This is a genomic window from Rhizobium sp. NZLR1b (assembly GCF_019685155.1).
GTDB lineage: Bacteria > Pseudomonadota > Alphaproteobacteria > Rhizobiales > Rhizobiaceae > Rhizobium.
On sequence record NZ_JABDWC010000003.1, the window covers coordinates 57,340 to 114,403 of the forward strand.

51 protein-coding genes and 1 pseudogene (2 of these 52 running past the window's edge) are annotated in these 57,064 nt (G+C 60.3%); 30 read left to right on the top strand and 22 right to left on the bottom strand.

What is annotated here, in order from left to right:
• Positions 1–33: the 5' end (the start) of a Tim44/TimA family putative adaptor protein gene (locus HJB84_RS04795; RefSeq protein ID WP_207582322.1), read on the bottom strand. 672 nt of this gene lie to the left of the window's left edge; only the first 33 of its 705 coding nucleotides appear in the window; it begins with the start codon at positions 31–33; its stop codon lies beyond the left edge, outside the window.
• A 131-nt stretch (positions 34–164) separates the two neighbouring features.
• On the opposite strand from HJB84_RS04795, the gene HJB84_RS04800 reads away from it, so the two are divergent.
• Entirely contained in the window at positions 165–671 is a 507-nt protein-coding gene (locus HJB84_RS04800; RefSeq protein ID WP_311043795.1) for an FxsA family protein, read from the top strand.
• A gap of 101 nt (positions 672–772) precedes the next feature.
• Complete coding sequence (gene secB, locus HJB84_RS04805; RefSeq protein ID WP_054185477.1) at positions 773–1,255, top strand: protein-export chaperone SecB; 483 nt, start codon at positions 773–775, stop codon at positions 1,253–1,255.
• Between the two features lie 66 nt (positions 1,256–1,321).
• On the opposite strand, the gene dnaQ is transcribed toward secB, so the two are convergent.
• The 5 genes from dnaQ to HJB84_RS04830 are packed head-to-tail and all read right to left on the bottom strand — an operon-like array spanning position 1,322 to position 4,952.
• Positions 1,322–2,044 carry a DNA polymerase III subunit epsilon gene (gene dnaQ / locus HJB84_RS04810; protein WP_207582320.1) on the bottom strand — a complete coding sequence of 241 codons (723 nt, stop codon included), beginning with the start codon at positions 2,042–2,044 and terminating at the stop codon, positions 1,322–1,324.
• Positions 2,037–2,648 (bottom strand): dephospho-CoA kinase, encoded by a 612-nt coding sequence (coaE, locus tag HJB84_RS04815; RefSeq protein WP_207582319.1) that lies wholly within the window; start codon positions 2,646–2,648, stop codon positions 2,037–2,039. Before coaE ends, dnaQ begins: the two co-directional genes overlap by 8 nt.
• Complete coding sequence (locus HJB84_RS04820) at positions 2,648–3,505, bottom strand: shikimate dehydrogenase (protein WP_207582318.1); 858 nt, start codon at positions 3,503–3,505, stop codon at positions 2,648–2,650. Before HJB84_RS04820 ends, coaE begins: the two co-directional genes overlap by 1 nt.
• Positions 3,498–4,097, bottom strand: a complete 600-nt coding sequence (locus tag HJB84_RS04825; protein ID WP_207582317.1) for a Maf-like protein — start codon at positions 4,095–4,097, stop codon at positions 3,498–3,500. The genes HJB84_RS04820 and HJB84_RS04825 overlap by 8 nt, the downstream gene beginning before the upstream one ends.
• A gap of 33 nt (positions 4,098–4,130) precedes the next feature.
• The gene (locus HJB84_RS04830; protein ID WP_207582316.1) at positions 4,131–4,952 is read right to left on the bottom strand and encodes a pyruvate, water dikinase regulatory protein; all 822 of its coding nucleotides are present in this window, start codon (positions 4,950–4,952) and stop codon (positions 4,131–4,133) included.
• Positions 4,953–5,352: 400 nt separating this feature from the next.
• Here HJB84_RS04830 and hemE point away from each other — a divergent pair, with 400 nt between their 5' ends.
• From hemE to HJB84_RS04870, 8 genes are all read left to right on the top strand, one after another.
• The gene (gene hemE, locus HJB84_RS04835) at positions 5,353–6,399 is read left to right on the top strand and encodes a uroporphyrinogen decarboxylase (RefSeq protein ID WP_207582315.1); all 1,047 of its coding nucleotides are present in this window, start codon (positions 5,353–5,355) and stop codon (positions 6,397–6,399) included.
• Between the two features lie 2 nt (positions 6,400–6,401).
• Positions 6,402–6,938 carry a protoporphyrinogen oxidase HemJ gene (gene hemJ, locus HJB84_RS04840; protein WP_207582314.1) on the top strand — a complete coding sequence of 179 codons (537 nt, stop codon included), beginning with the start codon at positions 6,402–6,404 and terminating at the stop codon, positions 6,936–6,938.
• 197 nt (positions 6,939–7,135) lie between these two features.
• On the top strand, positions 7,136–8,401 hold the full coding sequence (gene rho, locus HJB84_RS04845; protein ID WP_207582313.1) for a transcription termination factor Rho: 1,266 nt from the start codon (positions 7,136–7,138) through the stop codon (positions 8,399–8,401).
• A 201-nt stretch (positions 8,402–8,602) separates the two neighbouring features.
• On the top strand, positions 8,603–9,913 hold the full coding sequence (gene mnmE / locus HJB84_RS04850) for a tRNA uridine-5-carboxymethylaminomethyl(34) synthesis GTPase MnmE (RefSeq protein WP_207582312.1): 1,311 nt from the start codon (positions 8,603–8,605) through the stop codon (positions 9,911–9,913).
• Positions 9,914–9,982: 69 nt separating this feature from the next.
• Positions 9,983–11,860: a tRNA uridine-5-carboxymethylaminomethyl(34) synthesis enzyme MnmG gene (gene mnmG / locus HJB84_RS04855; protein ID WP_207582311.1), complete on the top strand. Its 1,878-nt coding sequence runs from the start codon at positions 9,983–9,985 to the stop codon at positions 11,858–11,860.
• A gap of 23 nt (positions 11,861–11,883) precedes the next feature.
• Positions 11,884–12,501 carry a 16S rRNA (guanine(527)-N(7))-methyltransferase RsmG gene (locus HJB84_RS04860; RefSeq protein WP_207582310.1) on the top strand — a complete coding sequence of 206 codons (618 nt, stop codon included), beginning with the start codon at positions 11,884–11,886 and terminating at the stop codon, positions 12,499–12,501.
• 19 nt (positions 12,502–12,520) lie between these two features.
• Positions 12,521–13,315 (top strand): ParA family protein, encoded by a 795-nt coding sequence (locus HJB84_RS04865; protein ID WP_207584403.1) that lies wholly within the window; start codon positions 12,521–12,523, stop codon positions 13,313–13,315.
• Between the two features lie 26 nt (positions 13,316–13,341).
• The gene (locus tag HJB84_RS04870; RefSeq protein ID WP_207582309.1) at positions 13,342–14,223 is read left to right on the top strand and encodes a ParB/RepB/Spo0J family partition protein; all 882 of its coding nucleotides are present in this window, start codon (positions 13,342–13,344) and stop codon (positions 14,221–14,223) included.
• Between the two features lie 31 nt (positions 14,224–14,254).
• On the opposite strand, the gene holA is transcribed toward HJB84_RS04870, so the two are convergent.
• The 3 genes from holA to leuS are packed head-to-tail and all read right to left on the bottom strand — an operon-like array spanning position 14,255 to position 18,447.
• Complete coding sequence (gene holA / locus HJB84_RS04875) at positions 14,255–15,295, bottom strand: DNA polymerase III subunit delta (RefSeq protein WP_221115384.1); 1,041 nt, start codon at positions 15,293–15,295, stop codon at positions 14,255–14,257.
• A 10-nt stretch (positions 15,296–15,305) separates the two neighbouring features.
• Positions 15,306–15,827, bottom strand: a complete 522-nt coding sequence (gene lptE, locus HJB84_RS04880) for an LPS assembly lipoprotein LptE (RefSeq protein ID WP_207582307.1) — start codon at positions 15,825–15,827, stop codon at positions 15,306–15,308.
• Positions 15,817–18,447 carry a leucine--tRNA ligase gene (gene leuS, locus HJB84_RS04885; protein ID WP_221115385.1) on the bottom strand — a complete coding sequence of 877 codons (2,631 nt, stop codon included), beginning with the start codon at positions 18,445–18,447 and terminating at the stop codon, positions 15,817–15,819. The genes lptE and leuS overlap by 11 nt, the downstream gene beginning before the upstream one ends.
• Before the next feature lie 200 nt (positions 18,448–18,647).
• Here leuS and HJB84_RS04890 point away from each other — a divergent pair, with 200 nt between their 5' ends.
• The 3 genes and pseudogenes from HJB84_RS04890 to HJB84_RS04900 form a co-directional block, all read left to right on the top strand.
• On the top strand, positions 18,648–19,307 hold the full coding sequence (locus HJB84_RS04890; RefSeq protein WP_207582305.1) for a YggS family pyridoxal phosphate-dependent enzyme: 660 nt from the start codon (positions 18,648–18,650) through the stop codon (positions 19,305–19,307).
• Between the two features lie 112 nt (positions 19,308–19,419).
• Positions 19,420–21,330: a propionyl-CoA synthetase gene (locus tag HJB84_RS04895; protein ID WP_221115387.1), complete on the top strand. Its 1,911-nt coding sequence runs from the start codon at positions 19,420–19,422 to the stop codon at positions 21,328–21,330.
• Positions 21,323–21,421: pseudogene (locus tag HJB84_RS04900) on the top strand (flagellin); the annotation flags it as partial. The gene HJB84_RS04895 and the pseudogene HJB84_RS04900, both read left to right, overlap by 8 nt.
• Before the next feature lie 79 nt (positions 21,422–21,500).
• Here the strand turns inward: HJB84_RS04900 and HJB84_RS04905 are convergent.
• Positions 21,501–22,205, bottom strand: a complete 705-nt coding sequence (locus HJB84_RS04905) for a DUF1013 domain-containing protein (RefSeq protein ID WP_007632151.1) — start codon at positions 22,203–22,205, stop codon at positions 21,501–21,503.
• A 229-nt stretch (positions 22,206–22,434) separates the two neighbouring features.
• Between HJB84_RS04905 and acs the strand changes: the two genes are divergently transcribed.
• Positions 22,435–24,390, top strand: a complete 1,956-nt coding sequence (gene acs / locus HJB84_RS04910) for an acetate--CoA ligase (RefSeq protein WP_221115390.1) — start codon at positions 22,435–22,437, stop codon at positions 24,388–24,390.
• Positions 24,391–24,575: 185 nt separating this feature from the next.
• On the opposite strand, the gene HJB84_RS04915 is transcribed toward acs, so the two are convergent.
• Positions 24,576–24,800: a DUF1674 domain-containing protein gene (locus HJB84_RS04915; RefSeq protein WP_207582303.1), complete on the bottom strand. Its 225-nt coding sequence runs from the start codon at positions 24,798–24,800 to the stop codon at positions 24,576–24,578.
• Between the two features lie 110 nt (positions 24,801–24,910).
• Between HJB84_RS04915 and htpX the strand changes: the two genes are divergently transcribed.
• From htpX to purH, 4 genes are all read left to right on the top strand, one after another.
• Positions 24,911–25,873: a zinc metalloprotease HtpX gene (gene htpX, locus HJB84_RS04920; protein ID WP_207582302.1), complete on the top strand. Its 963-nt coding sequence runs from the start codon at positions 24,911–24,913 to the stop codon at positions 25,871–25,873.
• Complete coding sequence (locus tag HJB84_RS04925) at positions 25,864–27,252, top strand: RsmB/NOP family class I SAM-dependent RNA methyltransferase (protein ID WP_207582301.1); 1,389 nt, start codon at positions 25,864–25,866, stop codon at positions 27,250–27,252. The genes htpX and HJB84_RS04925 overlap by 10 nt, the downstream gene beginning before the upstream one ends.
• A gap of 176 nt (positions 27,253–27,428) precedes the next feature.
• Positions 27,429–29,102, top strand: coding sequence for a heparinase II/III family protein (locus HJB84_RS04930; RefSeq protein ID WP_207582300.1), 1,674 nt, complete (start codon positions 27,429–27,431; stop codon positions 29,100–29,102).
• Positions 29,103–29,253: 151 nt separating this feature from the next.
• The gene (purH, locus tag HJB84_RS04935; RefSeq protein WP_207582299.1) at positions 29,254–30,867 is read left to right on the top strand and encodes a bifunctional phosphoribosylaminoimidazolecarboxamide formyltransferase/IMP cyclohydrolase; all 1,614 of its coding nucleotides are present in this window, start codon (positions 29,254–29,256) and stop codon (positions 30,865–30,867) included.
• A gap of 74 nt (positions 30,868–30,941) precedes the next feature.
• Here purH and HJB84_RS04940 read toward each other — a convergent pair whose 3' ends face one another.
• Together HJB84_RS04940 and HJB84_RS04945 are read right to left on the bottom strand one after the other, a co-directional pair.
• Positions 30,942–32,330, bottom strand: coding sequence for an MFS transporter (locus HJB84_RS04940; protein ID WP_221115391.1), 1,389 nt, complete (start codon positions 32,328–32,330; stop codon positions 30,942–30,944).
• A gap of 24 nt (positions 32,331–32,354) precedes the next feature.
• The gene (locus tag HJB84_RS04945; protein ID WP_221115392.1) at positions 32,355–37,130 is read right to left on the bottom strand and encodes an NAD-glutamate dehydrogenase; all 4,776 of its coding nucleotides are present in this window, start codon (positions 37,128–37,130) and stop codon (positions 32,355–32,357) included.
• Between the two features lie 275 nt (positions 37,131–37,405).
• On the opposite strand from HJB84_RS04945, the gene pdxY reads away from it, so the two are divergent.
• The 3 genes from pdxY (at position 37,406) to HJB84_RS04960 (ending at position 40,724) form a co-directional block, all read left to right on the top strand.
• Positions 37,406–38,281 (top strand): pyridoxal kinase PdxY, encoded by an 876-nt coding sequence (gene pdxY / locus HJB84_RS04950; protein WP_221115393.1) that lies wholly within the window; start codon positions 37,406–37,408, stop codon positions 38,279–38,281.
• 71 nt (positions 38,282–38,352) lie between these two features.
• A complete protein-coding gene (locus tag HJB84_RS04955; RefSeq protein WP_207582295.1) occupies positions 38,353–38,994 on the top strand; it encodes a carbonic anhydrase in 642 nt (213 codons plus the stop codon).
• 110 nt (positions 38,995–39,104) lie between these two features.
• The gene (locus tag HJB84_RS04960; protein ID WP_221115394.1) at positions 39,105–40,724 is read left to right on the top strand and encodes a GGDEF domain-containing protein; all 1,620 of its coding nucleotides are present in this window, start codon (positions 39,105–39,107) and stop codon (positions 40,722–40,724) included.
• Between the two features lie 51 nt (positions 40,725–40,775).
• On the opposite strand, the gene HJB84_RS04965 is transcribed toward HJB84_RS04960, so the two are convergent.
• The 3 genes from HJB84_RS04965 to HJB84_RS33970 all read right to left on the bottom strand — a co-directional run bounded on the left by HJB84_RS04965 (position 40,776) and on the right by HJB84_RS33970 (position 43,227).
• Positions 40,776–41,597: a lytic transglycosylase domain-containing protein gene (locus HJB84_RS04965; protein WP_207582293.1), complete on the bottom strand. Its 822-nt coding sequence runs from the start codon at positions 41,595–41,597 to the stop codon at positions 40,776–40,778.
• A gap of 271 nt (positions 41,598–41,868) precedes the next feature.
• The gene (locus HJB84_RS04970) at positions 41,869–42,903 is read right to left on the bottom strand and encodes an aspartate-semialdehyde dehydrogenase (protein WP_207582292.1); all 1,035 of its coding nucleotides are present in this window, start codon (positions 42,901–42,903) and stop codon (positions 41,869–41,871) included.
• A 111-nt stretch (positions 42,904–43,014) separates the two neighbouring features.
• The gene (locus HJB84_RS33970) at positions 43,015–43,227 is read right to left on the bottom strand and encodes a hypothetical protein (protein WP_207582291.1); all 213 of its coding nucleotides are present in this window, start codon (positions 43,225–43,227) and stop codon (positions 43,015–43,017) included.
• A gap of 87 nt (positions 43,228–43,314) precedes the next feature.
• On the opposite strand from HJB84_RS33970, the gene HJB84_RS04980 reads away from it, so the two are divergent.
• The 5 genes from HJB84_RS04980 to HJB84_RS05000 all read left to right on the top strand — a co-directional run bounded on the left by HJB84_RS04980 (position 43,315) and on the right by HJB84_RS05000 (position 49,770).
• On the top strand, positions 43,315–45,069 hold the full coding sequence (locus HJB84_RS04980) for an alkaline phosphatase (protein WP_221115395.1): 1,755 nt from the start codon (positions 43,315–43,317) through the stop codon (positions 45,067–45,069).
• Between the two features lie 201 nt (positions 45,070–45,270).
• Positions 45,271–45,732: a hypothetical protein gene (locus HJB84_RS04985; RefSeq protein ID WP_221115397.1), complete on the top strand. Its 462-nt coding sequence runs from the start codon at positions 45,271–45,273 to the stop codon at positions 45,730–45,732.
• A gap of 6 nt (positions 45,733–45,738) precedes the next feature.
• Positions 45,739–46,431 (top strand): ABC transporter ATP-binding protein, encoded by a 693-nt coding sequence (locus HJB84_RS04990; protein WP_207582288.1) that lies wholly within the window; start codon positions 45,739–45,741, stop codon positions 46,429–46,431.
• Positions 46,428–47,696 carry an ABC transporter permease gene (locus HJB84_RS04995; protein ID WP_221115398.1) on the top strand — a complete coding sequence of 423 codons (1,269 nt, stop codon included), beginning with the start codon at positions 46,428–46,430 and terminating at the stop codon, positions 47,694–47,696. The genes HJB84_RS04990 and HJB84_RS04995 overlap by 4 nt, the downstream gene beginning before the upstream one ends.
• Positions 47,697–47,883: 187 nt before the next feature.
• Positions 47,884–49,770: an MFS transporter gene (locus HJB84_RS05000; protein ID WP_207582286.1), complete on the top strand. Its 1,887-nt coding sequence runs from the start codon at positions 47,884–47,886 to the stop codon at positions 49,768–49,770.
• A 34-nt stretch (positions 49,771–49,804) separates the two neighbouring features.
• Here HJB84_RS05000 and lpxE read toward each other — a convergent pair whose 3' ends face one another.
• Both lpxE and leuB read right to left on the bottom strand, forming a co-directional pair.
• Positions 49,805–50,557, bottom strand: coding sequence for a phosphatase PAP2 family protein (gene lpxE / locus HJB84_RS05005; protein ID WP_207582285.1), 753 nt, complete (start codon positions 50,555–50,557; stop codon positions 49,805–49,807).
• Positions 50,558–50,835: 278 nt separating this feature from the next.
• Positions 50,836–51,948: a 3-isopropylmalate dehydrogenase gene (gene leuB / locus HJB84_RS05010; protein WP_221115399.1), complete on the bottom strand. Its 1,113-nt coding sequence runs from the start codon at positions 51,946–51,948 to the stop codon at positions 50,836–50,838.
• A gap of 169 nt (positions 51,949–52,117) precedes the next feature.
• Here leuB and HJB84_RS05015 point away from each other — a divergent pair, with 169 nt between their 5' ends.
• The gene (locus HJB84_RS05015) at positions 52,118–53,050 is read left to right on the top strand and encodes a pyridoxal-phosphate dependent enzyme (protein WP_207582283.1); all 933 of its coding nucleotides are present in this window, start codon (positions 52,118–52,120) and stop codon (positions 53,048–53,050) included.
• A 61-nt stretch (positions 53,051–53,111) separates the two neighbouring features.
• On the opposite strand, the gene leuD is transcribed toward HJB84_RS05015, so the two are convergent.
• The 3 genes from leuD to HJB84_RS05030 form a co-directional block, all read right to left on the bottom strand.
• Positions 53,112–53,720 (bottom strand): 3-isopropylmalate dehydratase small subunit, encoded by a 609-nt coding sequence (gene leuD, locus HJB84_RS05020; RefSeq protein WP_164007297.1) that lies wholly within the window; start codon positions 53,718–53,720, stop codon positions 53,112–53,114.
• A gap of 236 nt (positions 53,721–53,956) precedes the next feature.
• Positions 53,957–54,379, bottom strand: a complete 423-nt coding sequence (locus HJB84_RS05025) for a glyoxalase/bleomycin resistance/extradiol dioxygenase family protein (protein ID WP_207582282.1) — start codon at positions 54,377–54,379, stop codon at positions 53,957–53,959.
• A 109-nt stretch (positions 54,380–54,488) separates the two neighbouring features.
• Positions 54,489–54,722 carry a hypothetical protein gene (locus tag HJB84_RS05030; RefSeq protein WP_164007301.1) on the bottom strand — a complete coding sequence of 78 codons (234 nt, stop codon included), beginning with the start codon at positions 54,720–54,722 and terminating at the stop codon, positions 54,489–54,491.
• A gap of 140 nt (positions 54,723–54,862) precedes the next feature.
• Between HJB84_RS05030 and HJB84_RS05035 the strand changes: the two genes are divergently transcribed.
• Positions 54,863–55,768 carry a CoA ester lyase gene (locus HJB84_RS05035; RefSeq protein ID WP_221115401.1) on the top strand — a complete coding sequence of 302 codons (906 nt, stop codon included), beginning with the start codon at positions 54,863–54,865 and terminating at the stop codon, positions 55,766–55,768.
• Positions 55,768–55,974 carry a DUF1737 domain-containing protein gene (locus HJB84_RS05040; protein WP_207582280.1) on the top strand — a complete coding sequence of 69 codons (207 nt, stop codon included), beginning with the start codon at positions 55,768–55,770 and terminating at the stop codon, positions 55,972–55,974. The genes HJB84_RS05035 and HJB84_RS05040 overlap by 1 nt, the downstream gene beginning before the upstream one ends.
• 23 nt (positions 55,975–55,997) lie before the next feature.
• Here the strand turns inward: HJB84_RS05040 and HJB84_RS05045 are convergent, their stop codons facing one another.
• A complete protein-coding gene (locus tag HJB84_RS05045; RefSeq protein WP_164007305.1) occupies positions 55,998–56,435 on the bottom strand; it encodes a metallopeptidase family protein in 438 nt (145 codons plus the stop codon).
• 161 nt (positions 56,436–56,596) lie between these two features.
• On the opposite strand from HJB84_RS05045, the gene HJB84_RS33460 reads away from it, so the two are divergent.
• On the top strand, positions 56,597–57,064 hold the 5' portion of the coding sequence (locus HJB84_RS33460) for an ImuA family protein (RefSeq protein ID WP_246762705.1). 477 nt of this gene lie beyond the right edge of the window; the window shows 468 of its 945 coding nt (coding positions 1–468); the start codon lies at positions 56,597–56,599; its stop codon lies beyond the right edge, outside the window.

A 57,064-nucleotide genomic window follows, 5' to 3' on the forward strand; every position in this document is an offset into this window, starting at 1 on the left:
GAAGAATAATGTGATGAAGTCGTTCGAACTCATATCGTATCGCAGCCACCGTTAACATCTCTGATTTGTACTCCCATATAGTCTGCCTATACAGATGATTCAAATGATGGCTGGCATCTTCGCCAGCGCCAAGAGGAGACCGGCAAGCCCGGGACATGACGACCATGCGTTTTTCGATCCTGCCAGCTTTCATTCTGCTGCTGCCACTCGCCGAAATTGCCGGTTTCGTCGTCGTCGGCCGGGCAATCGGATTGTGGCTGACGCTCGCGCTCGTGATGCTGGGCGTCATTCTCGGGATGGTTCTGCTGCGCCGGCAGGGCATCGGTATTTTGCGCCGCATGTCGAGCGAAGGACGAAACGGGGTGATGCCGGGGCGCGACCTGTTGCGGCCGGCGATGAACGTCGTTGCCTCGCTGCTCTTGATCATTCCCGGCTTCCTCACCGATATCATCGCGATCCTCATTCTCATCCCGCCGGTGCGCGAGTTCCTCTGGCAGGCAATCGCCAAACGCTTCGTCGTCGTCAATGCCAAGGGCGGCTTTTCTGCCGGCCCGCAACCCGATTTCCGCGACCGCAAGCCGAACTCGAAGGTGGTCGATCTCGATGACGAGGACTATCATAGGGAGCCGGACCGCAACTCGCCGTGGTCCGGCAAACATCTCGGCGATTGAGGCGCTTCGACCGATCAACCGCGGCAAGCGCCCAGGGTTGTAAGCCCCTCCCTGAAATGTTAGATGGCGGCACCATTCCCATGCCCCTCGAGGAAAAGCCAATGGCAGACGATAACAACAGCAACGGTGCGGCCAGCCCCACCCTTTCGATCCTTGCGCAATATACCAAGGATCTCTCCTTCGAAAATCCGGGTGCGCCGCGTTCGCTGCAGGCCCGCGACAAGGCCCCGACGATCAACATCAATGTGAACGTCAACGCCAACCCGCTTTCGGATACGGATTTCGATGTCGTGCTGTCGCTGAATGCCGAAGCCAAGGACGGCGACAAGACGGTTTTCCATACCGAACTCGCCTATGGCGGCGTCTTCCGCGTTGCCGGCTTCCCGCAGGAACACATGCTGCCGGTTCTCTTCATCGAGTGCCCGCGCATGCTCTTCCCGTTTGCCCGCCAGATCATCGCCGACGTCACCCGCAACGGTGGTTTCCCGCCGCTGATGATCGACCCGATCGACTTCACGCAGATGTTTGCCCAGCGCGTTGCCGAAGAACAGGCCCGCGCCAAGGTAGAAGCCGTTCCGAACTGAGCGGATCTTTCATCTTGGAAATGTCGATGCCCGGGCTGGTCCCGGGCATTTTCAATTGAGGCCGGTTTAATTGAGGCTGGCGTATTTCGCCCAGATGCCTTTTTCTCCAAGCTTGGCGACAAGCGCCTCATGCGCCTGCGCCTCGGTTTGGCTCAGGCGGGGGCCAAGCGGGCGGGGCCGCTCGAGCACTCCGGCAATCACCACACCGTCTTCCTCCGCCCCATCGCCGCGGCCGTTCTGACCAGATGTAGCGCTCATGCTCAGGCCGAAAGCTGCCTGCCTGCCGCCGATCATCTCGATATAGACTTCGGCGAGCAGTTCGGAGTCGAGCAGCGCGCCGTGTTTGGTGCGGTGCGAATTATCGATGCCGTAGCGCCGGCAGAGCGCGTCCAGCGAATTCGGCCCCATCGGATTCTTGCGCCGGGCCATCGACAGCGTATCGACGACCCGCTCCGGCAGGATCGGCGGCAAACCGATCCGCGCCAATTCGGCATTGATGAAACCCATATCGAAGGTGGCGTTGTGGGCAATCCACTTCGCATCGCCGAAGAAGGTAAGGATTTCTTCGGCGACCTCAGCGAAAGGCTTCTTGTCCTTCAGGAATTCATCGGTGATGCCGTGCACGGCGAGCGCATCCGGGTGAACCTTCTGATCGCCGGGATTGATGAAGATATGGATCACGTTGCCGGTCGGAAAATGGTTGAAGAGCTCGATGCCACCGATTTCGATGATACGGTCGGCGCGGTTGTCGAGACCGGTGGTTTCCGTATCGAAGATGATCTCACGCATTCCGGAAATCTCCCTTGGCAATCCGCGTTTTCAGGTCGGCGACGATATCGAGCACCCGTTTTTTCGTGACCGCGATCCTCTGGCTGCTGTCGATCAGATAATCCGCCCGGTGGCGTTTTTCCGTGTCCGGCGTCTGGCGTGAGAGAATCATCTCGAATTTTTCCTCGGTCATGCCTTCCCGCGCAAGCACCCTCTCGCGTTGAATCTGTGGATCGGCGCTGACGACGACGATGACATCCACTCTTTGCTCAGCGCCGGTTTCGAAGAGCAAAGGAATATCGAGCAATACCATCTCCGCGCCGGCAGCGCGCTGCCGCGCCAGAAATTCCGCCTCACGCTTGCGAACCAGCGGATGGACGATCGCTTCCAAGCGCTTGAAGCCATCCGGATCGAGAGCAAGCTGGCGGCCGAGTTCATGTCGGTCGACCGCTCCATCCTTCATCGTTCCAGGAAAAGCAGCATCCACCAGCGGTGCGGCCTCGCCGGTATAGAGATCGTGGACCACCGCATCAGAATCGTTCAACGGGATTCCCGCCTCGGCGAAGAGCTTTGCCGCCGTCGATTTTCCCATGGCGATGGAGCCGGTAAGACCAATCGTCAGCATCAGTGAGCTTCCATATCGGCGATGATGAGTGCACGCAGTGCCGCGTCGACGACGGGACGCCGGCCGAACCATTTCTCGAAGCCGGGCACGGCCTGATGCAGCAGCATGCCGAGACCATCGACGATGGAAAATCCATGCTCTTCCGCCTGTGCCAGGATCGGTGTTTTCAAAGGGACATAGACGATGTCGGTCACGACGGCATCGGCTGAAAGCGGCGTGAAGTCGAGTTGTGGCGCCGGCTCGCCGTCCATGCCGAGCGAGGTGGTGTTGATGAAGAGGCCGGCACCCTTCATGACTTCGGCAAGTGCTGCGGCCGGGTGGGCATAAACCTTCGGGCCAAAACGATCTGCCAGTTCACGCGCCCGTTCGACGGTGCGGTTGACGACGTGGATCTCTCTGAAACCGCGGTCACGGACCGCCTGGATGATCGCCCGGCTGGCGCCGCCGGCGCCAAAGACGACCGCCGTCTCATGCCGGTCCCAGCCCGGATGGCGTTCGTCGAGATTGGCGATAAAGCCGCGACCATCGGTGTTCGTCGCGTGCAGGGCGCCATCCTCCAGCCAGAGCGTGTTTGCGGCGCCGAGCTCACGCGACAGCGCGTCGGGTTTATCGGCAAGCCGGAATGCCAGTTCCTTGTGGGGAATGGTGACATTGCCTCCGGCAAAGCCGGAACTGCCATCCTTCAGCGAACGGATGAAATCGGCAAAGGCCTCGGGGGCTACTTCGTGCGCGCAGTAGCTGCCTGGCAGGCCGAGCGTCTTTAGCCAATATCCGTGGATCAACGGCGAGCGCGAATGCTTGATGGGAAAGCCCGTGACAAACGCTTTCGGCCCGAATGTTTCACGTGAATCACCCATCGATCGCTCCGAGGTCTCGCAATTTTTCCAGAAGCGGCAGCATCGGCAGGCCGAGAATGGTGAAATAATCCCCCTCGATCTTCTCGAACAGCTGAATGCCCTCCCCCTCCAACTGATAGGCGCCGACGCTGGAAAGCGCCCGTTCGCCGACCCGCGCCAGATGTCTGGCGATGAAATCCGCCGCCAAGGGCCGCATCGTCAGCTCCGCATGGGCGAGATGTTGCCATAGGACCGCGCCGTTGCTGACGATCGCGACAGCACTGTTCAACCGGTGGGTTAGGCCGGACAGGGCCTGAAGGTGGTTGGCGGCGTCGACCATATCAAGCGGCTTGTGGAAGACGCGGTCGCCGAGCGACATTGTCTGATCCGAGCCGATGATCAGTCTATCCGGAAAACGGCTGCTGACATCCTCGGCCTTGGCCTTGGCCAGGACGAGGGCCACCGCATCCGGCTTGGCGCCGGCTTCTTCCAACGGCGCTTCGACTGCCCGTTCATCGATGCTTGCGGCATGCGCCTCGAAGGATAGACCGGCATTTTCCATCAGCATCCGCCGAAAGGGGCTTGACGATGCAAGGATGAGTTTCTGCGTCATGGGTTCCTCGGAGTGCCGGCTGCCGGTCAGCGCTTAGCGCAGCTTTGGGCGCAGGGCAACGATGGCCGCGGCGGTTTCCTCGATTGAGCGGCGAGTGACGTCGATCAACGGCCAGTTATGGCGAGCGCAGAGCGAGCGGGCATATTTCAGCTCCTCGGAAATCGAAGCGCGATCGGTATAGTGTTCGCGATCGAAGCCATGCGTGGCGCCGAGTATGCGATTTTCCCGCACCTGGGAAATACGGTCGGTGGTGGCGATCAGGCAGACGATCAGCGGTTTGGTGGCGATGAACAGGCTCTCTGGCAACGGCACACCATAGACGATCGGAATGTTCGCCGTCTTGATGCCGCGGTTGGCGAGGTAAATACTGGTCGGTGTTTTCGAGGTGCGGCTGATGCCGATGATGACGACATCGGCATCGTTATAATCATCCGGCATCTGACCGTCATCATGATCCATGGTGAAATTCAACGCTTCGATACGCGCGAAGTAGCCGGCATTCATCACATGCTGGGCTCCGACCCGACGGCTTGATGGGGCACCGAGATAGATCTGGAACGCATTCATGACCGGCTCCAGCACATTCACCGAGGCAACGCCCATCTCGACGCAGCGCTCATCGATCAGGCTCGCAAGCTCCCGGTCGACGATCGTATAGAGCACGATGCCCGGTGCATCGTCGATCGCCTGCAGAACCGGCAGCAGCTGCTTGCGATTACGGATCAGCGGATAGACATGTTCGATCGGCTGGGCGGATCGGAACTGTGCCGATGCGGCGCGGCCGGCGGAGATCAGAGTCTCTCCCGTTGAGTCAGAAATCAGATGCAGATGAAAGAAGTTCGTTCTGTTCTCCACGTTATTTTCCGCTGCCTGTTGAAAAGACTGGATGAAACAGAGCTAAGGCGGCGAGGCAGTGTCGGGCAAGGGAAAACATGGCTGCTTATCCACATTTCGAATTTTGCGGATCGGTTTCTGCCGGCTTTGTGGAAAACGGGGAACAGCTGGATTTGTCGAGAACAGGTCCACAGTTTATCCACAAGCATCGGGAAAATCGTCCGTCCACAAGGATCTGAAATCATTTTCAGATTCAGCTTCTCCCCGGACTTTTGGCCAAATGACAAAATCCTTCCGATGTTTTTTGCCCGCGCGCGACAAATGGCATCGGCGGTGGATGGATTTTAATCCTTGATAGACACCGACTCTAAGAAATAGAAACCTTTTAAAATATCTTTGATTTTTTATAGGGAAGAAGCGCTTGAACGACACGCGCCGAAAGATCATGAGGGTTCTCGAGGGCGAAAGCCTCTCCCCTCCTCCCCTCTGGCTGATGAGGCAGGCGGGACGTTATCTCCCGGAATATCGGGAGACGCGGGCAAAGGCAGGAAGTTTTCTCGATCTTTGTTATACGCCCGATTACGCCGTCGAAGTGACATTACAGCCGATACGCCGCTATGGCTTTGATGCGGCCATCCTGTTTTCCGATATCCTCGTCATCCCCGATGCAATGAAGCGGAATGTGCGGTTCACGGAGGGCCGTGGCCCGGAGATGGATCCGATCGATGAAGACGGTATCGGCAGGTTGAATGGGGAAGCGGTTGTCGATTATCTCAGCCCGGTTCTGGAGACGGTGCGACGGCTGCGAGAGGGGTTGCCAGCCGAAACCACCCTGCTCGGCTTCTGTGGCGCGCCCTGGACGGTTGCGACCTATATGATTGCTGGACACGGCACGCCGGATCAGGCCCCTGCCCGTCTCTTCGCCTACAGGCATCCCCGCGCCTTCGAACATCTGCTGATGCTGCTTGCCGACGTCTCGGCCGATTATCTCGTCGCTCAGATCGATGCCGGCGCCGACGCTGTGCAGATCTTCGATTCCTGGGCTGGCGTTCTCGGCGAGAGAGAGTTCGAGGCCTTCGCGATCAGGCCGGTTGCGCGAATGATCGCTTCGGTCAAATCCCAGCGACCGCACGCCCGCATCATCGCCTTTGCCAAAGGTGCCGGCTACCAGCTGAAGACATATCGGCAGAAAACGGGCGCGGATGCGATCGGTCTCGACTGGTCGGTGCCGTTGGCCTTTGCCGCCGAACTTCAAAAGGACGGACCGGTTCAGGGCAACCTCGATCCAATGCGCGTCGTTGCCGGCGGCCGGGCTCTGGAAGACGGTATCGACGATATTCTGCAACACCTCGGCCACGGGCCGCTGATCTTCAATCTCGGTCATGGCATCACACCGCAGGCCGACCCCGAGCATGTGCGCCGGCTGGTCGATCGCGTTCGGGGCGGCTGGATGCGAGGCGGGAAGTGATGATGGAAAAGCAGACCGATCGCAGGGCCGGCAGCTACGCCCGCCGGCGTGCGCATTTTGCGCTGGCCTTCTTCGCGCTGATGGCGGTCGGACTTTTTGCCTGGAACCCGGATAATCTCTATCTCTGGATCAAGGCGCTGCATATCATCGCGGTGATTTCCTGGATGGCCGGGTTGTTCTACATGCCGCGGCTGTTCATCTATCACACCGATGCCGAACCGGGTTCGGTGCAATCGGAAACCTTCAAGGTGATGGAACGCCGGCTGCTTCGAATCATCATGACGCCGGCGATGATGTTGACCTGGATTTTCGGCCTCTATCTCGCCTGGTCTGTCTATGGATTCCAGGGCGGCTGGCTGCATGCCAAGATCGGTCTCGTCGTGCTGCTGACCGGTGTTCATATGTTCTTCAGCCGCGCCGTCAGAGCCTTCGAACGGGACGAGAACCGCCGCTCCGCACGCTATTGGCGGTTCATGAACGAGGCACCGACACTGCTGATGATCGCAATTGTGATTCTCGTCGTGGTGAAGCCGTTCTGAGGCAAACTCGCCTCCCGGTTAAATTTGCTTCATTTTAAGCAGCCCTCTTGCGGCGGCGATTGCGAGTCGCTATTTTCCGCGCATCTCATCTACGTGGCATGTGTGTAGAGTTCAGTCGTTTGCGAGCCCTTCGCAGTACCGAATACGACCCAACATCGCCTTCCCCCTTCGAAATTGAAAAGAGTATTGGTCACTTCATGGCTGAAATGAAGCTTCAGGAACTCAAGAGCAAATCCCCGACGGATCTTCTGGCTTTCGCCGAATCGCTCGAGGTCGAGAATGCCAGCACGATGCGCAAACAGGAATTGATGTTTGCCATCCTCAAAATGCTTGCCAGCCAGGATGTCGAAATCATTGGTGAAGGCGTCGTCGAAGTGCTGCAGGATGGTTTCGGCTTCCTGCGTTCCCCTAATGCAAACTACCTGCCGGGTCCGGACGATATTTATATCTCTCCGTCGCAGATCCGCCGTTTCTCGCTGAAAACGGGCGATACGGTCGAAGGCCCGATCCGCGGGCCGAAGGAAGGCGAGCGCTATTTCGCGCTGCTCAAGGTCAACACCATCAATTTCGATGATCCCGAAAAAATCCGTCACAAGGTTCATTTCGACAATCTGACGCCGCTCTATCCGAACGAGCGCTTCAAGATGGAACTCGATATCCCCACCACGAAAGATCTGTCGCCGCGTGTGATCGACCTGGTGGCGCCGCTCGGCAAGGGTCAGCGCGGATTGATCGTCGCACCGCCGCGCACCGGTAAGACCGTGCTGCTGCAGAACATCGCCCATTCGATTACCGCAAACCATCCGGAATGCTATCTCATCGTTCTGCTGATCGATGAACGCCCCGAAGAAGTGACCGACATGCAGCGCTCCGTCCGCGGCGAGGTCATCTCCTCGACCTTCGACGAACCGGCTGTGCGTCACGTTCAGGTGGCCGAGATGGTCATCGAGAAAGCCAAGCGCCTTGTCGAACATGGACGCGACGTTGTCATCCTGCTCGACTCGATCACCCGTCTGGGCCGTGCCTACAACACCGTCGTTCCCTCCTCAGGCAAGGTGCTGACCGGCGGTGTGGACGCCAACGCACTCCAGCGGCCGAAGCGCTTCTTCGGCGCGGCGCGTAACATTGAGGAAGGCGGTTCGCTGACGATTATCGCAACGGCGCTGATCGATACCGGCAGCCGCATGGACGAAGTGATCTTCGAAGAATTCAAGGGTACCGGCAACTCCGAAATCGTCCTCGATCGCAAGGTCGCCGACAAGCGCATCTTCCCGGCGATGGACATCCTGAAGTCCGGCACGCGTAAGGAAGACCTGCTTGTTCCACGTCAGGATCTGCAGAAGATCTTCGTGCTCCGCCGCATTCTCGCGCCGATGGGCACGACAGATGCAATCGAATTCCTGATCGACAAACTCAAGCAGACGAAGACCAATTCCGACTTCTTCGACTCGATGAATACGTAGTCCTTAGCCGGATTCATCTAGAGCGCGTCCGATTGATGCGCCTTAGATGCATGGCGTTATCCTGGAACCGGCACACGCTTCCGGATGACATGCGTTGATGACATGCGTTCATGAGAGCTGGAGGCATTGTCATGATGTCGCCAGCTTTTTCTATTTGAGAGGATCGATTCAGATTCCAACCGACGGAACAGCGACAAGGCCATGGCGAACGATACGATATATGCGCTCTCGAGCGGTGCCCCACCGTCGGGCGTTTCGATCGTTCGCATCAGCGGCCCGTCGACTAGGGATCTGTTGACCGAGCTTGTCGGATCGGTTCCGGCAGGCCGATATGCGACCTACCGAACGATTCGGATTCGTAACAAACAGCCGATCGACAATGGCCTGGTGCTGTTTTTTCCTGGCCCGCACTCGTTCACCGGCGAGGACGTTGCCGAGTTGCAGATCCATGGCAGCAAGGCCGTGCTGGCGGCGCTATTTCACGCCCTTGCCGATGTTCCAGGTGTTCGCATGGCGGTCGAAGGTGAATTCTCGCGCCGGGCTTTTGAAAATGGCAAACTTGATCTGGTCGAGGTCGAAGGGCTTGCCGATCTGATCGGCGCCGAAACCGAGATGCAGCGACGCCTTGCGATCGAACAGAGCGCCGGCGGGCTTTCGGCTATTTACGATTCGTGGGCGGAACGATTAACCCGTGCCAGGGCGTTGGTCGAAGCGGAACTTGATTTTCCCGACGAGGACGACGTTCCCGGTTCGGTGTCCGATATGGTCTGGACCGATATGGAGACGCTTCGGCGCGATATTGAACATCACCTGGCAGCGGCTTCGGCCGGCGAGGTTATCAGGGATGGCTTCAAGGTCGTCATTGCCGGCGCCCCGAATGCGGGAAAATCCAGCCTGCTGAACGCTCTGGCGCGCCGCGACGTGGCGATCGTGACGGAGATGGCCGGAACTACGCGCGATGTCTTGCAGGTCGATCTCGACATTGGCGGCTACCTGATAAAGCTCTACGACACTGCGGGCCTGCGAGAGGCGGATGACAGGGTTGAAATAGAAGGCGTGCGCCGCGCCCGCCTTGCACTGCGCGACGCTGACCTCGTTCTGTTGCTCGTCGACATGGTCAACCCCGTCGTCCCTGATGACTTGGACCCGGCGTCTTCGCATGTTACGGTCGGCACGAAGAAGGATCTTATTGATACCTCGGATCATTACGATCTGCAGATCTCGACGGCGACAGGCGATGGCTTGCCGGAATTGCGGCGGTTGATTGGCAACATTGTTGCCGAGCGTTTTGGCGGTCTGTCCATGGCGATCCCCAGCCGCCAACGGCATAAGGATTCGCTGGCGAAATGTTTGTCGGCGGTAGAGGCAGCGATTTCGGAAACAAACGTGAGTCTTGAGCTACGTACCGAGCAGCTTCGAATTGCCGCCGAGTTTCTTGGCAGAATTACCGGCAGAGTGGATGTCGAACAGTTGCTCGGGGTGATCTTCTCGGAGTTTTGTATCGGCAAATGATTCACGTGAAACGCTGAGGCATATATGCGCGGTTTCACGTGAAGCGCCTGCCGGGTATGGAGTTGATATATGACTGACAATGTCTACGACGTGATTGTCATCGGCGGCGGCCACGCGGGGTCAGAGGCTGCCAATGCAGCTGCGCGCCTCGGCGCAAGAACCGCCTTGGTGACGCATAAACGCGACACGATCGGTATCATGTCATGTAATCCGGCGATCGGTGGGCTGGGCAAGGGCCATCTGGTTCGCGAGATCGACGCCATGGATGGCCTGATGGGGCGTGTCGCCGATGCCGCCGGCATTCAGTTCCGGATACTGAACAAGAAAAAGGGCGCAGCTGTCCGGGGACCGCGGACGCAAGCCGATCGAAAACTCTATCGTCTGGCCATGCTGGCGGCGATCGAAGCGACACCCGGTCTGGAGATCGTCGAGGGCGACGCGTTCGATCTGGATGTGGCCGATGGGCGGGTTACCGGCGTCATCATGAAGGACGGTCGGACCTTGAGGTCACCGGCGGTCGTTCTGACAACCGGCACTTTTCTTCGCGGTCTTATTCATATTGGTTTGGAGAAGACGCCGGCTGGTCGTGTCGGGGAAGCGCCGTCGATCGGGCTATCGGCGACATTGGCCAGGCTTGGATTGCGGTTGGGACGGTTGAAGACGGGCACACCGGCGCGGCTGGACGGAAAGACCATCGACTGGCAAGCTGTCGGTCGACAAGGTGCTGACGAGGAGCTGGTTCCCTTCTCCTTGATGACCGACGCGATCACCACCGAGCAGGTCGAATGCGGGGTGACCAGAACCACTGAAGCGACACACCGGATCATTGTCGATAACATCATGCGATCGGCAATGTATTCCGGCCAGATCGAAGGCGTCGGGCCTCGCTATTGTCCTTCCATCGAGGACAAGTTGGTCAAATTCGGAGAGCGGGATGGACACCAGGTCTTCCTTGAGCCCGAAGGTTTGGACGACGATACCGTCTATCCAAATGGCATCTCGACATCCCTGCCAGCTGAAGTACAGGCTGCATTCATCAAGACAATCCCCGGCTTGGAAACAGCGAGAATCATTCAACCCGGTTATGCGATCGAATACGATCATGTCGATCCAAGGGAGTTGACGCCGTCGCTCGAGGTCAAGCGGCTGAGAGGCCTATTTCTCGCCGGTCAAATCAATGGCACTACCGGCTATGAAGAGGCGGCCGCACAAGGTTTGGCCGCCGGGTTAAATGCTGCACTGCGAAGCAGCGATTCGGATCCGTTTCATTTTAGCCGCACAAATTCCTATATCGGGGTGATGATCGATGACCTCACCTCTCGTGGCATTACGGAACCGTACCGAATGTTCACATCGCGCGCCGAATATCGGCTGACTTTGCGGGCTGACAATGCCGATGTGCGCTTGACACCTCTGGCGATGCAGCTTGGATGCGTGAGCAGCGAACGAAGGCAGCGATTCACCCGTTATCAAACCGACATCGATACAGGTCGGGCGCTGTTACAGTCGCTGACGGTTACACCGACCGAGGCGCGACACGCAGGTTTGAACATCAATCTCGACGGTCAGCGGCGAAGCGCCTATGACCTGCTCTCTTATCCGAATTATGATTTCGATGCCCTTCGAAATGTTTGGCCCGAGAAGTTCGGTACGATTGTGCCTAAGGTGGCGGAAGCATTGGAAATCGAAGCGGGCTATTCCGTTTATTTGGATCGTCAGGCCGCGGCGATTGCCGATCAGCAGCGCGATGAAGAACGGCACATACCGGCCGATTTCGACTATGCCTCGCTCTCTGGCCTCTCGAACGAGCTTAAGTCGAAGCTTGGTGCTGCCCGCCCGTTTAACATTGCCCAGGCTGCAATTGTTGAAGGCATGACCCCCGCGGCAATCGCATTGCTGCTCGTGCACTTACGTCGACGCCAGCCTTTCTCGCGTCATAGCGCCTGACGACAAGGTTTGAGAGTCTTAGAATGGAATTAAACGGTTTGCGTGTTTCACGTGAAACACAGGAACGGCTGCAACATTTTGCGGCGCTCTTTCAAAAGTGGGCAAAGACCATCAATTTGGTGGCGCCGTCGACGCTCGGCGACCTCTGGGACAGGCACATTGCGGACAGCAGCCAGGTGTTTCAGATCCATCCCAAGCCGACGACCTGGGTCGACCTCGGGAGCGGAGGTGGCTTTCCAGGCGTCATCACGGCGATCTTTCTGGCCGAACTTCGGGATGGTTGGGTGCATCTGGTCGAGAGCAATCATAAAAAGGCGGCCTTCCTCAGAACTGCGTTGCGCGAGACACATGCGCGCGGGAGCGTGCACAGCATTCGAATCGAAGATGCGCATGCTGAGATCGGCGGATGCGGGGCTATTTCAGCTCGGGCGCTTGCCGACCTCGACGGTCTCATGGGATATTCCGCCCCGTGGATGTTGGATAAGGAAGACTGCCGCGGTTTTTTTCATAAAGGCCGGGATTACCTGAGGGAAATCGACAAAGCACGTGGTCGGTGGGAATTCGATCTGTTAGAACATAGAAGCGCCGTCGAGCATGAATCTGTTGTATTGGAAATATCGAATCTCCGGCGCTTGGTTTAACAGATCGGATATTGCGGCAATGGCTGGCGAACGACACCGGATTATCACCATCGCAAATCAGAAGGGTGGGGTTGGCAAAACGACCACCGCAATCAATCTCGCAACAGCGCTTGCTGCTATTGGCGAGCGCGTCCTGATCATCGATCTCGATCCGCAGGGTAATGCCAGCACCGGCCTCGGGATCGACCGCCGCGATCGCAAGCTTTCCTCTTATGATCTGATGATCGGCGAGCGCGGAATCACTGAGGTTACGCTCGAGACAGCCGTTCCCAATCTGTCTATCGTTCCTTCGACGATGGATCTTCTCGGTGTCGAGATGGAGATCTCCCAGCAGAGCGATCGGGTGTTCAAGTTGCGCAAGGCCCTGTCTTCGCCCGAGGCACAGGCGTTTTCGTATATTCTTCTCGATTGCCCGCCCTCGTTCAATCTGCTGACGATGAATGCCATGGCGGCCGCGCATTCGGTGTTGGTGCCGCTGCAATGCGAATTCTTTGCTTTGGAGGGATTAAGCCAGTTGCTTGAGACTGTCAGCCAGGTTCGGCGGACGGTTAACCCACGCCTGGATATTCAGGGAATCGTCTTGACGATGTTCGATGCGCGCAACAATCTTGCCCAGCAAGTGGTCAATGATGTACGCACTCATCTCGGGGAAAAGGTTTACCACACGTTAATTCCGCGCAACGTGCGGGTTTCCGAGGCGCCCTCTTACGGCAAGCCGGCTATTCTCTATGATCTGAAATGCGCGGGCAGCCAGGCCTATTTGCAACTTGCCTCGGAGGTCATCCAGCGCGAGCGCCAGAGACTGGCGGCGTGATTATCATTTCAGAGGTAATTTAGGTCATGAATGACGATGTATCGAAAAGGCGATTGGGCCGCGGCCTTGCGGCTCTGATTGGCGAAATGGATCAGCCTGTCCCGGTTGAAGCTGACCGGACGATCAGTGCCGACAGGATGATCCCGATCGAATTCGTCAGTCGTAACCCCCGCAATCCTCGTCGTTTCTTCGATGATACTGAACTGCACGATCTTGCCAGTTCCATTCGTCAACACGGCATCGTTCAGCCAATTGTCGTACGGACGATGGACCGCGATCGCTATGAAATCATCGCTGGCGAGCGACGCTGGCGTGCTGCCCAGCTTGCCGGGCTGATTGACATTCCCGTCATTGTCCGCGACGTGGATGACAAGACGGCGCTAGAGATCGCCATTGTCGAAAACGTACAGCGCGCGGATCTCAATGCTCTCGAAGAGGCGTTGGGCTATGAGCAACTTATTGCTGAGTATGGCTATACGCAGAACGACCTTGGCGAGATTATCGGCAAGAGCCGCAGCCACGTGGCAAATTCGTTGCGCCTGTTGAAGCTGCCCGATCCGGTTCGCGACCTTCTTGCAGCCGGCAGCTTGTCGGCTGGGCATGCACGGGCGCTAGTTTCGACGCCTGACCCGACAGGTCTAGCCCGTACGATCGTTGCCAAGGGCATGTCGGTGCGCGACGCGGAAAAGCTGGCGCAGAATAATATCAAGGCGCAATCGGAGCCGCAACTGGCCGTCTCTCGGCGAGATCAGAAGGATTCTGACACGCTGGCCTTGGAGCGGACCCTTTCCGATGCACTCGGCCTCGATGTTGCGATTAATCACAAGACCAGCGGCGGCCAGATCAAAATTTCCTATAAGTCGCTAGAGCAACTCGAAGAAGTCTGCCGTTTGCTTGAGAGACGCTAATGCACGCCGCCCGAAATTCCGGGATAGCGCGTTAGGCAGATTTACGCCCGGATTGAAGGGTGGTGGAGAGAAGCGTTTGCATCGCAACGCTATCCTCCAGAACCTGTCGCCGTCGGCTCTGCAAGATCGCGGCCTGCAGACGATTGGATTCACGAGCGATGCTTTCCGCTGTCCATTGGCGTAGCGCCTGTTCGATGATCGGCTTGCGGCGGAAATGCAGGTGACGACCCATGGTCTGCATGATCTGGGGCGCCTGCAGGCGCTTTTCTTCCATTTCGGCGCGCATTGTATCGAGAAGCTGAAACTGTTTCAGGCATGCCTGGAGCACGAGAAAGATCGCGGTTTTCGAGCTGCTGATCTTCTGCATGGCGTGCAGAAAACCGTTGAGATCGCCACCCAGGATAGCGTCGACCGCATCGTCAACGGAGATCGCACTGGCATCACCGATTATTTCGGTAACGTGATGTTCCTCGACCGTATCGAACCCGCGACAATAAAGGGCAAGCTTGCGCACCTCGTTGCGTGACGCGATGCGGTCACCGCCGATCAATGCGATCAGCGCCTGGCGCGCAGCCGGGGTGATGCCGAGCTTCTCCGCGCCGAGTTCAACGTCGATCAGGGCATTCAGGGCACGGCTGTCATCGGCGTAAGACGGGATCGTCATGATCGATCGCGCGGCCTCGGCCGTCTTGCGCAGCAAGGAGCCCTTCTTCAAGTCACCAGCCTCGACAATCAGATGGGCGGCTTCAAGTGGCTTTTCAGCCAGCAACGCTAAGGGATCGACAAGATATTTTTCATTGGCGGCGCCGCGGATCCAGATCAGCTTCTCACCGCCGAACAGCCCGATAGACTGAGCTTCGTCGAGCAACCGTCCCGGATCCTTCTGCAGGTCGCCGATATCGAGCTTGGTCAGCGAGAAGGGATCATCGAGGGCGACACCGGTCTTGCCGGCAAGCAGAGCAGCACGCTCAGAGACGAGGCCGCGGTCCGGCCCATAGATGACGAATATCCGATAGTTCCGCACCGATTTCTGCAGGAAGGTCTCGAATTCGTGGGATCTTAACTCTGCCACATCACCGCCCTCAGCGGCTGAGCGCAGCGGCGATATCGGCTCCCACGAATTCCGCCACCTGATCCGCCGCGCGGTTCTGGGCATCACGGATTGCCCGCTGCTTGGCAAACTCCTGGTCAGGGAAATCCACCAGCGCCGTGGTTGCACGGCTGCCAGCCTTGATGACGTGATTATCGGTCGCTGCGCGCAGCGTATAGGTGACGCTGACGGTCACACGACCGGCTCGCGAGGTATCGGCCGAATCCCGAAGCAGAGTATCGGCGACAGACGAAGTTGTATGCATCTCGACCTGAAATTCCGGCTTTTCAGGTTCGCCGGCCCCACGCGAGGCTATAAAAATCAAGCGATTGCGGACTTGCTGCTCGACCCGGCTGCCTGCCGGGGAAAAGCCGACCGAGGAAAGCTTTTCGGTGAGACCGGAATTTTCCGAGTAGAGCGGCCGAACCTGGCAGGCAGAGAGAAAAGCCGTGGAGGCAAGGATCATGGCGATGCCGGCATTGCGGACCAGCTTGTAAGCGATATCAGACGACAATGTTTACAATCCTTTGGGGAACCACGATGATCTTCTTCGGTGCCTGTCCGTTGAGCGCGTTTTTCACCGCATCCAGCTCCAGCACGGCGTCGGTGACGGCATTCTGATCTGCGTCGCGAGAAATTGTCAATTCAGCGCGTTTCTTGCCGTTGATCTGTACGGGCAGGACGACATCATTTTCGATGACGAGCGTCTCGTCGTATCGCGGCCAGTCGGTTCGGGCAAGCAGCCCTTCATTGCCGAGTGTCGTCCAGCATTCCTCAGCCAGATGCGGCGTCATCGGCGCGACCAGCTGGATCAGGATCTCGGCGGCATCACGCACTGCTGCGCGATAGGTGACATCACCCTCGCCCGTCGCAACCCTGGTCATCGGCGCGGCCAGCGCGTTCACCAGTTCATAAATTCGGGCGACCGCCTTGTTGAACCAGAGCTTGTCATAATCGTTTTCGACAGCCTTCAGCGTCTTGTGAGCGGCCTGCGAAATCGACAGCGCTTCCCCCTCGGTTGCCGGCGCAGGGGCGACGGTCGAGAGTGCCTCCGCGGCTTCAGAAATCAACCGCCACAGACGTTGGGTGAAACGGTGGGCGCCTTCGACGCCGGCCTCGGACCAGATGACATCACGCTCCGGAGGGGAGTCGGACAGAACGAAGAAACGGGCGGTATCGGCGCCATAGGAGGCGATGATATCGTCGGGGTCGACGACGTTCTTCTTCGATTTCGACATCTTCTCGATCGAGCCGATCGCGACTTCTTCGTTGCTCGTCAGGAGAAAAGCCCGGCGTTTGCCGTCAAGCTCGTCGATGCGGATATCGGCCGGTGCCACCCACTCGCGGCCGGCGCCGGCGTCACGGCTATAGGTTTCATGGACCACCATACCCTGGGTGAAGAGACCCTTGAAGGGTTCGGTGGCGGCAACATGGCCGGTCTCGCGCATGGCGCGGGTGAAGAAGCGGGAATAGAGCAGGTGCAGAATCGCGTGCTCGATGCCGCCGATATACTGGTCGACCGGCAGCCAGCGGTTAGCCGCCTCAGGATCGGTCGGTTTTCCCTCCCAGGGCGCGGTAAAACGGGTGAAATACCAGCTCGAATCGACGAACGTATCCATCGTATCCGTCTCGCGGCGGGCGTCCTTGCCGCAGGTCGGGCAGGAGACGTGCCGCCAGGTTGGATGACGGTCGAGAGGATTGCCCGGCTGGTCGAAGGTGACGTCGTCGGGCAGCTTGACCGGCAGGTCCTTCTTCGGTACCGGCACGACGCCGCAATCATCGCAGTGGATGACCGGGATCGGGCAGCCCCAATAACGCTGCCGGGAAATGCCCCAGTCGCGCAGACGGAAATTGACCTTGCGCTCGCCCTGCGGCGTATTGCCCAGCGAAGCGGCCGACAGCCGGTCGGCAACAATATTGAAGGCTTCCTCGGTCGTCTTGCCGTCGAGGAAGCGCGAATTGATCATCACACCCTCGCCGTCATAGGCGGTGTCGCCGACGTAAAAGCTTGCCGCATCGCCATCCCTCGGCATGACGACAGGCACGACCGGTAGGCCATATTTCCGAGCAAAATCAAGGTCGCGCTGGTCGCCCGCGGGGCAGCCGAAGATCGCGCCCGTGCCATAATCCATCAGGACGAAATTGGCGATGTAGACCGGCAGCTCCCAGGAGGGATCAAGCGGATGCCGGACGCGGATACCGGTATCCATGCCCTTCTTCTCGGCGGTCTCGAGGGCGGCGAGCGACGTGCCGGCGCGGCGGCACTCCTCGCAGAAGGCTTCGATCTCCGCGTTCTTAGCGGCGGCATCCTTTGCCAATGGATGATCGGCGGCAATTGCCAGGAAGGAGGCGCCGAAGAGCGTGTCCGGCCGGGTCGTATAGACGGTGACTTCGCTTTCGCCGGCAGGTGCCGTTTCCGGCACGATCTCCCAGCGGATCGCCAAGCCTTCCGATCGGCCAATCCAGTTCTTCTGCATCAGGCGCACTTTTTCCGGCCATTGGTCCAGCGTATCCAGCGCGTCCAGCAGGTCCTGGCTGAAATCGGTGATCTTGAAGAACCATTGCGTCAATTCGCGTTGTTCGACCAGTGCGCCGGAGCGCCAGCCGCGGCCATCGATCACCTGCTCGTTGGCGAGCACGGTATTGTCGACGGGGTCCCAGTTGACCTTCGACTGCTTGCGGTAGACCAGGCCCTTCTCCAGGAAATCCAGGAAGAGATGCTGCTGGTGCTGGTAATATTCGACATCGCAGGTGGCGAATTCGCGGCTCCAATCCAGCGACAGCCCCATGGCCTTCAGCTGCGCCTTCATCGAGCCGATATTCTGGTAGGTCCAGGAGGCCGGATGCACGCCGCGCTCCATGGCGGCATTTTCCGCCGGCATGCCGAAGGCGTCCCAGCCCATCGGATGCAATACGTTGTAGCCGCGGGCGCGTTTATAGCGGGCAACGACGTCGCCCATGGCGTAATTGCGGACATGGCCCATATGGATGCGCCCCGACGGATAGGGGAACATTTCGAGGACGTAATATTTTTCGCGCGGATCGGAATTGTCGGTCTCGAAGACCTTGTCTTCATTCCATTTCTGCTGCCAGCGGGGCTCGGCGTCGCGCGGATTATAACGTTCGGTGGCCATGGTATTCGAAATTCCGGAAAATCAGGGGAGGTTGGTCGAGACCTTCACCATGAAACCACCGTAGCGTCAAGTTTTGCAGGCGCTGCAAGCGGCCGATCTTCATCCCGGCTGGGGATTTCGCGGGAGCGGGTCTTGGCAAGCACAGATTGGCCGGTTAGTTCATTGCCAATCCTTTCATGCTGGTATGTCGAGGCAGAACGATGGAACTTCAAGAGCGCTTGAACGACGTGCGATCGCGGATTGCGACTGGGGAACGCCAGGCGGGTCGTCCGGCTGGTTCCGTCCAGCTCGTCGCGGTGTCGAAGACCTTCGAGGCGGAGGCGATCGGCCCGGCCATCGAAGCCGGACAGCGTGTCTTCGGCGAGAACCGGGTGCAGGAAAGCCAGGGCAAATGGCCGGCGCTGAAGGCCGAGCGGCCGGATATCGTGCTGCACCTGATCGGACCTCTGCAGTCGAACAAGGCGGCGGATGCGGTGGCGCTCTTCGATGTCATCGAGACGGTGGACCGGGCAAAGATCGCCCGCGCGCTTGCCGAGGAAATGAAGCGGCAGGGCAAGACGACGCGGCTCTACGTCCAGGTCAATACCGGGCTCGAACCGCAGAAGGCCGGTATCGCTCCTGACGACACGCCAGCTTTCGTCACCCTCTGCCGCGAAGAGCTCGGTCTTTCCATCGAGGGTTTGATGTGCATTCCGCCGGCCGAGGAAAATCCCGGGCCGCATTTCGCCTTGCTGGCAAAGCTCGCGCTCAAATGCGGGGTCGAAAAACTGTCCATGGGCATGTCGGGCGACTATGAGACGGCGATCGCCTTCGGCGCCACCAGCGTGCGCGTCGGATCGGCGATTTTCGGCGTGCGCTAAAGCAGGCCGGCCCGCCCTAAACTCATCCTATTCCGATACGCTGCTTTGGTCGGGCTTCCCGTCCCGCCCTCCCCCGCTTAGATTGAGGCTTGCATGTCCTGGGGAGGAGCAGATGCAGAACGGCTATGATCAGGCCTATGCGGCTTGGAAACGCGATCCCGAAGCCTTCTGGCGCGAAGCAGCCGACGATATCGACTGGTTCAAACCGCCTGAACAGGTATTTTCATCCGACGAAGGCGTCTATGGCCGTTGGTTCTCAGGGGCCGAAACCAATACCTGCCACAATTGCCTGGACCGGCATGTGGCGGCCGGGCGCGGCGGCGAGACGGCGGTGATCTTCGACAGTGCGATGACCGGCGAGAAGCGCCGTTTCAGCTATGACGAAGTCCTTGACGAGGTGAAGGCCATCGCCGCGACGCTGATCGACCTCGGCATCGGTAAAGGCGATCGTGTCATCCTCTATATGCCGATGGTCCCACAGGCGGTGTTTTCGATGCTTGCCTGCGCCCGCATCGGTGCCGTTCACTCGGTCGTCTTCGGTGGCTTTGCCGCCAGCGAGCTTGCGGCCCGTATCGATGATTGCGGTGCGAAGCTGGTGATCACCGCGAGTTGTGGACTCGAGCCTGGCCGCATCGTTGCCTACAAGCCTCTGGTCGACCAAGCGATCGCGATCGCGCATTCGAAGCCGGAGCGCTGTCTGGTGCTGCAGCGACCGGAGCTTCGGGCAGATCTCGCCGGAGGTCGCGACCAGGATTTCGAGGCGGCGGTGGCGCGGCATCGCGGCGCCGAGATCGCCTGTGTTCCGGTCAAGGCGACCGACCCGCTCTACATCCTCTATACCTCGGGCACCACCGGGCAGCCAAAGGGCGTCGTGCGCGACAATGGCGGCCATCTGGTCGCGCTCAATTGGTCGATGCGGAATATCTATGGCTTGAAGCCGGGCGAGGTCTTCTGGACGGCTTCGGATATCGGCTGGGTCGTCGGACATTCCTATATTGTCTATGCCCCGCTGATATCGGGCGTAACCACGGTGATCTACGAGGGAAAACCGGTCGGCACGCCGGATGCCGGGGCATTCTGGCGCATCGTTTCGGAGCATAAGGTGCGTGTTCTCTTCACCGCGCCAACGGCGTTCCGCGCCATCCGGCGGGAAGACGGTGACGGTGAACTGTTGCGCCGATATGCGATGCCGGATTTACGGGCGCTGTTTCTCGCCGGCGAGAGGGCGGACCCGGAGACGCTGAAATGGGCGGAGCGCATGCTCGCCATACCCGTCATCGATCACTGGTGGCAGACGGAGACCGGCTGGCCGATCGCAGCCAATCCGCTCGGCCTCGGCGCCCTTCCCGTCAAGCACGGTTCGCCGGCGCTGCCGATGCCCGGCTATGACATTGCGGTGCTCGACGATGCCGGCCATTCGACCGAGGCGCGGACGCTCGGCAATATCGTCGTGAAGCTGCCCCTGCCGCCCGGCTGCCTGCCGACCCTCTGGAATGCCGACGAACGTTTCCGATCGGCCTATCTCGACGAGTTTCCGGGCTACTACAAGACGGCCGACGCCGGTTATATCGACGAGGATGGCTATCTCTTCATCATGTCGCGCACCGACGACATCATCAATTGCGCCGGTCATCGGCTCTCGACCGGGGCGATGGAGGAAGTCTGCGCCCGCCATCCCGATGTCGCCGAATGCGCGGTGATCGGTGTGATCGATACGTTGAAGGGTCAGGTGCCGTGCGGTTTCCTGGTGCTGAAACGGAATGTTTCCCGCGACACGACGGCAATCGAATCAGAGGTCGTGGGGATGATTCGCGATTCGATCGGACCTGTCGCCGCCTTCAAGATGGCCATCATCGTCAACCGTTTGCCGAAGACCCGCTCCGGCAAAATCCTGCGCGGCACGATGCAGAAGATCGCTGATGGCATACCCTGGAAAATGCCTGCAACCATCGATGATCCAATGGTTTTAGAGGAAATTTCCGAGGCGCTGCGCCAGCGCGGTCTAGGTTCCCTGCCGATGTGAATCGTTGCAGACGCAGCAGCAGCTTGCCATCCAGTCACTCTCGATCGCCAACAGCTCGGCGCAGAACATCTTCACCCTGTTCCGCAGCTAATTCGAAACAGGCAATCCGCAACAAAAAACCCCGCCGGTCAGCTCATACCGGCGGGGTTTTTCATGAGATCGTCGATGCCTCAGTACTGATCGTCGTCTTCGTCCTTCGGCGCCGAGCGCAGCGAACTCAGCTTGCGGAAGACGGCATCGGCGTCGATTTCCTTTTCCTTTTCCTCCTCGCGCTCGTAGCTCGGGGTCAGGCGCTCGGTTTCCTGAGCCGATTGCAGCGTCGCGCCGAGCTCGGCGGCGGTCGGCAACGGACGGCCCTTGGAAGCCTTTTCCACTTCCATGTCGAGATCGATCTGGCTGCAGAGGCCGAGCGTTACCGGATCCATCGGCGCCAGATTGGCGGAGTTCCAGTGGGTGCGCTCGCGGATCTGCTCGATGGTCGATTTCGTGGTGCCGACGAGGCGGGAAATCTGCGCGTCCTTAAGCTCCGGATGGTTGCGAACGAGCCAGAGAATAGCGTTCGGGCGGTCCTGACGCTTGGACACCGGCGTATAACGCGGGCCGCGGCGCTTGGATTCCGGCACCCGCACCTTCGGTTCGGAAAGCTTCAGCTTGTGGTTCGGATTGGCTTCGGCGCGGGCGATCTCGTCGCGGGACAGCTGTCCGGTCGAGATCGGGTCGAGGCCCTTGATACCCTGCGCCGCTTCGCCATCGGCGATTGCCTTGACTTCGAGCGGATGCAGTTTGCAGAACTGCGCGATCTGATCGAAAGACAGTGCCGTATTGTCGACGAGCCAGATGGCTGTCGCCTTCGGCATGAGCAGTGTTTGAGCCATGGATATAGTCCTTCTATCGTCCGCGCCGGTCGCGGTCCGTGGATTGTCACCACAATGTCCGGGAAATATGCCGCTATATAACCGCACTGTCGCAGAATTGCAATTCTTCCGAAATCAAATGACCTTTGTCTAATTGCCGTGGCGATCCGAGCTGCTATGAATTGCCGTGATTTGAATCCGGGCCCTAAAACTCACCTGGCCCGTCGCATGTCCCATGAGGAGGAGTTGCATGTCGGAGAAGATCTATCCGGTCACGAAGCCGGTGAAGGCGCGCGCCCTGATCGATAAGGAAAAGTACCTGAAATGGTACGAGGAAAGCGTCGAGAACCCCGACAAATTCTGGGGCAAACACGGCAAACGGATCGACTGGTTCAAGCCCTATACCAAGGTCAAGAACACGTCCTTTACCGGCAAGGTCTCGATCAAGTGGTTCGAGGACGGTCAGACCAACGTCTCCTACAATTGCATCGACCGCCATTTGAAGACCAATGGCGATCAGGTGGCGATCATCTGGGAAGGCGACAATCCTTATATCGACAAGAAGGTCACCTATAACGAACTCTACGAGCACGTCTGCCGGATGGCGAACGTGTTGAAGAAGCACGGTGTCAAGAAGGGCGATCGCGTCACAATCTACATGCCGATGATCCCGGAATCGGCCTATGCGATGCTTGCCTGCGCCCGCATCGGCGCGGTGCATTCGGTGGTCTTCGGCGGCTTCTCGCCCGAGGCGCTGGCCGGACGCATCGTCGACTGCGAATCCACCTTCGTCATTACCTGCGACGAAGGTCTGCGCGGCGGCAAGCCGGTGCCGCTGAAGGACAATACCGATACGGCGATCCATATCGCGGCCCGCCAGCATGTGCATGTCAGCAAGGTGTTGGTGGTGCGCCGCACCGGCGGCAAGACCGGCTGGGCGCCCGGCCGCGATCTCTGGCATCATCAGGAGATCGCGACGGTGAAGGCGGAATGCCCGCCGGTGAAGATGAAGGCGGAAGATCCGCTGTTCATTCTCTATACCTCAGGCTCGACCGGCAAGCCGAAGGGCGTGCTGCACACGACGGGCGGTTACCTCGTCTATACGGCGATGACGCATGAATACGTCTTCGATTACCATGACGGCGATGTCTACTGGTGCACGGCCGATGTCGGCTGGGTCACTGGCCACTCCTATATCGTCTATGGGCCGCTCGCCAATTGCGCGACGACGCTGATGTTCGAGGGCGTGCCGAATTTTCCGGACCAAGGCCGTTTCTGGGAAGTCATCGACAAGCACAAGGTCAATATCTTCTATACGGCGCCGACGGCGATCCGTTCGTTGATGGGCGCCGGCGACGAGTTCGTCACCCGTTCCTCGCGAGCGTCGCTGCGCCTGCTTGGCACCGTCGGCGAGCCGATCAACCCGGAAGCCTGGGAATGGTATTACAATGTCGTCGGCGACAAGCGCTGCCCGGTCATCGATACCTGGTGGCAGACGGAAACCGGCGGCCACATGATCACGCCGCTGCCTGGCGCCACCGATCTGAAACCCGGCTCGGCGACGGTGCCGTTCTTCGGCGTCAAACCGCAGCTGGTCGACAATGAGGGCAAGGTGCTGGAAGGCGCTGCCGACGGCAATCTCTGCATCACCGATAGCTGGCCCGGCCAGATGCGCACGGTCTATGGCGATCATGATCGCTTCATCCAGACCTATTTCTCCACCTACAAGGGCAAGTATTTCACCGGTGACGGCTGCCGGCGCGATGCCGATGGCTATTACTGGATCACCGGTCGTGTCGACGATGTGCTCAACGTCTCCGGCCACCGGCTCGGCACCGCCGAGGTGGAATCGGCACTTGTCTCGCACAATCTGGTTTCGGAAGCCGCGGTCGTCGGTTATCCGCATGCGATCAAGGGCCAGGGGATCTATTGCTATGTGACGCTGATGGCCGGCCATGAGGGTACGGATGCGCTGCGCCAGGATCTGGTGAAACACGTGCGCGCCGAAATCGGCCCGATCGCGCAGCCGGACAAGATCCAGTTCGCGCCCGGCCTGCCGAAGACCCGCTCCGGCAAGATCATGCGCCGTATCCTGCGCAAGATCGCCGAAGACGATTTCGGTGCTCTCGGCGATACCTCGACGCTCGCCGATCCAGCCGTCGTCGACGATCTGATCGCCAACCGGCAAAACAAGGCGACCGCCTGAGATATCGAGCCGTTCCGGCCCAGGTTGCTGGGACGGCTTACCTTACTTCCACAATTGGATGCGTGGCCAGCCGTTCAAGAGAAAGTCGCCGGCAAGACTACGTTAGCCGGATTCTCGGCAAATGAACCAGCATTTCGCCGAGCGCATGCGCGCATCCAGGTCCCGACCGAGGCGAGAAAATTTACCTAGAAATCGATTGCCCGGCCATTGATCTCATAATCGCCGAAGCGGGCTGGCTCGGCTCCGCCGCGGCCGCCGGTCTCCGGCGGCAGCTCCGGCGGCTTCTGGTTCTTTCGCCGCTCCTCGGCTTCGGCGAGCGCACGTTCGGCAGCCGGGGACAGCATCCTGCGCGGCGGCTCCGATCCCTCGGCCGTCGGCGTTTCGCTATTGTCGTTATCGGCGTCCTGCATGGCATCTCCTGCCGGAAAATATTGAAAATGGCTGGCGAATAACCAAATCATAATGCGCCGGCGGCGGGATTGAAAGCTTGTGACGGCGAAATCGGAGATGGAGATCCGCAATGAACCTCGTTCGCACTGCCATGTTGCTTGCCTTCATGACGGCGCTTTTCATGTTTGTCGGCTTTCTGATCGGCGGTCGCGCAGGCATGATGATCGCATTCGTCATCGCCGCCGGGATGAACTTCTTTTCCTATTGGAATTCCGACCGCATGGTGCTTTCGGCCTATCGCGCCCAGGAAGTCGATGAACGCAACGCGCCGGAATTCTTTGCGATCGTGCGGGATCTCGCCCGCAATGCCGGCCTGCCGATGCCGAAGGTCTATCTCTACGACAGCCCGCAGCCGAATGCCTTCGCCACCGGCCGCAATCCCGACAACGCAGCCGTCGCCGCTTCCACCGGCCTGCTCAGCGCTTTGTCTGCCGAGGAGGTCGCGGCCGTGATGGCGCATGAGCTGGCCCACATCCAGAACCGCGACACGCTGACGATGACGATCACGGCAACGCTTGCCGGGGCGATCTCGATGCTTGGCAATTTTGCTTTCTTCTTCGGCGGCAACCGTGAAAACAACAACAATCCCCTTGGATTCGTCGGAGTTCTCCTTGCTATGATCGTGGCGCCGCTTGCCGCCATGCTGGTGCAGATGGCGATCAGCCGGACGCGTGAATATTCGGCGGACCGCCGGGGCGCCGAAATCTGCGGCAATCCGCTCTGGCTGGCTTCGGCGCTCGGCAAGATTGCCCGCGGCGCTGCCCATGTGCCGAACGCGGATGCCGAGCGCAACCCGGCGACGGCGCATATGTTCATCATCAATCCGCTCTCCGGCGAGCGTATGGACAATCTGTTTTCCACCCATCCAAACACGGAAAACCGCATCGCTGCGCTACAGGACATGGCGCAGGGCGGCATGAACGTCTCGACGCCGCCGGTTCGGGCTGCTAATCCGTCGCGCAAATCGCGCTCTGTTCCGGATACGGGTCTTGGTCGCGGTGGTTCGCAACCGCCAAAAGGTCCATGGTCTTGAATTCAGACGGCACAAAGAAACCATTCCGCAAGCATAAGCCGTCCACCGAGCGATCTGCGCCGGCCAAACCCGGAATGCAGGCGCGGGCTGCGGCGGCAAAAATTCTTGCGGCCGTCGTCGATCGCAGACTACCGCTCGACGGCGCTCTCGATCATGAACACGGCAATCCGGCCTACCGGGCGCTCGGCGAAAACGACCGGGCGCTTGTCCGCGCCATCCTGAACACGACGCTGCGCCATCTGCCGCGCATCGATGCCGCGATTGCAGCGCTGCTGGAATCGCCGCTGCCGGAAGGGGCGCGGGCGCTACACCATGTCCTTGCAATCGGGGCGGCGCAGATCCTCTATCTCGACGTGCCGGATCATTCGGCTGTCGATCTTGCCGTCGAGCAGGCCAATCAGGATCCGCGTAACCGGCGTTTTGCCAAGCTGGTCAATGCCATTCTCCGCCGGCTCGGCCGCGAGAAGGAGCAGGTGCTCGACGAGATTGGCCAGGTCGCGCCGATGCCGGCCTGGTTCATCGCCAGGCTGGAAAAAGCCTATGGCCGGGACGCGGCGCTGGCGATTTCGGAATCTCAGCTCCAGCCGGCAGCGATCGACCTGACCGTCAAGTCCGACCCCGAAGGCTGGGCAAAGCGGCTGCACGGCGCTGTCCTGCCGACTGGCAGCGTGCGGCTTGCCGCCTTCGATGGCGGCATTCCTTCGCTCCAAGGCTTCGACGAGGGCGCGTGGTGGGTGCAGGATGCGGCTGCAAGCATCCCGGCTCAGCTTTTCGGCGATCTCTCGGACAAACGGACCGCCGATCTCTGCGCCGCGCCGGGGGGCAAGACGGCGCAGCTCGTCCTTGCCGGCGGCGCAGTCACCGCCCTCGACCAATCGGAAAGCCGGCTGAGACGGCTGCGATCGAATCTCGACCGACTCGGTTTAAAGGCGGAGACGATCGCAGCGGATCTGACGACGTTCGAGCCGGCAGAGCGTTTCGATGCGATCCTGCTCGATGCCCCCTGCTCGTCCACCGGTACGACACGCCGGCACCCCGACGTGCTTTGGACCAAGGGAGCTGAGGATATCGCCAGGCTGGCGGCGCTGCAGGAACGGCTGCTGCGTCATGCGCTGACCCTGCTGAAGCCGGGCGGCACGCTGGTTTTTTCGAATTGTTCGCTCGATCCTGTCGAGGGTGAGGACGTCGTTGCCCGTGTTCTTGCCGACACCGGTGCGGTCCAGCGTGTTCCGATCGATCCCGGTAGTTGGCCGGGCCTTGAAGCGGCGATCACGCCGCTCGGTGAATTCCGCACGCTTCCGACCATGCTGAAAATGCCCGATGGCGTCGCCTCCGGCCTTGACGGCTTCTATGCCGCCGTGCTGCGGCGCGTGGCCTGATTGCGGGCTTGGGTGCCCGGTGTCAGGCAGGTCCCGTCCAAAAACCGCAGCGATCCCAGCTAAGAACGCATGAATTTGCGTATATTCTAACCTTGTCACGAATTAATTCATTGCGGACGATGAAATCGGCCACTTTTCACCTATTCTTAACCACGAGGGTCAATAGACAATAGAATATGCAGTCCGGTCGGCGTTTTGCGAGCATGTATGTTCGGGAGGCTTGGCGGCGCGCCTTGCGCCGCATCGCGTTGCTGCGCCTGAAGCTCCTCCGCCATTCGATCAACGCGCCCGAGCGTCTCATCGTCGCGCCGACCGATCTCCGCAGCATCGATTCGCATGTGGCCGACGAAATCCTCAACGGACGGTTTCTCCTGGCCGGGCGGATGTTGGAAACGAGTGGAAAGTCACCCTTCACCTTCACCCTGCCCTCGCGCCCCTTCGCCATCCGCCTTCACAGCTTCGGCTGGCTCCGGCACATGCGGGCGAACAAGACGGAGCGCAGCTCGGCTGCAGCCCGTGCGATCGTCGACAGCTGGCTCTCCATCCATGCCGGCCGCATGGAGGGGATTGCATGGGAGACCGACGTCACCGCCCAGCGCGTCATCGCCTGGCTGTCGCATTCGCCGGTGGTGTTGCAGAATGCCGACCGCGGCTTTTATCGCCGCTTCATGAAGTCGCTGGCGTTCCAGGTGAGGTTCCTGCACCGCATGGCGCCGTATACGCTTGGCGGTCTGGAGCTGTTTCGGCTGCGTATCGCGCTCGCCATGGCCTCGGTTGCCATGCCTGCCCGCGCATCCACGCTCAGAAAGGCGGCGCAGGCGCTCGACCGCGAATTCGATAGCCAGATTCTGCCGGATGGCGGCCATATCTCGCGCAATCCGCGCGTCGGCCTGGAATTGCTGCTCGATCTGCTGCCGCTAAGGCAAACCTATGTCAATCTCGGCCACGACCTGCCACAGAAGCTGATTTCCGGCATCGACCGCATATACCCGGCATTGCGGTTCTTTCGCCATCAGGACGGGGATCTGGCGCTGTTCAACGGGGCGACCTCAACGTTGGCAAACGAGCTGATCTCCGTACTGCGCTATGACGAGACCGCCGGCCAGCCGTTCAAGGCCTTGCCGCATTCCCGCTATCAGCGGCTTTCCGGGGGAAAGACAGTAATCATTGCCGATGCCGGCACGCCGCCTTCGGGAGGCGCACTTCGGACCGTACATGCCGGCAGCCTCTCCTTCGAAATGTCGTCCGGCCGTCACCGTTTCATCGTCAATTCCGGTTCGCCGAAATTTAACGGGCACCGTTATGTCCAGATGGCGCGCACGACGGCGGCGCATTCGACGGTTATCCTCAACGACACCTCGTCCAGCCGTTTTTCGCCCTCGCCGTTCCTCAATCACGCGATCACCGAGCCGGTGAGAACAGTCACCGTCGAGCGTTCCGAAACGGAGGATGGGCGCGACGGCATCAAGCTTAGCCATGACGGTTATCTCAGAGCGTTCGGGTTGTTGCATGAGCGTGAGCTGACACTCAATGCCGCAGGCTCGATCGTCACCGGCCGCGACCGGCTCGTCGTCCGGGAAGGATATGAGCATGACGAGCCGCTGAAGGCTGTCGCCCGTTTTCATATCCATCCGTCGATCGTCCTACATCAGGGTGACGGCGAGTCCGTGCTGCTGACGGCGCCAGACGGTGAAAGCTGGCTGTTTTCCGCACCCGGCAATGAAGTGCTGATTGCCGAGGACATCTTCTTTGCCGACAGCTCCGGCATTTGCGGTTCGGACCAGATCGAAATCGACTTCGATCTTGCCGAGAAGACGGAAATCCGTTGGTTTTTGTCCCGTAAGGGATAGCACCTGTTTGCGCGGCGACGAAGCTGTGCTAACGCGGCCTCAGAATGCGAGCGTCCTGGAGCAGGATGGTCTTGGGCCCACGTCGGCCTGAAATCCGAATCCTGCTCTAAATTAAGCGGATGTCTCCCGAAGCCCGAATGGAGAAGGTTTCATGGCCGTCATTTCCAAGAAAATCCCCGCCCCCGACAAGATCGAAATCAAGACCGCCCTCCTCTCCGTCTTCGACAAGACCGGGATCGTCGAACTGGCCCGAGCACTGTCTGCCAGAGGCGTGCGACTGCTCTCGACCGGCGGCACCTTCAAAGCGATCGCTGCTGCCGGCCTTGCGGTCATCGATGTCTCCGAAATCACCGGTTTTCCCGAGATCATGGACGGGCGGGTCAAGACGCTGCATCCGACGGTGCATGGCGGCCTGCTGGCGATCCGCGACGATAGCGAACACCAGGAGGCGATGAAACAGCATGGCATCGAGGCCATCGACCTCGCCGTCATCAACCTCTATCCCTTCGAAGAAGTGCGCGCCGCCGGCGGTGATTATCCGACAACCGTCGAGAATATCGATATTGGCGGGCCGGCGATGATCCGGGCATCGGCCAAGAATCATGCCTATGTGACGATCCTGACCGATCCGGCGGATTATGCCGAGTTCACAGAGCAGCTTTCCGCAGATGAGGGCAAGACCGCCTATGCCTTCCGCCAGCGCATGGCCGCCAAGGCCTATGCCCGCACTGCGGCCTATGACGCTATGATTTCCAACTGGTTCGCAGAAGTGCTGTCGATCGACACGCCTCGCCACCGCGTTATCGGCGGCGCGCTGAAGGAAGAGATGCGTTACGGCGAAAATCCGCACCAGAAGGCGGCCTTCTACGTCACCGGCGAGAAGCGCCCGGGTGTTTCGACGGCCGCCCTCCTTCAGGGCAAGCAGCTCTCCTACAACAATATCAACGATACCGATGCCGCCTATGAGCTGGTCGCCGAATTCCTGCCTCAGAAGGCGGCTTGCGCCATCATCAAGCATGCCAATCCCTGCGGCGTCGCCACCGGATCAAGCCTGGTCGAGGCCTATCGGCGGGCACTCGCCTGCGATAGCGTTTCCGCCTTCGGCGGCATCATCGCGCTCAATCGGACGCTGGATGCCGAAACGGCCGAGGAGATCGTCAAGCTCTTCACCGAAGTGATCATCGCGCCTGATGTCACGGAGGAAGCGAAGGCGATCGTCGCCCGCAAGCCGAACCTGCGGCTGCTGTCTGCCGGCGGCCTGCCCGATCCGCGCGCCGCGGGCCTGACAGCAAAGACCGTTTCCGGCGGCCTGCTGGTCCAGAGCCGCGACAACGGCATGGTCGAGGATCTGGAGCTCAAGGTCGTCACCAGGCGGGCGCCGACGGCGCAGGAGCTTGATGATATGAAGTTCGCCTTCAAGATCGGCAAACATGTGAAATCGAACGCCGTGGTCTATGCCAAGGACGGCCAGACGGCCGGTATCGGCGCCGGCCAGATGAGCCGTGTCGATTCCGCCCGCATCGCCGCGCTCAAAGCCGAAGAGGCGGCCAAGGCGCTCGGCCTTGCCGTGCCGATGACGCATGGTTCGGCGGTCGCCTCCGAAGCCTTCCTGCCGTTTGCCGATGGTCTTCTGTCGATGATCGCTGCAGGCGCGACGGCGGTTATCCAGCCGGGCGGCTCGATGCGCGACCAGGAGGTCATCGATGCCGCCGACGAACATGGCATTGCGATGGTCTTTACCGGCATGCGCCATTTCCGGCACTGAATGCGTGGCGGAAATGCTCTATCTCGTTGTTTTTACCCAATTCCGGATGTAAAATCATCCCGTCCCAGGTATTGCTATGCCCGATCGGCCGGATAGGGAGTGCGGACGAGCAGCACCAGGCCGCCGGCGAGAAACAGGATCAACGTTGCCATTCCAAGCCGCGGTGATCCACTAATATAGGTGACCAGCGAGAAGAGCAGCGTCGCCATGAAACTCGTGGCGCGCCCCGAAAGCGCGTAGATGCCGAAATAGCGACCGGCTTCCTCCGGGCTGACGCTGCGGGCGAGATAGGAGCGCGAGGAGGCCTGCACCGGCCCGAAGGCAAACCCGATCAACAGACCATAGAGGATATAGGCCTTTTCCGCCGCAGTGCCGAAGAGGCCGCCGGAATCCGCCGTTGGCAGCGGCATCAGTCCGAACAGGGTATAACCCGGCCCTGTCGAGATGATGCCGATGGTGGCGAGGAGCAGCATGGTGAGGCTGATGACGACGGTCACCTTCGACCCGACACTCTTGTCGATACGCCCGGCAATCAGGCAGCCGAAAATCGCGACGACGTTGAGGACGATGCCGTAGATGCCGATCTCGATCGTTGCCCAGCCGAACATGCCGGCCGCGAAGATGCCGCCGAGGATCAGCAGCCCGTTGACGCCGTCCTGGTAGATCATCCGGGCGATGAGGAATTTGAGGATGCCGCGGCGCTCCTTCAGTTCACCAAGCGTGTTTCTCAGCTCTCGCAGGCCCGAACGGACGGCGGTGCCGAAGGGAAGACCCCTGCCGACATCCGGCGTGAAGAAGAACATCGGCAGGATGAAGATCAGATACCAGACGGCCGAGATCGGCCCGGTGATGCGTGCATCCTCTCCGGTCCGAGGATCGAGACCAAATAGCGGATCGAGGCCTAGGATGGTCTTGCCGGTCTCGGGGCTTGCCGCCAGCAACGTGACGACGGCGATGAGCACGATGATGCCGCCGAGATAGCCAAGCCCCCAGGCGGTGTTGGAGAGCTTGCCGACCTCGTGCTTGGCGACCAGGCGCGGCATCATCGAATCGTTGAAGACGATCGAAAACTCGGCCGAGATCGAGGCGAGGATCATGAAAATCGCGGGATAAATAACAGCCGAGCCGGGGGCTGCGAACCACAGGCAGAAAAGGCTGGCGATCTTGATGATCGCAAAGAAGCCGATCCAGGGTTTGCGTGCGCCTGACTGGTCGGCGATCGAGCCGAGAATGGGCGAGAGCAGGGCGATGATCACCGATGAGATCGTCGCCATGTTGCTCCACGTCGTCTGCGCGGAAACGGGGTCATAGGTCAGGCGGGAAACGAAATAGGGTCCGAAGATGAAGGTAGTGACCACGGTAAAGAAGGGCTGGGCTGCCCAATCGAAGAACATCCACCCCCAGATGCCCTTCTCCGTGGCCTTCGGGGGCTGCGTTCCTGTCCAGTCAATGCGATTCAACATCCGCTCCTTTTTCAGCGGACTGTCTCACCTCACCCGGTCGCGCGCAAGATCGGTCAGGATACCTGCAGCAACGGTAATACGCGCAAGGTTAGGATCGCCGCTGTCGCTGAGGCTCGAAAGCTCTTCGACGATGCGGTTGATGCGGATACGATCCTGCGCATGCCAGGCCTGAACCGGAAGCTTCTCCTTGCCGTGATCGGACAGGGCCGAGATGACGATGTCGCGTCTTGCGCTGGCGATCTGGTCAATGCTGCGGGCAAGCGCCAGGTTCTCGTAATGGTCGGAAGTGAGGATCCGCCCGCCCGCTGCCAGCAGCCGGGCAATGCGGAAAGTCTGCGACACTGCGAAGTAGTTTTCGGCGGCCCGCACCAAGGTCTCGCCGGTGCGCTCGGCAATCTGCATGATCTCCGGCACCAGCGCAAAACTTTGGAGATTGGCGATCTCGGCTGCGAGTTTTTCGGGCACGCCTGCCTGACTATACTCCGCCTGCCGGGCGGCGGCATCGCCGGCCGATTGTTCGGCAAAGGCAGGCCTCAGCTTCTTCAAGGCAGCCTGGAGCCGGCTAATCACCTCCGCCATATCGGCCTTGGTCATGCCGGTCTTCAAGAGCAGGCGCGTCAAGACGGTAAAGCTATGGCTTATTTCCTCGTAGATGCGGTTCTGCATCTCGCCCGATATCCGGCCGTCGAGCGCATCCGTTTCGGCCCAGAGCCTGTTCAGGTCGAAACCGTCGCGGGCAACGATCGCCGCGCGCACCACCTCCGGTGCCGAGGCCGCCGTCGCGTCCATCATGGCGACGGTGAAGCTCGGCCCGCCGCGGTTGATCGCCTCGTTGGCAAGCACGGTCGCGACAATTTCGCGCTTCAGCCGGTGGCCGGCGATATCGCCGGCATTCGACTTCTGCATCTTGACCGGGAAATAATTCAAAAGCGTCGCGGTAAAATAGGGATCGTCCGGCAGATCGCTGGCGGCCAGCGCATCGAAGAGCACGATCTTGGCGTAGGATACCAACACGCCGATTTCCGGTCGCGTCAGCGGCTTGCCGGCGGCATAGCGTTCAGCAAGGCTCTGCTCGTCCGGCAAAGTCTCGACCTTGCGGTTCAGCTGGCCGGCGGCCTCGAGCACGCTCATGAAACGGCCGAGTTCGAGACCGTTTGCCGTGCCCTTGCGTTCCGTCAGCGAGATCGCCAGCGACTGCAGGTAGTTGTTGCGCAGCACCAGGATCGCCACTTCGCTGGTCATCGAGGACAGAAGCTGGTCGCGTTTTGCCCGCGTCATGCGCCCGTCATGCATGGCGGCTGCCAGCGCGATCTTGATGTTGACCTCGACGTCCGAGGTGTTGACGCCGGCCGAGTTGTCGATGGCGTCGGAATTGCAGCGCCCGCCCTTGAGACCATAGGCGATGCGGCCCTTCTGGGTCACACCGAGGTTTGCGCCCTCGCCGATCACCTTGGCGCGCACTTCGGCCGCCGTGACGCGGATCGGGTCGTTGGCGCGGTCGCCAACTTCGGCGTCGGTTTCGGGCGCCGCTTTCACATAGGTGCCGATGCCGCCGAACCAGAGCAGGTCGACCGGGCTCTTCAAGATCGCCGTGATGATTTCGAAGGGCGTCGCCACGGCCTTGTCGAGGCCGATCGCGGCGACCGCTTCCGGGGTCAGAGTGACCGATTTCGCCGCCCGGGAGATGATCATCGCACCTTTGGAGAGCACGGTTTTGTCGAAATCCTGCCAGCTTGACCGCGGCAGGTCGAAGAGACGCTGGCGCTCGGCCAGCGTCTTTTCCATATCGGGATCGGGATCGATGACGATGTCGCGGTGGTCGAAGGCGGATATGAGGCGGATCTTCGGAGAGAGCAGCATGCCGTTGCCGAAGACGTCGCCGGACATGTCGCCGACGCCGGCAATGGTGAAGGGCGTCGTCTGGATGTCGATGTCCATTTCGCGGAAATGGCGCTTGACGGTTTCCCAGGCGCCGCGGGCAGTGATGCCCATCTTCTTGTGGTCGTAACCGGCCGAGCCGCCGGAGGCGAAGGCATCGTCCAGCCAGAAGCCGGCTTCTTGGGCCAGCGCATTGGCGGTATCGGAGAAGGTTGCGGTGCCCTTGTCGGCGGCGACGACGAAATAGGGATCGTCACCATCGAGCCGGACGGTGTCCTTCGGCGGCACGATCTCGGCGCCCGATATATTATCGGTGATCGACAGCAGCGTGCGGATATAGGTCTTGTAAGCCTCGCGGCCGGCATTGAAGATCTCGTCGCGGCTGCCGCCGATGGGGAGCTTCTTCGGATAGAAGCCGCCCTTGGCGCCGACCGGCACGATGACCGCGTTCTTCACCTGCTGGGCCTTGACGAGGCCGAGCACCTCGGTGCGATAATCCTCGGCACGATCCGACCAGCGCAGGCCACCGCGCGCCACCTTGCCAAAGCGCAGGTGCACGCCTTCGACTTCGACGCCATAGACGAACATTTCGCGGAAGGGTTTCGGCTGCGGCAGGCCGTCGACCAGGTGCGGATCAAGCTTGAAGGCCAGCATCGACTTTGGGGAGCCGTCCGGATTCTTCTGGAAATAATTGGTGCGAAGTGTCGCATCGACGATATTGACGTAACGGCGCAGGATACGGTCGTCGTCAAGACTCGGCACGTCGGCAAGCTCGGCCTCGATCGCCTGGTGCAGGTCGGCAAGCTTCTTGAGGCGGGCCTTCTCGGAAAGCGTGGTATCGAGCGTGTCGTGGAACAGCCGGAAGATGGCGGCGGCGACAGCAGGATATTTGTCGAGCGTGGTTGCGATGTAATCCTGCGAATAGGCAATGCCGGCCTGGCGGAGATAACGTGCATAGGCGCGCAGCACGTTCGTCTCGCGCGCTGAAAGCCCGGCCGAAAGGATCAGCCGATTGAAGCTGTCATTGTCGATCGTGCCGGCGAAGGCGGCGACGAAGGCTTCTTCGAGGGCAGCGCCGTAGCGCTGCAGGTCTATGTCGCCACCATTGCGGGCCTCGAGCTCCATATCGTGCAGCACGACGAGTTTCGTTTCTCCATCGGCGGCCGGCACCCCAATGTCGAAGGTGCGTTCGCTGACGACATTGAAGCCGAGATTTTCCAGAAGCGGTACGCGGCGCGACAGCGCCAGCTGGCCGCCGGCGTGGAAGATTTTCAGCGAGAGGATGCGGCCCCGTTCTTCCGGACGATGGTAGAACTGGATGCGAAGCGGCTCGCCAGCGGCGCAGGCGCCGATATCGGCGAGGTCGGCAACGGTTTCCTCCGGAGTGAAGGAATCCTGGAAGGCCTGGTCGACCGATATCTTCGGCGCCTTGGCCCCGGCCAGCGCCTCGAAACGGTCGTCCCAACGGGCGGTGATTTCGCGGATCACCTGCTCGAGCTTTGCCTGCGGAATACGCGGCGTCTTGCCGCCGGAGCGGCCGATGATGAAATGCACGCGCGCCACGCCGCCTTCCGGGAAAGCCGGATAATAGGCGGAGACACGACCGTCATAGACAGTCTTCAGATAGGTGCCGATCCGCTCGCGGACGATCGAGTCGTATTCCTCGCGCGGCACGTAGATGATCACCGAGACGAAGCGGTCGAAATGGTCGATGCGCGGCAGGACGCGCACGCGCGGACGGTCGGCCAAGTCATTGATCTGTTCGGCAAAATTTGCAAGCAACGTGGTGTCGATCTGGAAAAGGTCGTCGCGCGGATAAGATTCCAGCGTGTTGTCGAGCATGCGGCCGGAATGGCTCATCGGGTCGAAGCCGAAATGCTCCTTCACCTTTTCGATCTTGGAACGCAGCAGCGGGATTTCAGAGGCGAGCGAGGTATAGGCCGTCGAAGTGAAGAGCCCGACGATGCGCAGTTCGCCGGTGACGTTGCCCGCAGCGTCGAAACGTTTGACGCCGACATAATCCATATAGGCCCGGCGATGGACGATCGATTTCACATTTGCCTTGGTGACGATGAGGAAATCGGGGCCGTCGAGGAAGGCCAGGATCTCAGGCGTCGTCGTCACGGCGTCCTTGCCGGTGCGCAACACCAGCACATCCGGGTTGGAGAGCATTCCGAGGCCAGCACCCTTGTCGCGTTCGACCCTGGCATCGGAACCTTTGCCGGAATAGACATATTCACGCATCCCGAGGAAAGTGAAATTCTCATCGCGCAGCCATGTCAGGAAGGCGATGGCCTCATCGCGATCAGCCTTCTTCCGGGTGGTGCCGTTGGCTGAGAGCTCGGCGATCACCCCGTCGATCTTGGAAAGCATCGGCTTCCAGTCGGACACCGACAGGCGGACCTGCTCGAGCACGGTTTCGACACGTTTGACGAGATCTGCGGCCTGGGCGGAGTTGAGCGGCGCAATGTGGAGCTGGATATGGCTGACGCGGTTGGCCGGGTCGCTCGGATGATCGGCGGAATAAATCGCCGGCGCCTTACCCTTTTCCATGATCAGGATGGGATGCACCGCCATGAACAGGTCGCGATAGGTGCTCGTCACTTCACCCATGACCGATTCAAACAGAAAAGGCATGTTCCGGTCGGTGACCGATAGCACCGAAACGGCAATGCCATCTGGCGTCACATCGGCAATGGTGTCGATGCTGACACGAGGCGCCTTGCCATTCCAGGCGGCAAGTTCCTTTGCCGAATGCACGGCGGAGAGCGCCAGCATCTCAGGCGTATAGAGTTCAAGATCGTCATTGCTGGCCCGGCCGAAGAGTATTTCCGGATCGAGATGTGCCTCGCCCGTCGCCTTGGCGATCTTGCGTGCGCTTTCGATCTGCTTTTCCCGTTTCGGATTGTTTCTGGCAGCCATGGATCGCCTCCCGCAATGGACTGATTTTCTGCAAGCTAACAGAAGATTCTTCGAAAAAATCTCTAAAATGGAGGCCCGAACGATTGTCTTGATGCTTTTTTGACCCTCAAAATAGGAAATGAAGAGGGATTTTTTCGCTTTCCTGGCCAAAACGAACGGGGAAGCCTCTTTTTAGTTTTCGTTTCGCCTACATTTCCATGCCCACGTGAAGAATGGTTGACAGCGCGCCGTCAAAAAGATCATCAAAACGCGATCATCATTCGGACCTCGGTATCATGTCGGAAAATGCAGCGAGCGCAGTCATTGTCATCTCCAGTCATGTGGTGCGCGGTTCGGTCGGCAACCGGGCGGCGGTCTTTGCACTGGAGACGCTTGGTCATCCTGTCTGGGCGCTGCCGACCATCGTGCTTCCCTGGCATCCCGGCCACGGCCGCTCGACGCGGCTGACATTTGCGGAAGCGGATTTCGACGCGGCGATCGACGATCTAATCCGCGCGCCCTGGATCGGCGAAGTCAGGGCGGTGCTTTCGGGCTATTTCGGCAATGCCGCCCAGGCGCGTTCCGTCGCCCGGCTGATCGCTGCGCTCCGGCAAGATAATCAGGAACTGCTTTATGTCTGCGATCCCGTCATGGGCGATCTCGGCGGCCTCTACGTGCCGGAAGCGACCGCAGAGGCTATTCGCGATCATCTCATCCCGCTCGCCTCGCTGGCGACGCCGAACCGCTACGAACTTGCATGGCTTTCGGGGGCAGCGCTTGAAGACAACAGCGCGATCATGGAGGCGGCGCTGGCGCTCGGACCATCTCGCATGCTCGTCACCTCGGCCGTGCCGATGATGGCGGGCGGTACCGGCAATCTCTATCTTTCCGGCCGTCACGCGCTTCTTGCCGAGCACCGCGTCGTCGAAAATCCGCCGAATGGGCTCGGCGACCTGCTTGCTGCCGTCTTCCTGTCGCGCCTGCTTTCCGGCCTCGAGGACGAAAAAGCGCTTCAGCTTGCCACCGCCAGCGTCTTCGAGGTGCTTGCGCGCGCCGTCAAGCGCGGCAGCAACGAATTGATGTTGGCAAGCGATGCTTCCAGCCTTTCGACGCCGATGGCCATGGTGCAGATGCGCCGGCTCGTGCATCCGGCGCAGCGGCGGAAAAAATGACACATCGGCCAATGCGTTCATTTTGCAGTGCAGCAGTTGATCTTGTCTTCCGCGCGCGCTAATCCAGAAGCATGCAGCGTTTTCCAAATCCTCTTCTGGACGGCTATCGCAACTTTATGAGCGGACGCTATGCCGACGCCCGCGACAGGTATCGGCAGCTTGCCGAAAACGGTCAGAGTCCCCATACGCTGGTCATTGCCTGTTCGGATTCACGTGCGGCACCGGAGCTGATCTTCGATGCCGGCCCGGGCGAGCTCTTCGTCATTCGCAACGTTGCCAACATGGTGCCGCCTTACGAGCCGGACGGTCACTTCCATTCGACGTCGGCCGCGCTCGAATTTGCAGTGCAGGCGCTGAAGGTCTCGGATATCGTCGTGATGGGCCATGGCCGCTGCGGCGGCATCCGTGCAGCGCTCGATCCGAATGCCGAGCCGCTGTCGCCCGGCGATTTCATCGGCCGCTGGATGTCGCTGGTCAAGCCCGCCGCGGAGCAGATCCAGAGCAACGATGTGATGACGGCGGCCGAGCGGCAGACGGCGCTGGAGCGTGTCTCGATCCGCAATTCGATCGACAATCTCAGAAGCTTTCCCGACATCAAGGCGCTCGAGGAAGCAGGAAAAATGCACCTCCATGGCGCATGGTTCGATATCTCCACAGGCGAACTCTGGGTGATGGATGCTGAGACACGTGACTTCATTCGTCCAGAAATCTAGGGCCAGAAATCTAGGGATCCGCCGCTTTATCAGTTTATTAAGAATTGCTGCTAAGATTGCCGTCAATTGGTCGCGCACGACCGACGTTTTGATCACCGTGGCGATTGGCGATGAAGTTCGAAACCATCAAAAGGGTTATCCTGGCCGCCATCATGCTGCCCTTCGTCTTCATGCTCATTGAAGGCGTCGTCGTCATAAGGTCTTCGCTCAGACAATACAGGGATCTCGAAAAGGACAGGCAGTTCGCCGACGTGCTTGCCCGCGGCGGGTCGATCGCCGCCACGGAGATCCTCAGTGAAATTGGCGCCACCCGCCTCTACCTCGCACGTCCCAACAACGCGACTGCCGCCGACATGCAGCGAAGCCGGGTGACGCTCGATCGCGAGCGCTTGGCCTTCTATGCCACACTGCCCTCCCGCGATGCGCTCGACCCAGGGCTGGCCGGCGAATTATCGATTCTCAGCCTTGCCTATAGCCGCATCGTTGCCGCCCGCAACGGCGTCGACCAGGGCCTTTACGCCGGCAGCGATCCCGGTTCTATCTACTGGTATGCAGCTCTCAAGCAGCTTGCCGTCGTCGACACGCTTTCACCACTGATCAGCGATCCGGTGCTGCTTGAGAAATCCAACCAGCTGATGGGTATTCTGCTGACCTATTACGGCGAAAGACTGATTACCGGCGTCGGCACTCGCTACCTCGATCACCGCGTTTCCGCGCGGTTTCCGGTGGAGCTGTTCGTACAGGGCAAGGTCATGCTCGGTGAGGGCATGGACCACATGGTCTTTCATTCCACGGCACCGATCGTGCGCGACATCGTTGCCTATCTTGCCCGCAGCGACCAGGTGAAGGCGAATGCGATCACCGATGCCATCCTTGCCGGATCGCAGCCGACGCGCGAAATGCGCGACGTCTGGGCCGTTGCGCAGAGCGAACGCATGATCTTCCTGCAGCAGAAGATGGTCGAGGCCGCAAAAGATATTCACGAGACCGGCGAAAACTTGTCGACGCGCGCGCATATACATCTGACGCTGATCCTGGGGCTGTGTGCCGGCCTGTTGCTTCTCGCCACATTGGTGATGACGCTGGCGGCAAGGGGCCTGCGGCTGATCGACCGGCTGACGCGGGATCGCGAGACACTGGTCAGCGAGTTGCGCAACGCCGCCCAGACCGATCTTCTGACTGGCTTGTACAACAGGCGCGGCTTCGAGGTCGCCGCATCGGCGCTTCTGACGCAGGCCGAGCACGGGTCGCGCTGGATCTCCGTCGTCCTCTTCGACCTCGATCATTTCAAGAAGGTCAACGATATCAACGGGCATGATGCCGGCGATGCCGTGCTCCGGCAGGTCGCGGGCGTCGCGCGTCAAAATTTTCGCTCCTTCGATCTGCTGGTGCGCCATGGCGGCGAGGAGTTTTTGGCGCTTCTGCCGGATTCGACGCCTGACGATGCGGCAATCATTGCCGAGCGCGTGCGGCTGGCGATCGAGGCGGCGGAAATATCTTTGGAGAGCGGCGATGTTCTCAAGGTGACGGCGAGTTTCGGATGCGCCGGCCGGGCAAATGAAGCCGCCAACCGGAACTTCGAAGATCTGGTCAAACGCGCTGATCTGGCGCTCTATGCCGCCAAGGCCTCCGGCCGCAACTGCGTCGTTTCGGGACCGATCGTGCAGGCGCCGGCGAAGGAGGAGCGACGCAAGAAGGCGTCGGGCGGCGGTTTTGATACCCGAACATGAAAAACGCCGCATGTCGCAGCGGCGTTTTCGGGTATCGTTGTCGATGAAGGCCTATTTGCCGTCGATCTGCTGGCCGATATAGGCGATCGCCTGCTGGTAGACGCTGGCGGCGTTCCAGCCCTGGATGGCGACGAAATTCGGCTCTCCGGGCTGATAGCCGGCGCCGGCGCTCCAGCCATGGCCTTTGAGGAAATTCGCAGTCGAGGCCAGGGCATCGGCGCGGGAACCGACCATGTCGACGCGGCCGTCGCCGTCGCCATCGGCGCCGAAGCGTACGACATTGCGCGGCAGAAACTGCGTCTGGCCGATTTCACCGTGGGCAGCACCCTTGGCCTGCGGGCTCAGATAGCCCTCGGAGACGAGCTGGAGCGCGGCATAGAGCTGGTCGGTGAAATAGTCCGAACGACGGCAGTCATAAGCAAGGGTCGAAACAGCCGACAGCGTATGCTGGTTGCCCATATAGCTGCCAAAACCGGTCTCCATGCCCCAGATCGCGATCAGCGGGCCGGACGGAACGCCGAAACGGCGTTCGATCGAGGCAAAAAGTGCCTGGTTGGCGGCCTTCATGCTGCGGCCGCGGGAAATGACGGTGGCGCCGCCGCGCTTCTGCATGAACGCGTCGAAGGAGAGTTTGAAGCTCTTCTGGCCGCGGTCGGCGGCGATCGTCGGTTTGTTGTAATTGACGTTGGCGAAGGCGCGGTCGAGGACCGAGCGGCTGACGCCGTTTGCCGCCGCTTCCTGCTTGAAATCGGCGACCCATGCACTGAAACCGCTGCTATTGTTGCCGCATTGGGCGCCCTGGGCCGCTGCCGGCAGCGCGTGGAGGACGCCGGCTGCCATAGATGCGGCCAGAAGGAATGTTGTCATGCGCATGAGAAACCCCGCTCCGGTCTGGTGAAGCGCGCCGCGGCCATCAGAACCATGCGACGCGCCTTAAATCTTTGTTCTGTTCATGCCTTTGTCCCAAAACCGCTATCGGTTTCGGGCGGCATAGCTTGGCTTGACGCCAGGCAGAATGCCAGCCGACGGCGATCTTGTCACGATCACCTTTCAGTAAGCGCTTATGGATAAGGGCGCTTACTGTTCGGCAAAAAGCCCTGCCTTCATCAGCAGGGCTTTAGCATATTATGGTTTACAAATGGTATCAGGCGGCCTGCTTGCGCGGTTTGACAAGGCCACGATTGACGAGCAGCTCAGCGATCTGGATGGCGTTCAATGCCGCACCCTTGCGCAGATTGTCGGAGACCACCCAGATGTTGAGGCCGTTTTCGACCGTCGCATCTTCGCGGATGCGCGAGATGTAGGTCGCGTCCTCGCCGGCGGATTCATAAGGCGTGATGTAGCCGCCGTCCTCGCGCTTGTCGATGACGAGGCAGCCCGGCGCATCGCGCAGGATGTCACGGGCCTGGTCGGCGGTGATCTCGTTTTCGAACTCGATATTGACCGATTCCGAATGGCCGATGAAAACCGGCACGCGCACTGCCGTGCAGGTCACCTTGATCTTCGGGTCGAGCATCTTCTTCGTCTCGGCCAGCACCTTCCACTCTTCCTTGGTGTAGCCGTCTTCCATGAAGCTATCGATGTGCGGAATGACGTTGAAGGCGATACGCTTGGTGAACTTCTTATTTTCGATCGGATCGGCGACAAAAACGGCGCGTGTCTGATTGAAGAGCTCGTCCATGCCGTCCTTGCCGGCGCCGGAGACCGACTGGTAGGTCGAGATAACGACACGCTTGATCTTGGCGAAGTCATGCAGCGGCTTCAACGCCACCACCAGCTGGGCAGTCGAGCAATTCGGATTGGCGATGATGTTGCGCTTGGTGAACAGGCTGATGGCATCCGGGTTCACTTCCGGCACGATCAGCGGCACGTCGGCGTCGTAACGCCAGGCCGAGGAATTGTCGATGACAACGCAGCCCTGCTGGCCGATCTTCGGCGAGAACTTCTTGGAGATCTCACCGCCGGCCGACATCAGGCAGATGTCGGTATCGGAGAAATCGTAATTCTCCATATTGGATACCTTCAGCGTCCGGTCACCGTAGGAAACTTCGGTACCCTGCGAACGCGAGGAGGCAAGCGCCACGACCTCATCGGCGGGGAAGCCCCGCTCGGAGAGGATGTTGAGAATCTCCCGGCCGACGTTTCCGGTCGCTCCCGCAACTGCTACTTTGAAACCCATTTCTCAAGCTCTCTTTCTCTTCTCTCCTCTTTTCCGGTGAGGGGAAAGGCGCGACGGATCGCGTCTTCCTGTCCCCAGCCGAGCCGGGGAGAGAGCGGCAGGCCAGAGACATCAGACGGTTTTCGTCGTCGTTTTGGCCTTGGTTTTGGCAGAAACCGGAACGGCAATGTCCACCCCGGCAAACTGTGCCCGGTCATTGCGGTCGGCAATGGCATGTTCGTCGTGAACCATGGAGATTCCTTTTCCGTTGTTGCTCTTAGAAGGTTTTCCACAGGAGTCAAGGTTTTTGCGGTCAGAGCCGGACGGCGAAAGCGGCGGCCACAATGCTGCGACATTTTGTCATGCCGCTGTCATCCTCGAGAGATATCCCGGCCCGGTTGTTACTGTCTGCAACGAAAACGGGGGTTTTCCATGCGTACGCTTCCTGCCGCTTTTGCGGCCACCACCATCCTTGCGGGCGCCGCTCAGGCGACGACGGTCTATCCGCTTGATCGCGCGACGATTCTTGCCGGTTCGCCATTCGATTTCAAGGTCGAACTCAACAAGCAGGTCAAGCCCGAAGACGTGAAGATCACGGTCAACGGTCAGGACTACAAAACCGTCCTCGGGGGCGAGGCACGGTTCGTCGAGCTGGAAAAGGGCAAGGATGACAAGGCTCTCGGCTCCGCTCTCCTGCTGCGCGGCCTGAAGATTTCCGCTCCAGGCGCCTACAAGGTCGAGGTCGCTGCCGGCGACGAAACGAAATCCGTCACCTGGAACGTTTACGAAACCGCTGGTCAGCCAAAGGCTAAGAACATCATCTTCCTGCTCGGCGATGGTCTTTCCGTCGCGCATCGCACCGCCGCCCGCATCATGTCCAAGGGCATGACCGAAGGTAAGGCGAATGGCCGTCTGAACATGGACGATCTTGATCGCATGGCCTTTGTCGGCACCTCGGCGACGAATGCCGTTGCCACCGACTCCGCCAACACCATGTCGGCCTACATGACGGGCCACAAGACGGCCGTCAACGCGATCGGCGTTTACGCGGACCGTACGCCGGCCTCGCTGGACGACCCGCGTGTCGAAACCTTCGCGGAAGCCGTTCGCCGCATGACCAAGAAGTCGATCGGCATCGTCGCAACCGCCGAAGTCGAAGACGCCACGCCGGCTGCTGTTGTTTCCCATACCCGTAACCGCAATGACAAGGCCGACGTCGTCGGCATGCTGCTCGACGTCAAGCCTGAAGTCCTGCTCGGCGGCGGCTCGGCCTATTTCCTCGGCAAGGAGGTCGCCGGTTCCAAGCGCAAGGACAACCAGGACTACATCAAGCTGTTTCAGGATGCCGGTTACAAGCTTGCGACCGACAAGAACGAGCTCGCAGCCAATGCGTCGGCCGAAGGCAATCTCCTCGGGCTCTTCCACACCGGCAATATGGACGTGACGCTCGACCGCGAGTTCCTGAAGAAGGGCACCGTCGACAAGTTCCCGAACCAGCCGGGTCTCGTCGCCATGACCAAGGTTGCGATCGACCGCCTCTCCAAGAATCCTGATGGTTTCTTCCTGATGGTCGAAGGTTCCTCGATCGACAAGATGTCGCATCCGCTCGATTGGGATCGCGCCGTCGTCGAAACCATCGAATTCGACCAGGCGATCGGCGTCGCCCGCGAATTCCAGAAGGCTCATCCCGATACGCTGATTGTCGTCACCGGTGACCATACGCATGGTGTCTCGATCATCGGCACCGTCGATGATGAGAAGCCCGGCACGGAAATGCGCGAAAAGGTCGGGACCTATGCTGAGGCTGGTTTCCCGAACTACAAGGACGAAAACGGCGACGGATACCCTGATAAGATCGACGTCAGCCGCCGCTTGTTTCTAAGTGCCAATAACGGCCCTGACCACTACGAAACCTTCCGTCCGAAGCTCGACGGTCCCTTCGTTCCGGCCGTCCAGAACGAAAAGAAGGAATATGTCGCCAACGAACAGTACAAGGATGTTCCCGGCGCGGTCTTCGTTCAGGGCAATCTTCCGAAGAGCAGCGAGAGCGGCGTCCATGCGGTCGACGACGTCGTCCTGCAGTCGGCCGGCCCGGGCTCGGAAGAGTTCCATGGCTACCTCGAACAGAGCGACGTCTATCGCGTGCTCGCCGACACCTTCGCTCTCGGCGCCAAGCAGACGAACTGATCGCAAGCCGATCCGGCAAGGCCGCTTGGCGGCCTTGCCTTTCTTGTCGATTATTATCCGGCCGGCTACAGCGCCGCGCGTCTTTTCAGATGCGCAAAGGACGCTGTAACACTTTGAATCTACGCATCGTGCTTTCTGAAAATCGATTCCGATTTTCAGGCCGATGCGCTAACGGCCGGGATTTGCTTCCTGGAGGTCGCTATGGATATATTCTCTTCGCTGCATCTCAGCCGCCGCCGGCTGATCGGCGCCGCCGTTGCGCTTCCTTTTACCGCTTCCGTCGTTCGCGCTGCCGATCCCTCGCTCTCCTTCGACGAGCTCTATGGCAAGTTCGGGGTACTCGGCCTTGAATTCTCCGACAAGGTGAAGCGCCTCGCCGGGCAGGAAATCAGCATGAAGGGCTTCATGGCGCCGCCGCTGAAGGCCGAGGCGCAGTTCTTCGTGTTGACCGAAATGCCGATGTCGCTCTGCCCCTTCTGCTCCTCGGATGCGGACTGGCCGGATAATATCGTCGTCGTCTATCTCTTGGAGAAACAGACCTTCGTGCAGCCGCGCCAGACGATCGAGGTGCGCGGCACGCTGGAATACGGCTCCTGGACGGATCCGGACACCGGCTTCGTCAGCCTGTTGCGTATCCGCCAGGCCGAATATTTTTCTGTCTGATCCGATATGCTCGCTCTTGATATCGAAAACCTTGACGTCACCTTCTCGGGCCTGTCCTCGCCGGCGCTGGCAATCGGTCGTCTTTCGATCGATGCCGGCAGCAGGGTCGCCATCACAGGTGCGTCCGGCTCCGGCAAGAGCACCTTCGTCAATATCGTTGCCGGGCTGGAGCGAACACGCCGGGGCCGCATCCGCTGGAACGGCGAGGATATCGCCAGTTTTTCCGAGAGCCGGCGCGATCGGTTCCGCGCCGCCAATATCGGCCTGGTCATGCAGGAGTTCTATCTCTTCCCCGGCCTGTCGGCGGTGGAAAACGTGCTTTTGCCGGCGCGGCTTGCTTGGGCCGCCACCCCCGCCGTCATCGAGCGGGCGCATGCGCTTTTGAGTTCGGTCGATCTTTCCCGCCCAGGCCAGAAGATCGAAACCATGTCGCGCGGCGAGATGCAGCGCGTGGCGATCGCCCGGGCGCTGCTGCGCAAGCCCGGCGTCATCATCGCTGACGAGCCGACAGCGAGCCTTGATGCCGAAAGCGGCGAGACGGTCGGCGATCTCATCCTCGATCTTGCCGCGGCCGAAGGCAGCACGCTGATCATCGTTTCGCATGATCTGCGCCTGGCCAGCCGCCTCGACCGGCGCATCACCTTCGGCTCCGGCCGGATCAGCGACGATTCCGCTGCAGCGGCGGGAGAGGCTGTATGATCCGCTTCATCCTTGCCGATCTTCGCCGCCTCTGGGCGGGGTCGCTGGTGGTCGTGCTGCTGGTGGCGCTGGCGACGGCGCTCGGCGTTTGCGTCGTGCTGCAGGAGCGGGCGCTTCGTCTCGGCAGCGCGCGCGCCGCCGACAAGTTCGATCTCGTCATCGGCGCAGGCGGCAGCGAGACGCAGCTGGTGCTGTCCTCCGTCTTCCTGCAGCCCTCGCCTTTGCCGCTGATGCCGGGTGACGTGCTGGTCAGGCTCGCCGCCGATCCCCGTGTCGACTGGGCAGTCCCGATCGGCTTCGGTGATTCCTTCTCCGGCTATCCGATCGTCGGCACGACGGTGACGCTGGCGGACAAGCTGTCCGGCGGCTTTGCCGAGGGTACGGTTTTCGCGCGCGAGGGGGAGGCAGTGATCGGCTCCGCCGTCAAGCTTTCGCTCGGGGCTGAGATCAAGCCGATGCACGGTTCGGTGGAAGAGGGCGGCGAGACCCATACCGAACTCGTTTATCATATCGTCGGCCGCTTGCGGCCGACAGGCACCGCCTGGGACCGGGCCATTCTGGTTCCGATCCAGGCTGTCTGGCATATCCATGGTCTGGGGGCGAGCGAGCATGAAAGCGCCGGGGCGACCGGACACGATCATGAGCATGCCGGCGCCGATCCCCACCAGCATGAGCATCACGGCGAGATCGACCCGGATGCCGTACTTGACGAGAAATGGGCTGCAGATGCTCCGGGCCTTCCCGCCATTATGGTAAAACCGAAGACGATCGCCGATGCCTACAAGCTGCGGCAGGACTATCGCAGCGGCAATACCGTCGCCGTCTTCCCCGGCGAGGTGCTGACCAATCTCTACGCCACGCTCGGCGACGCCAAGCAGATCCTCGTCGCGGTCGCTGCCGGCGCCCAAGCTCTCGTCGCAGCCTCGCTGGTGCTGGTCACGGTCATCCATATCGGCCAGCGCCGCCGCCAGATCGGCGCGCTGAGGGCCTTCGGCGCTCCGCGCGGCGCGATTTTCGGCATCGTCTGGTTGGAGTTCTTCTTCGTGGTGGCAGTCGGCATCGGGCTCGGATTTGCACTTGGGTTTGCCGCGGCGCTGACCTTGTCCGCCATGGTCTCGCAGACGAGCGGGATGGCCATGCCGGTCGGCTTCGTCCGTGACGACGCCGGGCTTGCGGCGGTGCTGCTCGTCTTTGCCACAATTCTTGCCGCGCTGCCGGCAGTGCTCGCCTACCGGCAATCGCCGGCGCAAGCGCTGAGGGCGTAACCTGGGCCGGAGGATCGCGTCGCTGGCTGCCAAAGCTCGCCCCCGTTAGACTAAAGTCATAATCCCAAAGCCTCTCTCTTTTTGATCTGTCGTTTCTGGCACACTCTCGTCAGGCGTGTCGCGGCCAGGGGTCTGCTTTGAGGAGAGTAGGTCGCGCGCGTTTTCATCACTCTGTGGAGGACAGACAATGGCAAATGTCGCAAGCATCGACGGCGCGAAGGCCGGTCCGATGACGAGGGAGGAGAAGAAGGTCATCTTCGCTTCTTCGCTCGGCACCGTTTTCGAATGGTATGATTTCTATCTCTATGGTTCCCTCGCCACCTATATCGGCGCGACCTATTTCACCCAATATCCCGAGGCGACGCGCAACATCTTCACGCTGCTCGCCTTTGCCGCCGGCTTCCTGGTGCGTCCCTTCGGCGCGCTGGTGTTCGGCCGTCTCGGCGATCTGGTCGGCCGCAAATATACCTTCCTGGTGACGATCCTGATCATGGGTCTGTCGACCTTCCTCGTCGGTATCCTGCCGGGTGCCGCCACCATCGGCATCGCGGCGCCGATCATCCTGATCGGGCTGCGCCTGCTCCAGGGTCTGGCGCTTGGCGGTGAATATGGCGGTGCTGCCACCTATGTCGCCGAACATGCGCCGAACGGGCGCCGCGGTTATTTCACGTCATGGATCCAGACGACGGCGACGCTCGGCCTGTTCCTGTCGCTGATCATCATCGTCCTGGTGCAATATCTGATGGGCGCGGTTCAATTCGCTGCCTGGGGCTGGCGCATTCCGTTCCTGGTATCGGTCGTTCTGCTCGGCGTTTCGGTCTGGATCCGCTTGAAGATGAACGAATCGCCGGCGTTTCAGAAGATGAAGGCGGAAGGCAAGGGCTCCAAGGCGCCGCTAACCGAAGCCTTCGGGACATGGAAAAATGCCAAGATCGCGATCATCGCGCTTCTCGGCGCCACCATGGGCCAGGCGGTCGTCTGGTACGGCGGCCAGTTCTATGCACTGTTCTTCCTGCAGAACGTCCTGAAGGTAGACCTGCAGTCGGCCAATATCATGGTCGCCATCGCGCTCTTCCTCGCGACGCCATTCTTCGTCATCTTCGGTGGCCTCTCCGACAAGATCGGCCGCAAGCCGATCATAATGGCGGGCCTTCTCATCGCGGCGGTGACCTATAATCCGCTGTTCAAGGCGATGACCTGGACGGCGAACCCGGCGCTTGCCGAAGCACAGGCCTCGATCCGGGCAACGGTTACGGCCGATCCGACGGATTGTAAATTCCAGTTCAATCCGACCGGCACGTCGAAGTTCACCAATTCCTGCGACGTGGCGACGGCATTCCTGACGAAAAACTCGGTGCCTTATGATGTCGTTCCCGGCCCCGCCGGTCAGCCGGCAACGGTGAAGGTCGGCAACGGGACGATTACGAGCTTCGACGTCGTCGCCGCCGGCGACAAGGCCAAGGGCATGACCGCCGCCTTCGAGAAGGGCGTCAACATCGCGCTCCACGATGCCGGCTATCCGCTGAAGCGCGGCGCCGTCAAGGTGCCGGATGCCAAGCTCGATGCCTTCATCGCGGCCAATCCGGAACTGTCGCTCAACGCCGATACCGTGCGCGCCGGCGAGAAGGAAACTGTACCGGCGGCGAAGCTGGTCGAGACCAAGCTGCTGACGGCGGATGAGGCCAATGGCGTCACCGACATGGCGGTCTACAACGTCGCCAATGGCGGCAGCTTCGCCATGACCGCCGACCCTGCCCGGGTCAATTGGACCGGTACGATCGCCATATTGTTCGTGCTCGTCCTCTATGTGACGATGGTCTACGGACCGATCGCCGCTCTGTTGGTCGAGCTCTTCCCGACCCGCATCCGTTATACCGGCATGTCGCTGCCCTATCACATCGGCAACGGCTGGTTCGGCGGCTTGCTGCCGGCGACGGCCTTCGCGATGAGCGCAGCTGCGGGCGATATCTATTACGGTCTCTGGTACCCGATCGTCTTTGCGTCGATCACGCTGGTGATCGGCCTGCTCTTCCTGCCGGAAACGAAGAACAGAGATATCCACGCAATGGATTGATCTGCGTTCAAACTTAACGAAAAAGGCCCGGCCCTCACAAGGCGCCGGGCTTTCCTATGTCAGGGAACAGTTGCTTCGACAGCGGCCATCCATCCGGCGCCAGTTTGAAGAGCAGGCCGCAGCGAGCAAAGACGATCGCCGTCAGCAGCGAGAACCAGGCGCCGAAGGCAAGGCCGGCGATGACGTCGCTCGGATAATGGGCGCCGACCATGACACGCGTCATGCCAAGCCAGATGGCGCCGGCGATGAAGACAATGCGGTAGCGCGGAAACAGCAGGGCAAATGCGGCGAAGAAGGCACCGACCGTGGTGGAATGGCCGGACGGGAAACTTTCGAAAGCGGCATGGCCTGAAAAAGGCGTGAAGGAAAACATGCCGTAGTCGTGAAAATGATCGGGACGCGCCCTGCCGATTGCCCGCTTCAGCAGATTGGCGAGAAGCCCGGAGAAGACGACTGTGGCAAAGAGGTAGGCGCCGATCCAGCTGACATATAGCGCCTGCGCCTTGGAGCGCGCCGTCTTCACAAGCTTGTAGCCCGCCCGGCCCTGAAAGAACAGCAGGATGCTGGTGTAGATCAGCCAGGCGGAATCGCCGAAACCGGTCATCAACTCGCCGAGATGCTTCACTGGCGCGGGCACTTCGCTGGCGCCGATCGGCGCATCGAAGAGCAGCATGGAGAGGATCACGGCATTGAGCGTGATAAAGAGGCAGGCCTGCCAACGCAGAGGCGGCATGCCGACGCCGCTCCGGCGCCAGCGCCTGTCCAGGGAAGCCCAAAATGCCCGCATTGCCGTCGTCCGTTCGAATTTTGCCCTACAGCGCCGCGCGTCTCTTCAGACATGCAAAGGACCCTGTCGAACTTTGAATTGGCGCATAATCCATTGCGAAAATCGCTTCCGATTTGGGGTTAGCGCTCGCTGAAATCCGGCGCAAAAATACACGAGATTGTGGCCGAGAATAGTCCGTTTCGGAGAATTCGACCGAGCGGCTTGCGACTCCTCGGCCGTGGATTAAAAAGCCCTTCGCATCCGGGATGCGAAGGGCCGGAACTGTTTCACGTGAAATATCAGGCGGAAAGGGCCTTAAACTCGCCGAGAATCGCATCGCCCATCTCGACGGTGCCGACCTGTCTCGCGCCATCGGCCATGATGTCGCCGGTGCGGATGCCCTTGTCGAGCACGTTGGCGATCGCCTTTTCCAGGTCGTCGGCTTCCTTCACCAGGTTGAAAGAGTAACGCAGGCACATGGCGAAGGAGGCGATCATCGCGATCGGATTGGCGATGCCCTTGCCGGCGATGTCGGGGGCCGAGCCATGTACCGGCTCGTAGAGCGCCTTGCGCTTGCCGGTCTTGCCGTCGGGCGCGCCGAGCGAGGCCGACGGCAGCATGCCGAGCGAGCCGGTCAGCATGGCGGCGACGTCGGAGAGCATGTCGCCGAAGAGATTGTCGGTGACGATGACGTCGAACTGTTTGGGCTGGCGCACCAGCTGCATGCCGCCGGCATCGGCCAGCATGTGTTCGAGCTGGACGTCGGAATATTTCGCCTTGTGCGTCTCGGTCACCACCTGGTTCCAGAGCACGCCAGACTTCATGACGTTGCGCTTTTCCATCGAGCAGACGCGGTTCTGCCGCGTGCGGGCCATTTCGAAGGCGACGCCGGAGATGCGCTCGATCTCGTAAGTGTCGTAGACCTGCGTGTCGATGCCGCGCTTCTGGCCGTTGCCGAGATCGATGATCTCCTTCGGCTCGCCGAAATAGACGCCGCCCGTCAGCTCGCGGATGATCAGAATATCGAGGCCTTCGACCAGTTCCGGCTTCAGCGACGAGGCCGAGGCAAGAGCCGGATAGCAGATGGCGGGGCGCAGGTTCGCAAACAGCTGCAGATCCTTGCGCAGCCGCAACAGGCCGGCTTCCGGGCGCACTTCGTAAGGCACGCTATCCCATTTCGGGCCGCCGACGGCACCGAAGAGAACGGCATCCGCGGCAAGCGCTTTCTGCATGTCGGCTTCCGAGATCGCCGCGCCGTGGGCATCATAGGCAGAGCCGCCGACAAGGCCTTCGTCGGTGACGAAACCGCCATCCATCGCCTCGTTCATATAGGCGATGATCTTGCGGACCTCGCCCATGGCCTCGGGACCGATGCCGTCACCCGGCAGCAGGAAAAGATTGCGCACAGTCATGAAACCCTCCTGGGAAAAACAAGTTGCGGTTTCTTAGACCCCGGAAATGGGCATTTCAAGCGAGAGAAGGGATGAATCGGTACGCTTCGCTTTGAGCTGCGACGGTTGCTCCTGTGCCCGCAAAAGGATTAGAACCGGTCAGCCACCTTTATGTCCCCGGATGTTCCCCATGCCTTCAGCACCCCTCCATCTCGATACGCCCTTGGTTCAGACAGCACCTGGCTACAGTGCCAGCGGCAAACCGCTCTGGCTGAAGCTCGATGCGCTGCAGCCTTCCGGCAGCTTCAAGCTGCGCGGCGTCGGCCGGCTTTGCCAGTACGAGGTGGAAAATGGTGCACGCGAGATCTTCTGTGCGTCCGGCGGTAATGCCGGCATTGCCGCCGCCTATGCCGGCCGGGCGCTCGGTGTGCCGGTCACCATCGTCGTGCCGGAGACGACGGCCGCCGATGTGCAACAGACGATTGCCGCAACGGGCGCGAAAGTGCTCGTTCATGGTTCGGTTTTCGACGAGGCCAATGCCCATGCGGTCGAACTCGCCCGCAGCCGCAAGGCGACCTATGTTCACCCCTTCGACCATCCGCTTCTGTGGGATGGCCATGCGACGCTGATCGACGAGGTGGTGGCGAAGGGTGCGAAATTCGATTGTGTCGTTACCAGCGTCGGCGGTGGTGGGCTGCTTGCCGGCATTGTCGAGGGGTTGAAGCGCAACGGGCTTTCCGATGTGCCGGTGATCGCCGTCGAAACCGAAGGGGCGGCCTCGCTGAATGCCAGCCTCGAAGCGAATGAGCGTATCACTCTTGCCGCCATAACCTCGATTGCCACTTCGCTCGGCGCGCGGCAGGTGGCGCAGCATGTCTTTGACCTGCCGAAGCAGCATCCGATCGAAAGCATTGTCGTCAGCGACGCCGATGCCGTTGCCGCCTGCCTGAAATTTGCCGATGCGCAGCGCATTCTGGTCGAGCCGGCCTGCGGTGCGGCACTGGCCGTTGCCGATGTGCATGCCGGGCTGCTCGCGCGCTTTAACAATCCGCTCATCGAAGTCTGCGGCGGCATCGGCGTGTCGCTCGAAAAGCTTAAGGGCTGGAAAGAGAAGTTTCTCTGATCTGAGATCAAAGAAAAAGCCGGGCGAAGCCCGGCTTGATCGATAATTTATTGGAGAGCACTTAGGCCGCCCAAGGGTGCGAAGCGGCGTTCTTCTTTTCGAAGCTGTCGATCGCCCTGCCCTTTTCCAGGGTCAGGCCGATATCGTCGAGGCCGTTCAGCAGGCAGTGGCGCTTGAATTCGTCGAGATCGAACTTGATCAAGCCACCATCGGGGCCGGTGATCTCCAGGTTCTCAAGGTCGATGGACAGGATGGCATTGGAGCCGCGCGAGGCGTCGTCCATCAGCTTGTCGAGATTTTCCTGGCTGACCATGATCGGCAGGATGCCGTTCTTGAAGCAATTGTTGTAGAAAATGTCGGCGAAGCTGGTCGAGATGACGCAGCGGATGCCGAAATCGAGGAGCGCCCAGGGCGCGTGCTCGCGCGAGGAGCCGCAGCCGAAATTGTCGCCGGCAACCAGGATCTTGGCATCACGGTAGGCCGGCTTGTTCAGCACGAAATCGGGGTTTTCGGAGCCGTCCTCGTTGTAGCGGGCTTCGGCGAAAAGGCCGGTGCCGAGGCCGGTGCGCTTGATCGTCTTCAGATAATCCTTCGGAATGATCATGTCGGTGTCGACGTTGACGACCGGCAGGGGCGCTGCAACGCCCGTGAGCTTCACGAATTTATCCATGACCCATGCTCCATTTCAGCAAATCTACTTCCTGATTTTGCATCTAGTCCAGTTTTCCGCCGAAATGAAGGAGAATCTTTCTAAAGCGTGTCACGATCTTTCAGATGGCTTGTCACGCTTTAGGTCTTTGCTTCCCGCATGTCGTCATCGCAAAAACCGCTGCACACTTTTGCGCGACATGCTTTAGATGGCGGCCACGCGACGTTTCGCGCGGCCTGCCCTCTGCGTACGTGCCGTTACTTGGTCGGTGCGTTCAGGCCCCAGAGGACGCCGAACGGGTCGCGAAGCTGGCCGTAGCGGTCGCCCCAGAACATCAGTTCGACCGGCATGACGACCTCGGCACCGGCGGCGACAGCGCGCTCCCACCAGAAATCGATATCGTCGATAACCAGCTGGATGGCGAAGCCTTCATGGCCTTTGAAGGGATGGCCGTATTCGGGATAGGCATCCGACAGCATGAGGGAACTGCCGTTGATGTAGAGATGCACATGCATCGTCCGGCCGCTCTCGTCGACCGGCACGATATAGGCTTCTTCGGCGCCGAAGGCTTTTTTGTAGAATTCCGCGGCTTTGACCGCGCCACCGACCGTCAGATAGGGAAGTAGGCCATTCTTGACCGGCGGCATCTTGACCGGATTGTTTTCCGTCGTCGCATCCATGCTCGTCCTCCATTCGTTGTGAAGCGCCGGCAGAATGCCCGGCTGCTTCAAAGACGTATGATGGAAGCATGATGCGACAATGTCGGTCGGCTTTTTTAGCGAGAGCTGCTCAGAGATCGATAATCGTGCCGCGGCCGTCGTTCCAGATGCGCATCTCCGGCTTACCGTTGTTTGCCTTGGCGCGGACTGGAGCGGGCTTCATCTTCATCGAAAGCGCGCGTCCGACCATGAGCACGGTCAGGATGCCGCCGACGGCAAGCGTCACCGAGAAGGTGAAAAGCAGCATGGCCACGAAAACGGTGGCGCCGGCAAGCATGAAGAAGATGGAGCGAATGTTCTGCATGGGTTTGAGACCTTTCTTCGGAAAGGAATGTGGTCCTTCTTTTTCCTCTCTGCAAGGCAAGCATGGCTTTTTGTTGTTCTGCGCGTCGTTCCGGGGCGGGCTGCTTGCTTCGGCCTTCAAAGCTTGGCACTAATTCAGCCATGAGCCGAAACCCAGCGACCCGCTCCGTCCGCCTGCGCCGTTCGGTGCTGAGTGTGCCCGCCATCAATCTGCGTGCCCTCGAAAAGACCCATGCGGTCGATTGCGATGCGGTGATCTTCGATCTCGAAGATTCCGTGGCGCCGGAAAAGAAGGGGCAAGCGCGGGAAAACCTGAGGCGCTTCTTTTCGGATCGGCCGCTCGAAAACAAGGAGCGGATTATCCGCATCAACAGCCTGTCATCGGATTTCGGGCCGGCGGACATGGAGCTGGTGACGGCGCTTGGTCCCGATGCTGTGCTGCTGCCGAAGGTCGACGAGCCGCAGGATATCACTGATATCAGCGACTTTCTCTTCGAAGCGGATGCAGCGGAAGATCTGCGCATCTGGGCGATGATCGAGACGCCGCGCGGCATCCTGAATGCAGCGGCAATCGCGGAAGCGGGACGCACGACGGGCTCGCGGCTCGATTGCCTCGTCGTCGGGCTCAACGACCTGCGCAAGGAAACGGGCGTGCTGGCCCAGCCGGGGCGGACCTATCTCGTGCCATGGCTGATGCAGGTCGTCCTGGCGGTCAGCGCTTACGGGCTCGATGCAATCGACAGCGTCTTCAACGATTTCAGGGACGAACAGGGTTTCGATGCCGAATGCCTGCAGGGCCGGGCCATGGGTTTTGCCGGCAAGATGCTGATCCACCCCACCCAGATCGAGCCTGCCAACCGCCATTTCGGCCCGGATCCGGCGGCCATTGCGGAAGCAGAGGCGATCATATCAGCCTTTGCCGACCCCGCTTCCGATGGTTTGAACGTCATCAATTCAGGTGGGCGGATGATCGAGCGGCTGCATCTTGTCCAAGCCGAAGCTCTGGTTCATAAAGCTCGCCTGATTTCTGCAAGAAAGCCCGCCTGATGAAACTCTACCGCTTCCTGACCGGTCCCGACGATGCTTCCTTCTGCCACAAGGTCACCGCCGCCCTCAACAAGGGCTGGTCACTGGAGGGCTCGCCGACATATGCCTTCAATGCCGCGACCGGCGCGATGCAGTGCGGCCAGGCCGTCGTCAAGACTGTCGAAGGCAAGGATTACCATCCCGAGGTGAAGCTCTCCGAGCAATAGCTCGTTCTGCCGGACACCCGGCTTCAGCGATCGGCGGCTTCCTCGGCGCTTTCCTCGATCCGCTCCATATCATCGTCGCTCAGCCCGAAATGGTGGCCGATTTCGTGGATCAGGACGTGGGTGATGATGTCGCCGAGCGTCTCGTCATTCTCAGCCCAGTAATCGAGAATAGGCCGCCGATAGAGGCGGATGCGGTTGGGCATCTCGCCGGTTTCCACTGTGAAACGTTCGGAAATGCCCCTGCCCTCGAAAAGACCAAGCAGATCGAAAGGGGTTTCCAGCGCCATGTCCTCGAACACGTCGTCATCGGGGAAATCTTCGATCTCGATCGTCAGGTTGGTGGTCAGCTGGCGGAATTCTTCCGGCAGATGGCTGTAGGCCTCCATGGCCAGCGACTCGAAGGCGCTTATCGTCGGCGCATGGCGGTCCCGCCAATCATCGCTCTGGTCTATGCGGGCCATGAATAATCCTTCCTTTGCGGGCCATATAGAACCTTTATCGCCGATTTTCGAGTGCGGAATCAAAGGCAGGAATAAATTCATATAAAATGGCCGTTGACTCTTCATTAGCTCTCTGGAATCTATAAGAACATAACAGGAACAAGACGGATTGGAGAAACGCCATGGCGCAGCACGCCCTGGCGCGCGAGCGGCTTTTTGCGCTCCGCGAAACCATCGCCAGACTAGAGGGGAAGCCGGCGCCGGCGCTTGCGGCGGCCGAGCGGGAAACCCTGGCGGAAGGCGGCAAGGCGCCCCGGAGATGCATTCTGCCGCCGCTGGCGTTTGGGGTGGAATGTCTTGATGAGGCGCTGGAAGGCGGTCTGCCGCTCGATGCAATCACCGAATTCCGCTCGATTTTGTCTCGCGATGCAGGTGCTGCCAGCGGGCTGGCAATGGCTGTCGCAGCGCGGCTGCAGAAGCAGGAAGCGGATGCCGGCAGGCTTTCGCCGTTCCTCTGGATCGGCGATGCTGTCGGCACGCTGGAGGCCGGCCGTCCCTATGCCCCCGGGCTTCTGGATTTCGGGCTGAGCCCGGAGCGGTTTCTCCATGCGGCGCCGCGCAAGCTGGACGAGGCGCTCTGGCTGGTGGAG

Coding starts and splice junctions, on each gene's coding strand:
- HJB84_RS04800 (WP_311043795.1), top strand. CDS start 165: ATGCGTTTTTCGATCCTGCCAGCTTTCATTCTGCTGCTGCCACTCGCC.
- secB (WP_054185477.1), top strand. CDS start 773: ATGGCAGACGATAACAACAGCAACGGTGCGGCCAGCCCCACCCTTTCG.
- dnaQ (WP_207582320.1), bottom strand. CDS start 2,044: ATGCGTGAGATCATCTTCGATACGGAAACCACCGGTCTCGACAACCGC.
- coaE (WP_207582319.1), bottom strand. CDS start 2,648: ATGCTGACGATTGGTCTTACCGGCTCCATCGCCATGGGAAAATCGACG.
- HJB84_RS04820 (WP_207582318.1), bottom strand. CDS start 3,505: ATGGGTGATTCACGTGAAACATTCGGGCCGAAAGCGTTTGTCACGGGC.
- HJB84_RS04825 (WP_207582317.1), bottom strand. CDS start 4,097: ATGACGCAGAAACTCATCCTTGCATCGTCAAGCCCCTTTCGGCGGATG.
- hemJ (WP_207582314.1), top strand. CDS start 6,402: ATGGAAAAGCAGACCGATCGCAGGGCCGGCAGCTACGCCCGCCGGCGT.
- rho (WP_207582313.1), top strand. CDS start 7,136: ATGGCTGAAATGAAGCTTCAGGAACTCAAGAGCAAATCCCCGACGGAT.
- mnmE (WP_207582312.1), top strand. CDS start 8,603: ATGGCGAACGATACGATATATGCGCTCTCGAGCGGTGCCCCACCGTCG.
- mnmG (WP_207582311.1), top strand. CDS start 9,983: ATGACTGACAATGTCTACGACGTGATTGTCATCGGCGGCGGCCACGCG.
- HJB84_RS04860 (WP_207582310.1), top strand. CDS start 11,884: ATGGAATTAAACGGTTTGCGTGTTTCACGTGAAACACAGGAACGGCTG.
- HJB84_RS04865 (WP_207584403.1), top strand. CDS start 12,521: ATGGCTGGCGAACGACACCGGATTATCACCATCGCAAATCAGAAGGGT.
- HJB84_RS04870 (WP_207582309.1), top strand. CDS start 13,342: ATGAATGACGATGTATCGAAAAGGCGATTGGGCCGCGGCCTTGCGGCT.
- leuS (WP_221115385.1), bottom strand. CDS start 18,447: ATGGCCACCGAACGTTATAATCCGCGCGACGCCGAGCCCCGCTGGCAG.
- HJB84_RS04890 (WP_207582305.1), top strand. CDS start 18,648: ATGGAACTTCAAGAGCGCTTGAACGACGTGCGATCGCGGATTGCGACT.
- HJB84_RS04895 (WP_221115387.1), top strand. CDS start 19,420: ATGCAGAACGGCTATGATCAGGCCTATGCGGCTTGGAAACGCGATCCC.
- HJB84_RS04905 (WP_007632151.1), bottom strand. CDS start 22,205: ATGGCTCAAACACTGCTCATGCCGAAGGCGACAGCCATCTGGCTCGTC.
- acs (WP_221115390.1), top strand. CDS start 22,435: ATGTCGGAGAAGATCTATCCGGTCACGAAGCCGGTGAAGGCGCGCGCC.
- HJB84_RS04915 (WP_207582303.1), bottom strand. CDS start 24,800: ATGCAGGACGCCGATAACGACAATAGCGAAACGCCGACGGCCGAGGGA.
- htpX (WP_207582302.1), top strand. CDS start 24,911: ATGAACCTCGTTCGCACTGCCATGTTGCTTGCCTTCATGACGGCGCTT.
- HJB84_RS04925 (WP_207582301.1), top strand. CDS start 25,864: ATGGTCTTGAATTCAGACGGCACAAAGAAACCATTCCGCAAGCATAAG.
- HJB84_RS04930 (WP_207582300.1), top strand. CDS start 27,429: ATGCAGTCCGGTCGGCGTTTTGCGAGCATGTATGTTCGGGAGGCTTGG.
- purH (WP_207582299.1), top strand. CDS start 29,254: ATGGCCGTCATTTCCAAGAAAATCCCCGCCCCCGACAAGATCGAAATC.
- HJB84_RS04940 (WP_221115391.1), bottom strand. CDS start 32,330: ATGTTGAATCGCATTGACTGGACAGGAACGCAGCCCCCGAAGGCCACG.
- HJB84_RS04945 (WP_221115392.1), bottom strand. CDS start 37,130: ATGGCTGCCAGAAACAATCCGAAACGGGAAAAGCAGATCGAAAGCGCA.
- pdxY (WP_221115393.1), top strand. CDS start 37,406: ATGTCGGAAAATGCAGCGAGCGCAGTCATTGTCATCTCCAGTCATGTG.
- HJB84_RS04955 (WP_207582295.1), top strand. CDS start 38,353: ATGCAGCGTTTTCCAAATCCTCTTCTGGACGGCTATCGCAACTTTATG.
- HJB84_RS04960 (WP_221115394.1), top strand. CDS start 39,105: ATGAAGTTCGAAACCATCAAAAGGGTTATCCTGGCCGCCATCATGCTG.
- HJB84_RS04965 (WP_207582293.1), bottom strand. CDS start 41,597: ATGCGCATGACAACATTCCTTCTGGCCGCATCTATGGCAGCCGGCGTC.
- HJB84_RS04970 (WP_207582292.1), bottom strand. CDS start 42,903: ATGGGTTTCAAAGTAGCAGTTGCGGGAGCGACCGGAAACGTCGGCCGG.
- HJB84_RS04980 (WP_221115395.1), top strand. CDS start 43,315: ATGCGTACGCTTCCTGCCGCTTTTGCGGCCACCACCATCCTTGCGGGC.
- HJB84_RS04985 (WP_221115397.1), top strand. CDS start 45,271: ATGGATATATTCTCTTCGCTGCATCTCAGCCGCCGCCGGCTGATCGGC.
- HJB84_RS04990 (WP_207582288.1), top strand. CDS start 45,739: ATGCTCGCTCTTGATATCGAAAACCTTGACGTCACCTTCTCGGGCCTG.
- HJB84_RS04995 (WP_221115398.1), top strand. CDS start 46,428: ATGATCCGCTTCATCCTTGCCGATCTTCGCCGCCTCTGGGCGGGGTCG.
- HJB84_RS05000 (WP_207582286.1), top strand. CDS start 47,884: ATGGCAAATGTCGCAAGCATCGACGGCGCGAAGGCCGGTCCGATGACG.
- lpxE (WP_207582285.1), bottom strand. CDS start 50,557: ATGCGGGCATTTTGGGCTTCCCTGGACAGGCGCTGGCGCCGGAGCGGC.
- leuB (WP_221115399.1), bottom strand. CDS start 51,948: ATGACTGTGCGCAATCTTTTCCTGCTGCCGGGTGACGGCATCGGTCCC.
- HJB84_RS05015 (WP_207582283.1), top strand. CDS start 52,118: ATGCCTTCAGCACCCCTCCATCTCGATACGCCCTTGGTTCAGACAGCA.
- leuD (WP_164007297.1), bottom strand. CDS start 53,720: ATGGATAAATTCGTGAAGCTCACGGGCGTTGCAGCGCCCCTGCCGGTC.
- HJB84_RS05025 (WP_207582282.1), bottom strand. CDS start 54,379: ATGGATGCGACGACGGAAAACAATCCGGTCAAGATGCCGCCGGTCAAG.
- HJB84_RS05030 (WP_164007301.1), bottom strand. CDS start 54,722: ATGCAGAACATTCGCTCCATCTTCTTCATGCTTGCCGGCGCCACCGTT.
- HJB84_RS05035 (WP_221115401.1), top strand. CDS start 54,863: ATGAGCCGAAACCCAGCGACCCGCTCCGTCCGCCTGCGCCGTTCGGTG.
- HJB84_RS05040 (WP_207582280.1), top strand. CDS start 55,768: ATGAAACTCTACCGCTTCCTGACCGGTCCCGACGATGCTTCCTTCTGC.
- HJB84_RS05045 (WP_164007305.1), bottom strand. CDS start 56,435: ATGGCCCGCATAGACCAGAGCGATGATTGGCGGGACCGCCATGCGCCG.